The sequence below is a fragment of the Sphingomonas sp. genome (genome assembly GCF_050725575.1).
Lineage (GTDB): Bacteria > Pseudomonadota > Alphaproteobacteria > Sphingomonadales > Sphingomonadaceae > Sphingomonas.
In genome coordinates, this window is sequence record NZ_JBOHHW010000042.1 from 1 (window position 1) to 44,836 (window position 44,836).

Here is a 44,836-nt window from a genome sequence, read left to right on the forward strand (position 1 = left end):
GCCCGAAGTGTCGGATCACGGCCTCGTGCCGGTCGGCTGGAATGCCCGGCCCGTTATCGGCAACGATCACTTGCACTGCGTGAGCGGTCCTTTCCAGTGCCAGGTCGATCCGTGTCCCCGGCGGCGTGTGGCGGATGGCATTTTCGACCAGATTGACCAGCATCTGACGCAACAGGTTGATGTCGCCTCGGATCATCGTCGCTGGGAGAGTGCCGATGGTCAGGCTGCGCTCGGCGTCTTCGGCCACGACCTGCAATGATTCACCCACTTCCGCCGCCAGCGCGCCGAGGTCGAACGGGGCGAAACGCTCGCGGCGATGCCCGCCCTCAATCTCCCACAGTCGCAACAGGCTGGAGAAGAGGTCAAGCAGCTGGTCGGTCTGTGCCAGCGCGTCGTCGATCTCGCCTTGCAGCGGATTGCCGTCGGCATGCCGCGCCATTGCCGCGATCTGGCCGCGCAGCCGGGCGAGGGGACTCTTCAGTTCATGCGTCACGTCGCGCGCGGCGTGCTTGATGTTCGCCATCAGCGCGTCGATCCGGTCGAGCATGCGGTTAAAGGCTTCGGCCTGACGATCGAATTCGCTGCGCGATCCGTCGAGCGGGATCCGGCTGCGCAGGTCGCCGGCGATTACCGCGCCGACGGTGTGCTGCATCGCACGCATCCGTCCGCCGATCGCCAGTGCTATACCGACCGCGCCGCCGAGCACGATCAGTGCCGTGATGCCCAGCCCGATCAACAGCGTGTTGGCGAGTAGCCGGTCGAATGCGACCTCCTCGTCATTGTCCGAGACCACCACCAGCGTACCGCCATTGGTCAGGCGCCGGACCAACGCGCGGCCATGGGCGACACCATCGATCTGCGCTTCTTCGCCGAAGTTCGAATAGCCGGTCGGCAGGAGCCGGTGCGGCCGAAGCGTTCCTGCCAGACGCTGCCCCGCCTTGTCGGTGAGCAGATAGAAGAGATCGGCGGTGTCGTGGTTGCTCTGAGCGGCGATGATGCGCGCGGCCATCGCCGCCATATCGTCTCCCGCGCCGGCGATCGTCGACGCCTCGCCTGCCAGACGTCGATCGACTTCCCATTCCAGCGCATTGTGGACGACGGTGTAACTGGCCGCCCGGACGGCGGTCAGGGCGATCAGGAACAGCGCAACAAAAATCGCGAGGATCGCACGCAGGGATCTGGGCCTGATCCTGGGGCGGCGCACCTCAGCCCTGATCGCTCAACCGATAACCAACACCGCGGATGGTCTGGATCGGATCGCGCTCGCCGGGCAAATTGATCTGTGCGCGCAGCCGTCGGATATAGGATTCGGCGATGTTGGTGGTCGGCTCGAAATCATATTTCCAGACATTCTGGTACAGCATCTGACGCGTGACGATGCTGTTCGTGTTGCGCACCAGTTCGCACAGCACCTGGAATTCCAGCTTCTGTAGTTTAAGCACGCGGCCGGCGCGGGTGGCGCGATATTTGACCTCGTTTACCTCGATATCCCCGGCGGTCATGATGCCGGATTCATTCGCACGCGCGGCGCGCCGCGCGATCGCCCGCAACCGCGCATCGATTTCCACCGCCGCTGCCGGCTTGACCAGATAATCGTCCGCGCCGGCGTCGAGCCCGACCAGTCGCTGGTCGAGATCGCCCAGCGCAGTCAGCATGATGATCGGCATGTCGAGCCGGCGTTCGCGCAACAATCTGGCGACCGCCACCCCGTCGACATAGGGTAGCATCACATCGAGCAGGATCGCATCGACCTTGTCGTCCGTCGCAATGGCCAGCGCGGCGCGCCCGTCCGGCGCAACGACGGTGTCGTGCCCTAATTCCGCGAGATCGGCGACGAGCTGCTTTGCCGCGCGTTCGTCATCCTCGACGACAAGAAGTCGCATCATGGTCGCCCTGGTGTGAGTCGTATGGGTGCAATCCCACCTTTGTCGGCCGGATTCAAATGAACTATGACAGGAAGTAGGGCGCGAGTGGGATACTCAATCGAGGACCGACATGCGGTGGCTCGCGAACCAGCTCTGGACCAGCGCTTCGACATCCTCGACGCCCAGGCGCTCACCGGCGCATTTGATCCACAATGCTCCCCGTTCCGCCGCATCGCGAAAGCGCAGGCTGCGTGCCAGGATCATGATCGGGCCGCGCGCCAATTCGGTGTTGTGGCAGATGGTGGTGCCATCGACCTCGACCCGGTCGAGCCGATAAAGAATGGCCTCTGCTCTCATATCGGGTACCGGCATTTGGTCTCCACACGCTCGGCATCAAAGACTGAAGACGGAACCGATCGACGGATCCCGTATCCGGCCCAATTGCATAGGCGGTATGCCCTATTCCGCTGCGCCATAAACCGGCTACCAATGGGATTCCAGCGGGGAGAGGCGAATGGTTTCGGTCGTATCGACGGTGGCGTATCTGGGGCTCGAGGCGCGCGCGGTCGAGGTGCAGGTGCAGCTCATTCCGGGCCTCCCCGCCTTCAATATCGTCGGGCTCGCCGACAAGGCGGTGGCGGAAAGCCGCGAACGGGTGCGCGGTGCGATTGCGGCGATGGGCTTGTCGCTACCGCCCAAGCGAATCGTCGCCAATCTATCGCCCGCCGACCTGCCCAAGGAAGGCTCGCATTTCGACCTTGCCGTCGCGCTGGCCCTGCTCGGCGCAATGGGCGTGGTCGATGCCGAGACGCTGGCGGATTATGTGGTGGTCGGCGAACTCGGGCTCGACGCGCGGATCGCGCCGTCGCCTGGCGTGCTGCTCGCGGCTTTGCATGCGTCGGAAATCGGCAAGGGCCTGATCTGCCCCGCATCGCAAGGGGCGGAAGCCGCCTGGGCCGGATCGATCCAGGTGATTGCGGCGCCCGACATCCTGTCGCTGCTCAATCATTTCAAGGGGCACGGTCTTTTATCTTCGCCCGAACCGGGTGAGGCCGAAGAGGCGGTGCACGGCCCTGACCTAGCGCAGGTGAAAGGGCAGGAGACCGCCAAACGCGCGCTGGAGATCGCGGCGGCGGGCGGGCACAACCTGCTGATGGTCGGGCCACCTGGCGCGGGCAAGTCGCTGATGGCGGCCTGTCTGCCCGGCATCCTCCCGCCGCTTGACCCGGCCGAGGCGCTGGAAGTATCGATGGTGGGATCGGTCGCTGGGACGCTGAACGGTGGTCGGCTGACCCGCACTCGCCCGTTTCGCGCGCCGCATCATTCGGCATCGATGGCGGCCCTGGTCGGTGGCGGCCTGAAGGTGAAGCCGGGCGAAGTCAGCCTGGCGCATCTCGGCGTGCTGTTCCTCGACGAACTGCCGGAATTCCAGCGCGCGGTGCTCGATTCGCTGCGGCAGCCGCTGGAAACCGGCACGGTCAGCGTGGCGCGTGCCAATGCTCATGTCACTTTTCCAGCGCGGGTCCAACTGGTCGCGGCGATGAATCCGTGCCGTTGTGGTCATCTTGGCGATGCCGCGCTTGCCTGTTCACGCGCACCGCGATGCGCGGCGGATTACCAGGCCAAAGTGTCCGGGCCACTGCTCGACCGCATTGACCTGCATGTCGATGTCCAGGCGGTCAGCGCCGCCGACCTTGTATTGCCACCGCCGGCGGAGGGGTCGGCCGAGGTCCGCACCCGCGTCGCCGCGGCGCGGGTGGTGCAGGCAGTACGATATGCTGACCATCCGGCGCGGACCAATGCCGAGATTGACGGCACGCTCCTGGAACAGGTCGCCACCCCTGACGAGCCCGGCCGCAAGTTGCTTGCGCAGGCCTCTGAGGCGATGCGCCTGTCGGCGCGCGGCTACACCCGCATCCTGCGCGTGGCGCGGACCATTGCCGATCTGGCCGGGAGCGAGGGGGTAGGGCGGATCCATGTGGCGGAGGCTCTGAGCTATCGGCGGCAGGCGCCGCGGAGCTGAAGCGACCACTTTCCATTCCCTGCTGGGATCAGCCCAGACCTGCTGCAAGAGCTCCGATCAGTACCGCCACGGCCCCCAGGAGCAGCCATATGGCAGAGACAAAGCCGTAAACAATCGCCATGGCGGGGTTAGTCGAGACGGCTGCGGCAGCGGCCACCACGGCAAGTGCTACGGTACTGGCGAATGTCGCACTCCAACCGGCGCCCACAGCACACCGAACAGCAATTGGATCAGCGCGAACGCAAACGAACCTGCAATAATGGCGGCCATCAACCGGCGAAACGGCGTTGGTTTCCCGGCAAGTGTGGCGACTTTGTGGCATCTTTCTACTCGTCTGCGCACCAGTGCATCCTATGGCGATCATCGACTTGCGGCGATGTCCGCGTCTGCACCGCTGTCTTGCGAACTGCCCGCAATGCGTTACGCTGACCATTCCGTGCCGGGAAGTACGGGAGTCGCAGGGGGCTGCATGGGTAAAGTGTTCTTGCCGCCGAAGCATTATGCGGATTTCAGTTGCGCTTGCGCCGCTCGGAAGATCGGGTCTTCGTACCGAGGTTCTTCTTGCTCTACCTGAGCCTTATGGCCTCCATTTTGGTCGGCGTCGGACCCATGCCGCACGGGCAGGATTAAGAGTGCGCGACCTTTCCATCATCTTATTGAGTCAGACACACAGAGGAGAGACGACATGGAATGGATGATTCTGCCCCTGAAGAAATATTTCCAGTTCAGCGGTCGTTCGCGGCGCAAGGAATACTGGATGTGGATATTGTTCCTCATCATCGTTAGCATTGTGTTGATGATTCTCGACTCGTTGCTAGGCCTTGGTGGGCGTAGCGCATTCTCGACGGCGCCGGCTGGCGCCGGGAGTGCCGGCTTAAGCGCCTTCACTTCGGGTGGAATTCTCACCAACATCTTTACGCTTGCGACGTTCATTCCCGGCCTTGCTGTCAGCGTACGGCGGTTGCACGATGTCAATCGTAGCGGCTGGTGGATCCTGGCGGTATTCGTGCCGTATCTTATCGGCTTTACGCTGCTGCTTGGTGGCGCCTTTGGCGGCGGTGGCGCACTGCTGCTGGTTGGCGGCATCGCGATGCTGCTCGGTCTTCTTGCCGGGATCCTGCTGTTGGTCTGGATGTGCACCAACGGCACCAACGGCCCCAACCGCTTCGGCGACGATCCGAAGGGCGACAGCGCCGAGCAACTTGCCGAAACTTTCTCCTAAACTTATGCGGCTCCCGCCCGGCGGCTTGCCGGGCGGGAAAAGCTGGTATAGGCAACCGCGCGTTGCGGGCGTGGTGGAACTGGTAGACGCGCCGGACTCAAAATCCGGTTCCGAAAGGAGTGTCGGTTCGATTCCGACCGCCCGCACCATCCTTTTTGGGACACGCCCTCAGTTCATGGCGGTCCTGACATCATAAGACGATTTCCTCGACGACATCGGCGGCGCCCGGAGTCGACGCCGCCGTCCCGGCCGTCAGGCGATCCTAATCGCAATCTTGCCCTGATGACCCGCGCCGCGCAGATGGGCAAAGGCCGCATCGGCCTGGTCGAACGCAAACACCTCATCAATAACAGGGCGGATGCCCGATGCGATCGCCGCGCGCAGATCGGCGACGGCACCGACGTAGACGCCGCGCACCGCGACCGCCTTCATCAGGATCGCGCCGGTATTCACCGAGCCGCCAAAGCCGGTCAGCACGCCGACCAGCGCTACCTCGCCGCCATAGCGCACCGCGGCGAGCGCCTGATCGAGTGTGCCTGGCCCGCCAACATCCAGCACGAAGTCCACACCCGCGCTACCGGCGATCTCCGCTGCACGAATGCCCCATTCAGGCGTGGTGCGGTAGTTGATCAACTCGTCGGCTCCAAGTGCGTGGGCGCGCTCGAGCTTGGCATCCGAGCTGGAGGTAGCGATCACACGTGCGCCGGCCGCCTTGGCCAGTTGCAGCGCGAAGGTCGAGACGCCGCCGGTTCCTTCAACGAGCACAGTACTGCCCGGCCGGATGCCGCCACCGCCGAACAGGCACGCCCAGGCGGTGACGCCGGCGCAAGGATAGGCGGCCGCTTCCTCGAACGACCAGGTGTCGGGGAAGGGCACCACGCCACCGGCGGGAACCGCGATCCGTTCGGCCAGTACGCCATCGACAAAGCCGCCGCCCAGCGCTCCGGCCTGCTTCGCGGCGGTGAACGCGCCATCGGTCCAGTTCGGCATGAAACCGATCGCAACGCGTTCGCCGATGCGGCGGTCAGTCACGCCTTCGCCGATCGCCGAAATCACGCCTGCGCCGTCCGATAGCGGGATCAGGTCGGCCCGTTGCGTGCCGCCGTAACGCCCTTGGCGTACGATCGTGTCACGATAGTTGAGCGTCGCTGCCTTGAGATCGACGACCACCTCACCGGCGCCGGGCAGGGGGTCGGGTTGTTCGACAAGCAAGAGCGGTGTGTCGGTGTCGGTCAGTCGATAAGCGCGCATGGGTAATCCTCAGCTGTTGAAGTGAGGCTGGACGTAGTGCGCCAGGGTCGATAGCATCAGTACGTACGAAAAGAGCATGTACTATCATGAATGATACTACCTCCAATCTGCGCCGTCGTGCCGGGCGTACCGGCTGCGCGGTCGAGGCGACGATGAGCGTGCTGGGTGGCATCTGGAAACCGGTGCTGGTCTTTCACTTGTTGCCGGGAAAGGTGCGTTTCAATGCCTTGTGCCGGCTGACTCCGAACGCAACCGCGCGCATGATCACGCTGCAGCTGCGCGAGCTGGAAGCCGATGGCATCATCCGGCGGATCGTCTATCCCGAAGTCCCGCCCAAGGTGGAATATGAACTGACTGCGCTGGGCCGTACGCTTGAGCCGATCCTGCTCAGCCTGCGCGATTGGGGCGAGGCTTTTCAGCGCCGCCACGCTGACGCCGCCTGATCTGGAACACCGCGATGCCGCCGGTGTGGTTCAGGTTCGCGCGCAGAGCGCGATCAGCCAGTCGATAAAGGCGGGGCGCCCCTCCACCGCGCGGTAAACGACGAAATAGCTCATGCCGTCGTCCAGCATATGAGAAAAGGGCTGGATCAACGCGCCGCTCGCGAGCAGCGACTTGAACAGCGCAGGGGTCAGCAGCGCCACACCTTCTCCCGCAACCGCTGCTTGCGCCAGCAGGTCCTGAGTCGGGTATTCGGTGGTGCCGGTCATCATGCCGGCCGGGTCTACACCTATGTCACGGAACCAGGTTTCCCAGCCGCGATCGGTGATCAGCGGACCCCGGAGCAGATTGGTGGGATGGTCACAGCCAATCTTTCGCGCAAGTGCAGGGGAGAGCATCGGCGTACGGTTCAGCCTGAGCAGGCATTCCTGCGCCAGCCCCGGCCATCCACCGGGGCCGCTGCGGATTGCGATATCGCAGAGCCCAGGCTCGATTGCCCGCATGGATTGCGTCACGTCAAGGCGGATCGGCCTTTCGCCAGCCTGTCCGCGATACCCGGCCAGAAACGGCGTCAGGAAACTGGCGAAGGTCGGGGTGGTGCTGACCAGCAGCGGCCTTTTTTCGGGATCGCGCACCGCATCCACCGCGATGCGGATGCGCGCGAGAATGTCGGCCATGTTCGATGCCAGCCTGATGCCAACTTCGGTCGGGCGAACCTGTGGACCATAGCGCACGAACAGCGGCTGGCCGATCTCGCGTTCTAGGTTGCGGATCCGCAGGCTGACCGCGCCCTGGGTGATGCCGAGTTCCGCCGCGGCGCGCGTGAAATTCAGATGCCGGACACAGGCGTCGAGCGCGCGCAGCGAGTCAAGCGGCGGGAGGCGGGGCGGCATCCTCTAGCATTAGCCATGCTCATCATGAATGTCGCTATTGATCGTTATCGACGCGCGGGCGTTCCGGTTAGAGTCGGGCGATGATATCCTTGCCGTTCAACCCCGGTGTGACGCGCCGCTCGCTTCTTAGCGGCATGATGGTGAGCGCGCTTATGCCTGGATCGACATTACCTGCCCGCTCGCCCACCCCCGCAGGCATCGCGCTGATCGAGGCGCCGACCAGTCTCGGATTGCGACCGCTCACGTCGGGGCACGAACCCGGTTGCTGGCGCGCGCCCGCCGTCTTGATGCGGGCCGGGCTCGGCGAAGAGCTGCGGCCGCGGCGGCATGTGGTCCTGCCACATCCCATCTATCGGTTTACGCGTGATCCGGCATCGACGATCCGCAACGGCACTCGCCTGCGCGCCTATTGTGAGCAGATCGGCGATACCGTCGCGGCTACACTCGGCGATGGCCTGTTCCCGCTGGTGATCGGCGGCGATTGTAGCATCCTGCTCGGCTGTCTTGCCGGGGCGAAGCGGAGCGGACCGTGCGGTCTGATCCATGTCGATGGCCATGCCGATTTCTATCATCCGGGAAATTATGACGGAACAGCGCCCGGGTCGGCGGCGGGGATGGACCTTGCGCTGGCAACCGGGCGGGGCGAAGCCCTGCTGGCGCGGTGGGGGGAGCCGGCGATGCCGCTGGTCGATGACCTGCAGGTCGTGCAGATCGGAGAGCGCGAGAGCGATGTTCCGGATTATTCCTTCCCGGACTACCGGACTTCGCCGATCCATAAGATCACGATCGAATCTTTCCTGCGCGGTGGGCCGGCGGAGGCAAGCGCTCAGGCGCTGGCCAGATCGACCGGGCGCATCTGGCTGCATGTCGATGTCGATGTGCTCGATCAGTCGATTATGCCAGCGGTAGACTCGCCCGGCAGGCCGGGTATGACATTCGATCAGCTCAGTAGTTTGATCCGGACGCTGCTCGCATCAGACAGGCTGGCGGGCGCGGATATCGCGATCTTCGATCCGGAACTCGACCCGACCGGGGCGATCGCGAAGCGGCTGGCGGGCTGCATTGCTGCGGGCTTTCACGCCTTTCGGACAGCGCATATACCGGCGGGGTGAGTCCGTTTCGCTTCTTGCTCCTGGCCGGCGTGCTGATCAGTCACCCAGCGGCTTCGCGTGATGATGTGGTGCCGTGGACGCCCATGGGAATCGCATCGGATCTGTTCGAATCTCATGCCGCTGTCGATCCGGTGACCGGCGCCCTGTTCTTCGTGCGCAGTGCGCCGGATTTCTCCGGCTGGCGCATCCTGACGAGCCGCTGCTCGCCGATGGGCTGGAGGCCGCCGGTCGATGCGCCCTTTGTCGGCGACGGGGTCGAGGCCGATCCCTGGTTCGAGCGTGGCGGGCGCGGGCTATGGTTCATCTCGACCCGCTCGACTGATGGCGTGCGTCGCAAGGACCTTGATGTCTGGCGTGTCGGTCGCGATGCGCAAGGGCGTTGGGGCGTTGGGGCGTTGGGGCGTGCCCAAGCGCCTGCCGGCGCCGATCAATTCGACCGGCAATGAATGGTTTCCGCGCATCGGCAAGGACGGCTGGCTCTATTTCGGGTCCGATCGTTCCGGTGGCCTGGGCAAGACCGATATCTGGCGCGCACGCCGCAACGGCGCGCGCTGGATAGTGGAGAATGCCGGGCCGGCGCTCAACGGGCCGGGCGATGAATATGAAGCATTGCCGGCACCTGATGGCCGCTCGATGATCCTGATGGCGAGCGATGGCTTGTATCTCAGCCATGCGACGCGAACCGGATGGTCGAAGCGGGTCAAGCTCGGCGCGGCGATCAACGCCACCGGCTCGGAGATCGGGGCGCTGTTCTCGCCCAGCGGCAACTCGCTGATGTTCGCGCGTGACCTGAAGGGGCAGCGCAGCGGGGAGTTCTTCGTCTGGCATATTCATGGGCGAGAAGCATGGCCGCCGTCCTGCCCGGGCGCGATCGCCCGATAGCTTCCGCTTTTACACGGTCCGTTCCGCGATCATCGCCGCGAAGCCGCCGAGGCGCCAGCCTTTGGCTTGCCCCACGCCGTCAATCTTGCACCACACCTCCGGTGCCGGGGGCCGCCAGTCGATCGGGTCAGCCGAAAGGTTGAACAGGCAGAGCAGGCGCTGATCCGCCGTCGCACGTTCGAAGGCGAGGACTGTGTCCGATGCCTCGATGATGGTCAGCGTGCCCGCCATCAGCGCTGCATGGGCATGACGTAGCGCAATCAGCCTGCGCGTGACGTGAAGCAGCGAGAGCGGGTCGCTCTCCTGCCGGTCGACCGCCAGTGCCTCGTGATCGGGGCCGAGCGGTAGCCATGGTTTTGCGTCGGAGAAACCGGCATGCGGTGCGCTCGCGCGCCACGGCATGGGGGTGCGTACGCCGTCGCGTGACAGGGTCAGCGGCCAGTTGGCGATTGCCTCGGGATCGCGCAGATCCTCGAACGCGGTCTCGACCTGAGTCAGGCCGAGCTCCTCACCCTGATAGAGAAAGACATTGCCGCGCAGGCACAGCAGCAGCGTGATTTTCATCCGCGCGAATGCCGCCTGATGTTCCGGCGGTGCCCAGCGCGATACGGCGCGGGGTGCGTCATGATTCTCGAACGCCCAGCTCGGCCAGCCCATGCCAGGCGTATCGGGCCATTCGGCGAGCGCATCGCGCACTAGCGCCGGGGTCAGGGCAGGGGCGTAGAGGAAGTTGAAGCCATAGGCGCTGCTCAACCGCCGATCACCCGCCGTGAAGGCATGCATCTCCGCCTCGGGTGCAGGACCGGCCACCTCCGCCACGGTGAAGCGATCGCCGTCATAAGTGTCGATCAGCGTGCGGAGCCGTTCAAGCAGTAGGGGGATGCCCGGCTGGCTCTGATTGTGGAGGTGCTGTTGGTAATCGAACGGGCGCGTGCGTGGGCCGGTGTCGGGGGCCGGCGGATTATCGGTCAGTGCCGGGTCGTGCAGCGCGAAGTTGATCGCATCGATGCGGAAGCCGTCAACGCCGCGATCGAGCCAGAATTTTGCGATCTCCAGCGTCGCATCCTGCACCGCCGGATTATGCTGATTGAGCTGCGGCTGCTCGCTCAGGAAATTATGCATGTAATATTGCCCGCGCCGCGCGTTCCAGGTCCAGGCCGGGCCGCCGAATACCGATTGCCAGTTGTTCGGCGGCGATCCGTCGGCTTTCGCGTCTGCCCAGACATACCAGTCGGCACGGGCGTTGCTGCGATCGGAGCGGCTTTCGAGAAACCAGGGATGCCGGTTCGAGCTATGCGCATAGACCTGATCGATGATGACCTTCAGCCCCAGTGCATGCGCCCGGGCGACAAGCGCATCGAAATCGGCGAGCGTCCCGAACACCGGGTCGACATCGCAATAGTCCGACACGTCATAACCGAAATCGGCCATTGGCGAGGTGAAGAAGGGTGATAGCCACACCGCATCCACACCGAGCGACGCGACATGGTCGAGATGCCGGGTAATGCCGGGCAGGTCGCCGATGCCGTCGCCATTGCTGTCAGCAAAACTGCGCGGATAGACCTGGTAGACCACTGCACCGCGCCACCAGGGAAGGGTGAGCGCCACCATCAGCGCGGCAACACGATGATCGCGTTGAGCCCGCCCTCGGGCCGGTTCTCCAGCCGGATATCGCCGCCGGCATCGCGCACGATCGCACAGGCCAGCGCCAGGCCGAGGCCGATCCCGCCGGTCTCCTTGTTGCGCGATGTTTCCAGTCGCGTGAACGGATCGAATACGTCGGACAGCCGATCCTCGGGAATGCCCGGCCCCTTGTCGGCTACGACGATGCGCACCTCATGCGCGCTGCTGATCACACTGACCTCGGCGCGAACACCGTATTTGACCGCATTCTCGATCAGATTGCGTACCGCGCGGCGCATCAGCGACGGGCGCAGCCGCATCTGCAGCCGCGGCATCTCCGCGAAGGTCACGTCGTGGTCGAGGTCGCGGAAATCCTCGACCACCGCATCGACCAGCGCGGCGAGGTCGACTTCGGTCGGCGGCTCCGACGGACGACCGAGCCGTGCCAGCGAGAGGATGTCGTCGAGCGTGCGGTTCATCTCCTCGATCGTATCGGCCATCTTGTTGCGATCGGTATCGTCCTCAACCGATTCGATCCGCACGCGCAGGGCGGCGAGCGGCGTGCGCAGGTCGTGCCCGATCGCGCCGAGCATGCGGTCTTTCTCATCGAGCATGGCGGTAACGCGCAGCCTGAGCGCGTTGAACGCGGCGATCACGTCGCGCACATCCTGCGGCCCGCGCGGTTCGATCGGCACATCGGCCTCGCCTGGCTTGAAGGTTCGTGCCGCCGCCGCCAGCGAGCGCAGCGGGCGCGAGATGCGCCGCCCGATCCACAGCACCGGCAACAGGACGATGCCGTACAGGATCAGGGTCTGGGCGATCAGCGACCAGAACAGCGGCGCTTCGCTGCGCTTCCAGGGCGTGTTGAGCACCAGCCAGCCGCGGCCCGGCTGCTCCGCCGCAATGATCAGTTCGCCGCCCATCCGCGCGAAACGGCCGGCACGGCGCGGCCCGAACCGGTCGAGATGCGGATCGTTCGGGTCGACTGGCCGGACGCTGGTGGTGAGGCTGCGGAAGTGAAAGCCGGCCTCGGTCAGCGCCTCCTTCATGTTGCTTTCGACATCGCTCACTGGCGGACCGGTGGAGGGGGACGGGGGCTGAGCCATCAGCCGGACCCCGCCGCGCAACCGCTCATCGGGGCGCAAGGGTCCGGCATTGAGGCGCTCGCTCGCATCAACGAAGCGGGTCACGGCGGGACCGATGACCAGTTGCAACTGCAACTGGCGTCGTCCTTCGAGCAGCAAGGCGAAATTGATCGCCTGGGCGACGAACAATCCGATCGCGACGAGCAGCGCAATCTGTCCCGACAGGCTGTGCGGCCAAAGCCGGAGCCGCTTCACAATCGCGTGACTTCGGCCGCCAGCGTATAGCCGCCGCCCCAGACCGTCTTGATCAGGTCAGGATTCTTCGCATCGAGCTCGATCTTGCGGCGCAACCGGCTGACCTGATTGTCGATTGCGCGGTCGAACGCGGCGGCCTCGCGACCCTGAGTCAGGTCGAGCAGCTGATCGCGGGTCAGCACCTGGCGCGGCCGCGTCACCAGCGCGAGCAGCAGGTTATACTCGCCGGTCGACAGCGGCACCGACACGCCCTCGCGGTCGACCAATGCACGTTCGCCCGATTTCAGCACCCATCCGGCAAAGGCGAACGATCCGCTGTCGGGAGCGTGCTGACGTGTGCCGCCGGCAGCGGCGCGCCGCAGGATAACCTTCACCCGCGCGGAGAGCTCGCGCGGTGAGAAGGGCTTCACGACATAATCGTCGGCGCCCATCTCGAGCCCAACGATGCGGTCGGTCTCCTCGCTGCGCGCGGTGAGCAGGATGACCGGAATGTCGCTGGTCTCGCGAATGTGGCGGCACAGGCTGAGGCCGTCCTCGCCGGGCATCATGATGTCGAGAATGACCAGGTCGATGGCATAGGCGGTCATGCGCGTGCGTGCGGCCTCGGCGTCGCCTGCCTGGGTCACGCGGAACCCCTGCTTGGTCAGATATTGCGCAAGCGGTTCGCGGATCGAGCGCTCGTCATCGACGAGCAGCAGGTGCGGCGTGTCTCCCATCGGTTCGGGACTTAGCATGATAATTCCCAAGTGAAAGCGCCGGGCGGGCAACGGAGGAGGACAGGCCGCCCGCCCGGCAACCGATCAATGGGGGGATTATTGATCGGTATCTGGTTTGGATCCATCCGCGCCGGGCGCTGGCGGCGCGTCGCCGGCACCACGCCATTTGCCACGCGCCGCCTTCATCTTGTCGCGGCCGGCCTCCATCTCGCCCTGATCGATGAAGCCATCGCCATTGGCGTCGAGTTTTGCGAAGCGCTTGTCGTCCTGCACGCGCATTTCGTCGCGGCTGATTCGGCCATCGCCATTGGTGTCGATGCGTTGCAGCATCTTCGCGCGATGATCGCCGCGCGGGCCGCCCGTCGCTGCACTCGATGCGGTGCCGGGCTGATCGCTCATGGCGCCGCGCCGTGCGCCTCTCGCGTCGCGCCTCGCCTGCATCTCGTCGGCCGAGATCTTGCCGTCGCCATTGGCGTCCATTTTCGCGAAACGCTCACTGGCCTTGGCCAGATAGGCGGCCTTAGTCATTGGTGCGGCGGCGTCGCCACCCGTGGCCGCCTCGCGCCCGGGGCGCCGCATTTCGTCACCGGCGATCTGGCCGTCGCCATTGGCATCCATCCGGGCAAAGCGTGCCTCGGCCTGAGCCATATATTCGGCGCGCGAGATGCTGCCGTCCCCATCGGTATCGGCGCGCATCATGCCCGCGCCCCGCCCGGTCTGGCCAGGCGGGTTGGCGGTGGCGACGCCGGCCAGCGCCGTGCTGGCGAGTGCGGCGGCGATCAGCAGCTTCTTCATGACAATTCCCTCGCAACGTCAGACGGGATCATCCGCGCCCTGAACAGCCTAATGCATCGGGGGTGTCGCGACGCTGTGTCAGCGGGGCGGAGAATTGTCGCAAATTGTCGCAGACAGCGCGTTTCTCGTGGCTCGAATACAAGGCGCGATACGATAATTCTGTCACCAATCTAGCTTGGGGGCAGCATGTTTGCATTGATGATCATCATGTCGTTGGTGCAGTCCACGCCGTTGGCGGAGGAGGTGGTTACCCCACTGAAACCGCGCACCGACCAAGGGTATTAGTTTCCGCAGGATTCCTATCCGAAGGAAGCGCGCAAGGAGCAGGCCGAGGGCAGCGTGTCGGTCGAGCTCGATATCGATGCGACCGGAATGCCAACCGCCTGCAGGGTGATTGTCTCAAGCGGCTTCGCGTCGCTGGATGATCATACCTGTCGGGTCGCGATGCATAATGCGCGGTTCAAACCGAAGCGCGTCAATGGTGTTGCGGTTCCGACTAAAACGTGGATCAGAAACGTCGTCTGGCGCAGGTCTGATGGGATACGGGGAAGCTCCCGCTAACGGTTAGGCGAAGATGGCCACGCTTTGCGCGCCCTGTGCGATCGGCAAGCCTTCAGCGTTCCACATCGTCATGATCTGGCTGGAGCAGCCATTGCTGGCATGATCCGACTTGGCCGACAGCAGCCACCAGCCATCGGTGGTGGTTGGCATCGGGGTCAGCAAGTTGATGATCCAGGTCAGCGAGCTGATTGGGGCAGGGGTCTTACCGAGCAGCTTGAATGCGGCGGGCGGCAAGGCGTCGGCCAGCGCCATCACCTGCACCATCGGATCGAGGGCGTCAGGCGCGCGCAGCCGGGCCCAGCGCAGCCATTCCGCTTCACCTGTGACTTCATCTTTCAGGTCGAAGAAGTTGAAATTGCCGGTAAAGAACTCCTCCGGCCCGGTGTAGAGCTTCGTGTCGAGGCCCGGCGGACGCAATGCGGTGGTGAGGCCGCCTTCGAGCTCAATGCGCGACTCCTGGTCCGACATGAATACGAAGGTCGCGCGGTAACCGAGCCCGGCGTCGGATATGATGTCCGCCTGGATGAATGCCGCGTTACGCCCGCGGCGCAGCTTCGTCGCGGTGACGGTGACCTCGCCCGACAAGGGGCCGATGAACGCGATCAGCGCCGATCGCAGCGGCGGCAGATCGGGCTCACAGCCTTGCGCGGCATGCAACGCGAGCGCGCTCGACAGGCCGCCATAGGTGGTGCGCCCCTGCAGCCAGCCGGCCGGGATCGTGACGCGGAATCCGCCCTCGACCGGCGTGACGCCGGCGAGGATGTCGGCCAGCGCTGTCACGCCGCGCTGACCGCCAGCCGGTCGCGCAACTCGCGCTTCAGCACCTTGCCGATCGCGCTGCGCGGTAGTTCGTCGATCGCGTGCAATTCGGCCAGGCGCTGCGTCTTGCCAAGCTGCGCATTGGTCCATTCGCGGATCTCCTCGGCACTCGCCGCGACGCCGGTGTGCGGCACATAGAAGCCGACCGGCGTCTCGCCCCACGTCTCGGACGGCACGCCGATCACGCTGCAATCGGCGACCGCCGGATGCTGCGACAGCACCGCCTCCAGGTCGGTCGGATAGATGTTGAACCCGCCCGAGATGATCAGGTCTTTCTTGCGGTCCATCAGGATCAGAAAACCGTCTTCGTCGAAGCGCCCGACATCGCCGTGGCGGATATAGCGATTGCCCTCGGCGTCGAACCATTCGGCCGCCGCCGACGCTTCCTTGCGGCCATGATAGCCGGTCATCATGGTCGGCGACCGGCCGACCACTTCACCCATCTCCCCCGGTGCGACCTCATTGCCGTCATCGTCGATCAGGCGGATCTCATGGCCAGGCATGGGCTGACCGACGGTGTGGAGCTTTTCCGGGAACATGGTCGCGATCAGCGCAGTGGAGGCGCCGCCCTCGGTCATGCCGTAATATTCGACCAGCAGGCCGGGCCAGCGCTTGATGACATCGGCCTTGAGCGCGGGCGAGAAGGGTGCGCTGGTGCAGGTCTTGAAGCGGAAGCTCGACAGGTCGAAACTGTCGAAATCGGGTAGCGCCATCAGCCGCTGATACTGCACCGGCACAAGCATGGTATGCGTCGCGCGATGGCGTTCAGCGAGCTGCAGATAGCCGCGCGCATCGAACTTCTTCAACAGCACCGCGGTCCCGCCACAGCCAAGCGTCGGCAGGAAGCTGACCAGGGTGGTGTTCGAATAAAGCGGGGTCGCGACCATCGTCACCGCGTCGCTGAACCCGGCCGCCGCGTTGCGCGAGATATGCGCCCAGCGCATCGCATGGCTCTGCACAATGCCCTTGGGCGTGCCGGTGGTGCCCGAGGAATAGATGATGTTGAAGCCGTCCTCCGCCGCGATCGCCACCGGCTCAGGCGCCGCGCCCTCGGGTGCGAGCCAGGGGCCGAGCGATTTCAGATGCACCAGCTTGCCCGGAATACGCTGTCCGACGAGCGTCGTCGCGGCATCGGCGTCGATGAAGGTGATCGGCGCCCCGCAATCGGTGATCATCGCAAGAATCGCCTCGCCGGTCGCCGAGGGGGCGAGCGGCGTCGCGACACAGCCGGCACGCAGCGCGCCAAGGAACACGGCGGCATATTCTATCGAGGCGGCGGCGACGATCGCCACCGAATCCCCCGGTTTGACGCCGTCGCGCTGCAGGGCGGCGGCAATGCGGTCCATCAAGGCATCGAGCCCGGCATAGTCGAGCTCACCGCCCGCCTCGGCAAGTGCGAGCTTGTCGCTGCGCTCGGCGGCATGAGCACGGATCAGGTCTGGCAGAGTCGCGAAATCACTCTCGAGCAGGGCGGCGGCGGTCATGATCTCTCCCACAAACTCTACGAATTCCCAATGTTCGATCCGCTAGGCCAAGGGCAATGAAAATGCCATACGCACCGTTCGAAAAACGAATCTGTCGACGCGATACCCCGGGGGTGAGGAACAATGCTCTTCTACGACGCGGTCAATCCTGCGCCCAATCCGCGCCGGGTACGCATCTATCTTGCCGAAAAGGGGCTGAGCGTTCCCACCGAGATACTGTCGATCGTCAAGGGCGAGCATAAGGGTGAGGCGTTCCGCGCGGTCAATCCGCTTGGCCAAGTCCCGGCGCTGAAGCTCGACGATGGCGGCGTGATCACCGAAAGCGTGTCGATCTGCCGCTTCTTCGAGGCAATGCATCCCGATCCGCCGATGTTCGGGCTGGGGCCGAAGGGCGTGGCCGAGGTCGATATGTGGACCCGGCGGATCGAGCTGCGGCTGATGGTCCCGCTCGCCATGGTGTGGGTGCATACCCATCCCTTCACCGCGCGTGTCGTGAAGCCGCAATATACCGAGTTCGGTGAAAGCCAGCGTCCGCGCGTGCTGGCGGCGATGGCGGAATTCGACCGCGCCCTGCAGGGGCGCGACTGGCTTGATGGGAAAGGATATTCGATGGCCGATATCGTGTTACTGACGACGATCGATTTTGCCCGCTTTGTCGGGATCTCTATGCCGGTCGAGCTGGAAGCGCTTCGCGACTGGCACGACAACGCCTCCGCGCGCCCGAGTGCTGACGCATGAGCGGCGCGATGAAGGGCTCGGTCGCGATCGTCACCGGCGGCGGGACGGGGATCGGGGCGTCGGTCGTGCGGCGGCTTGCCGAGCGCGGCGTCCACTGCGTGATCAACTATGCTTCGAGCCGCGACGACGCCGAGGCGCTCGCGGCCGAAGTCGGGGAAGGCGCGATCGCGGTGCAGGGCGATATCGTCGAGGATGCCGCGTGCCGCGCGCTTGCCGCGGCGGCGCTCGAGGCGTTTGGGCGGATCGATTTCCTGGTCAATAATTCGGGGCGGACCAAATTCGCCAGCCATGAGGATCTCGACGCGCTGTCGGCCGAGGATTTCATCGACATCTACCGACTCAACACGATCGCGCCGTTCCAGATGATCCGTGCCTGTGCCGCCGCGATGAAGGACGGGCCGCACAGCGCGGTCGTCAATGTCGCGTCGGTCGCAGGCGTATTCGGCAACGGATCCTCGGTCGCCTATGCCGCGTCGAAAGGAGCGCTGACGACGATGACCAAAAGCCTGGCGCGTTCGCTCGCTCCAGCGATCCGCGTCAACGCCGTCGCGCCGGGCTATGTCGGCACCGGCTGGTTCGAGAAGCGTCTGGGCGAGGTGGGCTTTGCCGCGCTCAACGCGCAGATCGCCTCGAAGACGCCAATGGCGATCGCGCCGGGCCCTGATGATATCGCCGGACCGATCGTCATGCTGCTCGACCCCGCGAGCCGGGTGATCACCGGTGAGACGATGTTGCTTGATGCCGGTGCGCATCTCGATGTCGGCCTGTCGCGCCGGCCGGGGAAGGAAATCTAGGGTCGGTCGATGGCCGCGGGAGCGCACTGCTCTGATCTCAACTCGTCTTCCCCGGCGAAGGCCGGGGCCCAGTCGAGGAGCAGATGTCTGGCTCCCTTGCGCTCAGCGACAAAGGCCTTCCCGCCTGGACCCCGGCTTGCGCAGGGGAAGCAATGAAGGGGTCAGTGGTAACGCATTCTGAAATTAGAACGGGCTTTCCGCCTTGTCGGTGCGAAACAGGCTGACATAGGTTTCACGCCGGCTGATATCTGGCGGATTGGCGATCTTGCGCCAGGCATCGAGCGAGGCCTGATCCTCCCAGCGCTCGAAAACGTTGATCCGCTCCGGATCGATCGCATCCGCGCTGATTGCAATGTCCAGGCAGCCATGATGGGTTCGCGCCCGTGCCACCATCGGCCCGTGAGCCGCCACGGCGTCGTCCCGCGCATCAGCGGCGGTGCGGGTGTAGCCGGCGATGATGATCATGATCTTCTCCCATTGTCGGTGCGACAACGGGCTTGATCTTAGTTATTTTATATAACTAAGCAATGGGCTGACCGGTGTCTCGCGGAATATTTGCCGCTATCGACGGCAATCCAGCTTGTCGGCCCCGGTTCGCTTCGCCAGACTGCGACAGCGCTGACAGACTCGAATTCCCGGCAGCGCGCACCAGCCCGAAAGGACCGTCCCAGCATGAAGGCCCGCAGCCATTTCGCGTCGATCACGCTCGCCGCATTGCTCACCACCAGCGCGATGCCGGCCCAGGCCGCGCCGTCGGATCCCCGTGCCGGCGAGCCGGCCTTTCGCGCGCTGTACAAGGAACTGGTCGAGACGGATTCGAGCTGGCCCGACGGCAGCTGCACCCTGGCGGCCGAGCGGATGGGCGCGCGGCTCAAGGCGGCGGGCTATCCGGCCGGGGATGTGACCGTGATCGTCGATCCGGCGCATCCGAAGGAAGGCAATCTCTCCGCCATCCTGCGCGGCAGCAACGCGAAGCTGCCCGCGCTGCTGCTGCTTGCTCATATCGATGTGGTCGCCGCGAAGCGTGCCGACTGGACTCGCGATCCGTTCACCATGGTCGAGGAGAATGGCTATTTCTATGGGCGCGGTACCTCCGACGACAAGGCGATGGCGGCGGCCTTCACCGATGCGTTGGTCCGCTTTCGGCAGGAAGGAGATAAGCCCAAGCGCACGATCAAGCTTGCCCTGACCTGTGGTGAGGAGACCGAAAAGGCGCTGAACGGCGTCGAATATCTGCTCAGGAACAAGCCCGAGGCGCTGGCCGCGGGATGGGCACTGAACGAAGGCGGCGGCGGGTCGCTGGACGAGGCGGGCAAGCCGGTCAGCAATGGGGTCCAGGCGGGTGAGAAAGTCTATCAGGACTTCACCTTCGCCGCGACCGCGCCGGGCGGGCACAGCTCGCGCCAGGCACCACATTTCAATGCGATCGGCTGGATGGCGGAGGCGCTCGCCCGGGTGAACGCCTATGATTTCCCGGTCAACCTGACCCCGGCCGCCAAGGCCTATTTCGGTGCGTCGGCGCCGCTCTATCCCGCCCAGACTCAGGCAATGGCGGCAATCGGCACGGGCAAGGCAAGCGAGGCGGATTATGCCGCGGTGTCGGCGGCGAACCCGAGCTGGAATGCGACGCTGCGCACCACCTGCATCCCGACCATGATCTCGGGCGGCCATGCCACCAATGCGCAGCCGCAATCGGTGAGCGCGAACGTCAATTGCCGCATCATCCCGGGCGAAGGTGCCGACACGATCCTCGCCAGACTTGCCGAACTTGGCGGCGATAAAGTGAAGGTCAGCTTTGCCGATCCACCCCAGGCCGGATCGCCCGCGCCACCGCTGACGCCGCAGATCATGGGGCCGATCGAGGCGATCTCGAAGGATATGTGGCCCGGCGTGCCGGTGATCCCGCGCCTCGCCACCGGCGCGACCGACGGGCGTTTCACCAACGCCGCCGGCATCCCGACCTACGGCGTGTCGGGGATGTTCTCCGATCCCGACGGGCAGGGCGTGCACGGCCTTAACGAGCGGATCAGGGTCAAGTCGCTGATGGATGGACGCGCCTTCCTGTACAGGCTGGTCAAGGCCTATACGCAGTGAGAACTTCGGGTTTCGTAGCGACAGGAGGCTTAGGGTGAGGGATAGTTCGCGCTTTGCCGCCGAGTGGTGCGATGCTTGGAATGCGCATGATCTCGAGCGCGTCCTGAGTCATTTTCATGACGATGTGGTGTTCACTTCGCCGATCGCCGCTGCGATCCTGCCTGAGACGCGCGGTGAAGTGCGCGCGAAAGAGGCGCTGCGCGCCTATTGGGCAGAGGGGTTACGGCGCATTCCCGACCTGCACTTTACGGTCGAGCAGGTCTTTGCCGGGGTGGACACGATCGTCATCCAGTATCGCAACCAGAAGGGCGTATCGGTCAGCGAAGTGCTGATCTTCGATGGTGACAAGGTGAGAAGCGGGCACGGTACTTATCCCGTCGGCGCGGAGAATCCGGCGGGGGCGTGAACTCGCGCGGGGGGATTAAGCTGATGCGGCGCTGTCGTTAATAGGGTGAATGGAAGCCTTTCCCACCGAGACTAAGTTGGGCGGCGGTCAGCCACTCAATCTCCTGATATTTTTGCGCTGCTCGAAGCCAGTCGTCCAAGATTCGCGCAAGGCCCTTGAGCGCGTCAGGAAAAGCAGGCTTCAGAGAAATCACTCTTAATTCATTGATGAGCGAGGCTTCAAAAATGACCGAATGGAAATTCCATTCGAACCACGAAAGAGTGACGGTGCGTGGCCATAATGTGGCTGGCATGACCTTATAGCGGTTGACGCCAGAGAAATCCGATTGACCGCGAAGATATTGGCGAAAGGCCGATGCCAGACTTTTCGCGCTCATGCCGTCGGCAGACAATCCGGGCGGACGAAAACGCACCCGATCACGTCGCAACTCGGAATAGCCGGCCGCTTTCGCGCCATCAACGAGGTCAGCTAGTCCGGCTTCGCCGAGCCGCCTCAATATGACGTCGTTATCCCCTCGATATCGGATGCAATCGACTTCGCTCGATGCCATCGCTTCAACAGTTTTATCGATCTCGCTGGACGTGTGAGGCTGACGGATAAAGGAGCAATGATGCTCGCCTGTATGGAACAGCTCGGGGGCGATGTGTTCTGGAACGCCGCAAAGTAGGCAGCATTCTGCCTCGACGTAGAAGGGGTCGGGGGATGCGGTAGACACCATAGGAACTTTATAGAACGGCTTAGACCCTACGCAACCGGCTCCGGCGGCGGCACGCGGTCGAGCACTTTCCACATGATCGTGCCGAGCGCCGTCAACGCCAGCACGCTCGCGACCAGGAACGCGGCGCCGGGAAAACCCCGATCGACCCCGGTCGCCAGCGCCTGAGTGAGCAGCAGCGGCCCGAGGATCTGCGACACGCTGCCCATGCTGCCGATCCCGCCCTGTAGCGCGCCCTGGCGCGTCGCATCGACCATGCGCGAGAGCAGGCCGTTCATCGCCGGGAAGACCAGCCCCGAAAAGGCGCTGAGCAGGAACAGGGCATAGGCCTGCCAGCTGGCGGTGATGAAGGCGAAGATGAGGAAGGTCAGCCCGCCGCTGCCCAGCCCGATCACGAGCGCGCGCCGCTCGCCGATGCGCGCGATGATCCGGCCCGACAGGCCGGCCTGGAAGATCACGCTGATCAGTCCGACAAAGGCCAGGCTCCAGCCGATCTCGGCCGGGCTCCAGTGGAAGCGGATCGCCGCCCAGAACGCCCAGGTCGCGGGATAGACCATGTGCGCGAGTTGCCAGAAGAACCAGGCGAGCAGCAGCGGCGCGGCGTTGCCGGCGGCGAACAGCGGGCGGAATGCGCCGACGATATGCGCGTCGCGCAAGTGGAACGGACGGCGATTTTCCGGCGCGAGCGTCTCGGGCATGGCGACGATCATCGCCACGGCGTTGAGCAACGCGAGCACGGCGGCGGCAACGAACGGCGCGCGCGGTCCGAAATCGGCCAGCAGGCCGCCGATCGCCGGACCGATGATGAAGCCGACGCCAAAGGCTGCGCCGATGAACCCGAACACGCCGGCGCGCTTTTCGGGCGGGGTGACATCGGCCAGCACTGAGCTGGCCGGGCCATAGACGGCGCCGGCGATCCCGGCGATCGCCCGGCCGAGGAACAGCCAGGCGAGCGTTGGCGCGACCGCCATCAGCGCATAATCGGCAGAGAAGGCGAGCATCGAGGCAATCAGCACGACCCGCCGCCCGAACCGGTCGCTGAGATTGCCGAGCACTGGCCCGGCGAAGAATTGCGTGAACGCGAACACCACCAGCATATAGCCGGCGATCCGCGTCGCCTGTTCCAGGTCGACATGGCCGAGGTGCGTGATCAGTTCGGGAAAGACCGGCATGACAATGCCGAAGCCGATTGTATCGACCAGCACCGCGGCAAGGACGATCGGTACGGCGCGGTGTTCGAATCGCATGACTAGCTCCCCTGCGCGGCTCTTTAGCGGGTGAGTGGGGTGGTCACAAAGGTGGAGATGGCGTGGACGGTCGCCAAACCATTGCCGTCACCCCGGACCTGTTCCGGAGTCCACCGTGCCGCAGAAATTGCGAGGTCTTCTGATGCGGGGCGGTGGACCCCGGAACGGGTCCGGGGTGACCATGGGATTTTGGGTCATCCCTTTACCCGCTCCCGCCTCAACCTCCCTTCCACTCGCCAGCGATCTGTGCCACACTGCGGACCATACCCGATATTCAGATTCGGTCCCGAAGGAGGGGATTTATGGCCAGTGCCGCCGAACTCGACGTTTCCGTCAACCCGCTCGACGCCTTTCGTGCCGAGGCGCGCGAGTGGCTTGCCGCGAACTTCCCGCCCACACTGAAAGGCAAGGACAACCCGCTCTCGGCGATCGACGCGCCAAGCGAGGCGTCGGCAGAGGAAGCCGCCTGGAAAAAGGCGATGGGCGACAAGGGCTGGGGTGTACCCACCTGGCCGGCGCAATATGGCGGCGGCGGGCTCGACCGGGCGCAGGCGCGCGTGCTGCAGGAGGAAATGGGCCGCGCCGGCGCGTGGAACCCGATCGGCGGCATGGGCGTGATGATGTTCGGCCCGACCCTGCTCGAATATGGCAATGAAGCGCAGAAGAACGAGCATATCCGCGCGATCGCCAAGGGCGAGGTGCGCTGGTGCCAGGGCTATTCCGAGCCCGGCGCGGGATCGGATCTCGCTTCGCTGCAGATGTTCGCTGAGGACAAGGGCGACCATTATGTCGTCAACGGCCAGAAGACCTGGACCTCGGGCGGGCAATGGGCCGACAAATGCTTCGCGCTGGTGCGCACCGACAAATCGAAAAAGCATGAAGGGATCAGCTTCCTGCTGATCGACATGACCAGCCCGGGCGTCGAGGTGAAGCCGATCCGGCTGATCTCCGGCTCGTCGCCTTTCTGCGAAACATTCTTCAGCGATGTGAAGGTGCCGAAGGAAAATCTGGTCGGACGCGAGGGCGAGGGCTGGACGATCGGCAAGCGCCTGTTGCAGCATGAGCGGCAGAATCTGTCGGGCGGCGGCTCCGCGGCGGGACGGATGTTCGCTGGCAAGCCGGTCAGTGCGCTGGCGAAGGAATATCGCGGTACCGACGAACAGGGCCGCATCACCGACAGCGACCTGCGCATGCGCATCGTGCGGCACGAAATGGACCTGCGCGCCTTTTCGCTGACGTTGCGCCGCGCCGCGCTGGAGGCGAAGTCGAACCAAGGGCCCTCGGCGGCGACATCGATCATGAAGAATGTCGGCGCGCGCATCACGCAGGACCGGGCCGAGCTGGCGATCGAGATCATGGGCATGAACGGCCTTGGCTGGGAAGGCGAGGGCTTCACCGAGGACGAGCTGACTCAGACCCGCACCTGGCTGTGGGGCAAGGCGGTGTCGATCTACGGCGGGTCGAGCGAGATCCAGAACAACGTCATCGCCAAGCGCATCCTTGGCATGTTGGATCATCAATAGTTTCTAGCCCTCTCCCCGCCGGGGAGAGGGCAGGCAAGCGAAGCGACGCCGGGAGAGGGGCAGTGCGGAGAGGGCAGTGGGACACACTGTCCCTCTCTCCAACCCTTCCCGCCGGGCAGAGGGAGTTAAGACAATGGCCGTACTCAACGACGAACAGACGATGCTGCGCGACATGGCGCGCGAATGGGCGGACAATGAAGCGCCCGTCACGGCCTTCCGCAAGATGCGCGACGCCGCGCCGGCCGCCGGTTTCGATGCCGGCACCTGGTCCGCAATCGGCCAGATGGGCTGGGCCGGGGTGGTCGTCCCCGAAGAACATGGCGGGTCGGCGTTCGGCTATCTCTCGCTTGGTCTGGTGCTTGAGCAACTGGGCCGCAATCTGACCGCATCGCCGCTGGCTGCGACTGCCGCCGCGTCGACCGCGATTGCGCTTGGCGACAATGAGGCGGTCAAGGCCGAATGGCTGCCGAAGATTGCCGCCGGCGAGGTGGTTGCGACGCTGGCGATCGATGAAGGGCCGGTGCATGATCCGGCAAAGGTCGCCACCACCGTTTCGGGCGGAAAGCTGGCCGGCACCAAGCAATTCGTCGCGGAAGGGGACAGCGCGCAGCTGTTCGTCGTGTCTGCGGCCGATGGCCTGTATCTCGTGTCGGGCGATGCCGGCGTGACGCGGTCGCCGCGGCATATGGCGGATGCGCGTAGCCACGCCCAGGTCAGCTTCGACGGCGCGACGGCAGAGAAGCTCGGCGGTACCGAACTGACCGCCAAGGTGATTGATCGCGCGACCGCCGCGCTCTGTGCGGAAATGCTCGGCATGGCGGAGCAGGCATTCGCGGTGACCAATGACTATCTCAAGGTCCGCGTCCAGTTCGGCCAGCCGCTGGCAAGTTTCCAGGCACTGCAGCATCGCATGGCCAAGATGTTCACTGAGCTCGAACTGGCGCGTTCGGCGGTCGAGGGCGCGCTTGAAGCGATCGATGCCGGCCGGTCCGATATCGACCAGGCGGTCAGCCTGGCCAAGGCGATCATGAGCGATACGCTGCACCTCGTCAGCCGCGAGATGGTTCAGCTCCATGGCGGGATCGGCATGACGGACGAACATGACGCCGGCTTCTACCTCAAGCGCGCTTATGTGCTGGAGATGATGTGGGGCAACGCCGCCTATCACCGCGAACGCTTCGCGCGGCTCAACGGCTATTGAGAACGCGGACGGGACGGCGGCGATGCCGTCCCGATTTAGCAAGTTTTCGATAAATTCGAATACTCGTTCTGGCCGACCCGGATGTTTCTACCGGTATGACTTTTTGGCAACAGCCCTTGGCAAGAGGGCGTGACGGTGCGGGTTCTGCTTGACGTAACGGAAGTCTCTCTATCTATTCGAGTGTGGGGTACGGAACCGATCAGCGTTTCGGCCTAACGGGAGATAGAGATGCTCAAGAAGCAATACATGTCGGCGTGCGCCTTTGCGGTCCTGGCTCTGGGACTGGCGACGCCGGCATTGGCGCAGGATGCGCCCGCCGCGGCGGATACCGTCGCGCAGGATCAACAGGCCGAAGATACCAGCAACGACATCGTCGTGACCGCGCAGGGCCGTGCCCAGGCGCTGGCCGATGTGCCGGTCGCGATTTCGGCTGTCACGTCGGAATCGCTGCAGAATTCCGGCGCCAACGACATTCGCCAGCTGAACCAGCTGGCGCCCTCGCTGCTCGTTTCCTCGACCGGCTCGGAAGCCAATGGCTCGCCCCGTATCCGCGGCATCGGCACGGTCGGTGACAATCCCGGCCTCGAAAGCTCGGTCGTGGTGTTTATCGATGGCGTGTACCGTTCGCGTTCCGGCATCGGGCTCAATGAGCTCGGCGAAATCGAGCGGATCGAAGTACTGCGCGGGCCGCAAGGCACGCTCGGCGGCCGCAACTCGTCTGCCGGCCTGATCAGCATCGTCAGCAAGAAACCGTCCTTTACCTTTGGCGGAACCGCAGAAGCGACCTATGGCAATTATGATTTTATCCGTCTCGCCGCCGGCGTGACCGGTCCGATTTCCGAACAGATCGCGGCGCGGATCGACGGTGTTTTCGTCAAGCGCGACGGGTTCTACAAGGACGCGACCAACGATACGCGGGTCAACAACCGCGACCGTTATTTCGTCCGCGGCCAATTGCTGTTCGAGCCGTCGTCGGACCTGAGCTTCCGGCTGATCGGCGATTTCAGCCGCCGCACCGAGGCATGTTGCGGCGCGACCTATGTCGATCGCAGCGTCAATCCGTTCATCGGCAATCTCAACAATCCGGCGACGCCGCTGACAACCGGTCTTCCCAACGGCAACAATATCGTCAACGTGCTGCGCGATCTCGGGCAGAATCTCGGTGCGTACAATCAGGGCTATTCGCGCAACATCTCGGTGTCGCGCGGACGGACTTATGACGGCACGACGCAGGATTGGGGCATTTCCGGTCAACTCGACTGGGATCTGGGCGGCGTCAATTTGACGTCGATCACTGCCTATCGCGACTATTTCTCCGAGCAGGGGACCGATACGGACTATAGTTCGGTCGATATCCTCTACAACGCCAACAACGGCAACAACCGCCGCGCGTTCAAGACCTTCACGCAGGAAATCCGCCTGCAGGGCAGCGCCTTCGACGACAAACTCGACTGGCTGATCGGCGGCTTTTTTGCGGACGAGAAGTTCCGCGGCAAGAGCAATTTGCGCTTCGGCAGCCAATATGGCCGCTTCGCGACATGTCGCATCATCTCCGGCGGCGGCCTTGCCGGGCTCTATTCGCCGACCAGCCCGGGCTGCGTTGCGCCTGGCGTCGGTCCGGCGACGCTTGCCGCGGTCGGTGGCGCCGATGTGGCGGCGGGCTTCATGACGCTCGACGGCATCAACGATCGTGGATCGACCGTCGACCGCTACAACCAGAATAGCCGCAGTTTCGCAGTGTTCACGCACAACATCATCCACGTCACCGACAAGGTCGATCTGACCCTGGGCCTTCGCTACACGGACGAGCGCAAGCGCTTCTCGGCGACCTTCGGCAACGACAATACCGGCTGCGTCGCGCTGCAATCGACGCTGACCGACGATCTCATCGCCGTCATCCCCAGCGGACCCAATATGGGCCAGCCCGACGCCACGAGGCGGGCGCTTGCCGCGGGGCTGATCGGCCTGGGTTGTCAGGGCAATGCGACCGCGGAACTCAATGGCGTCAGCATCAGCGACAAGCGGCACGAGGATGAGTTTACCGGCACCGCGATCCTGTCATGGAAGCCGATCGACGATCTGATGCTCTATGCGAGTTATTCGCGCGGCTACAAGGCGGGCGGTTTCAACTTCGATCGTTCCGCACTGAAGTCGCCGATCGTGGCGCCGACCGCCACCTCGCCGTTGCCGACCACCACCTTTGCCGCGGTCGGTGGCGCGCAGGCGTTGGTCAGCAATCTGCAGTTCGAACCGGAAAAGGTCACGGCCTATGAAATCGGCGCGAAATATTCGACCCGGCCATTCAGCCTGTCGATCGCCGGCTTTCGACAGGAGTTCAAGAGCTTCCAGCTGAACACCTTCGACGGTGCGGTATTCATCGTGCAGAACATCAATGGCTGCAGCACCAGCTTGAATGGCGCTGATCGCGATCAGAGCACGTTCCCGAGCGCGCCAAATTATAATGCGGCAGCCACCACCACGGGGCGGTGCGCAACGGACGATGTCGGTTATGGCGTGGTCTCGCAGGGCGTCGAACTGGAGGCCTCGCTGGTGCCGGCGCGCAACTTCCGCGTCTCGGCCGGCTTGACCTATGCCAAGACCAAGTATCGCGAAAATCTGGTTGGCAACAATGCCGGTGCGCCGCTCAACCAGGCGCTCCGCAAGCTGCCCGGCGACAATCTGTCGAACGCGCCCGAGGTGGTGGTGACCGGATCGGCGGCCTGGACGCCGGACATCGGCAGCACCGGCCTTTCCGCACTGTTCTACGTCGATACGCGCATGTCGAGCGACTATAATACCGGCTCCGACCTGTTCCCGCAAAAGGAGCAGGACGGCTTCGCGCTGGTAAATGCGCGGGTCGGCATTCGCGGCCCGAACGAGCACTGGGCAGTCGAATTCTGGGGTCAGAACATCTTCAACCAGAATTATGCCCAGGTCGCCTTCAACTCGCCGTTCCAGCAGGGCGGGAGCAGTGCCGCCTTCCAGGATCCGCAATATCCCGGGGGACGTCAGCTCCTGTCGCAGTTCCTTGCCGAACCGCGCACCTATGGCGTGACGCTGCGCGGCAAGTTCTGATCGTGCCCGGCTTGCCCGTGCCGATATGGGCTGAGTAACCTCCCGCCCGCCGTCCGGTCCTCCGGGCGGCGGGTTTGTTTTCGATCTCCAGCGTACCGGAGCCTTCATGCCTATATCCGCCGCGAGCCACCCCGAGCTCGACGACACATTGGCGCTGCGTCGCCGCACGCTGACCCTCGCGTTGCTCACCCTGACCTATTTCTTCAGCTATATGGACCGGCAGATCCTTGCGATCCTGGTTGAGTTGATCAAGGCCGACCTCAAGCTTTCCGATACGCAGATGGGCATGCTTGGCGGGCTGGCCTTTGCGCTATTTTACGCAGGCCTCGGCATTCCTGTTGCGCGCTTGGCCGACCGAGCCAATCGTCGCAACATTATCGCCGTATCGCTTGCCTTATGGAGTGCGATGACCGCGTTGTGCGGACTGGCGCAGAATTTTCTCCAGCTGTTGCTTGCGAGGATCGGCGTTGGCGTTGGCGAGGCAGGGTCGAGCCCACCGAGCCACTCAATCATTGCCGATCTCTATCCGGTCGAGAAGCGCGCCAGTGCAATGGCGATCTATTCGCTCGGTGTTGTGCTAGGCGGTGGTTTCGGAACGATGATCGGTGGTTGGCTCGCGAGCCAATATGGCTGGCGCGTCGCGATCATCGCGATTGGTATTCCCGGCATCCTGCTGGCGGTGCTCGTTCGCCTGTTCGTGGTCGAGCCCAAACGTGGACTGTCGGACGCGGCTCGAGTTGCGGACAGCAGCCAGATGCCGAGCATTTGGTCGGCCTTTGCCGATATGTGGCGTAATGCCGCGGCACGGCATCTGGTGCTGGCGGTGACTCTGACTTCGCTGATCGGTTATGCGACGGCCTATTGGGGGCCAAGTTATCTGCAACGATCGCTCGGCTTCTCCGTTGGCCAGGTTGCGCTGATCGTGGCACCGATCGCCGCGATCATTGGTACGGTGTCCGGGGTCGGTGGTGGTCGCGTCGCCGATTGGGCGGCAAAGCGCTGGGGCATCCATGCGCAAAGCTGGATGATCGGTCTGCTTAAATGCGCGGCGCTGCCGTTCACCATATTGTTCTTCACCACCGATATCCCGGCGGTCGCGATTGCTGCTTATGTGTTCAACATGCTGTTCGCCAATAGCTATCTCGGCCCGACATTTGCTATGCTGCAAGGATTGGCGCCCTTGCGGATGCGGGCGATGTGGGCGGCGATCACCTTGCTGATCATCAACCTGGTCGGGCTTGGACTGGGGCCAACGATGATCGGCGTGTTGAGCGATGCATTGACGCCTCTGGTCGGCAAGGAAGAATCGCTGCGCTGGGCGCTGATCACCGCCGTCGCCGCGACGCCCTGGGCGATCTTTCATTACTGGCGCGCCGGGGTGATGCTCAAGCGAGGGCAGGAAAAACTGGCGTAGCGCGCGCCAGCCTCTATCTCTGGGCCATGCCTAAACCAGCCCCCGGCCTGCCGACGCGCGAGCAGATCCTCGATTTCATCGCCACCTCGCGCACGCCGGCGGGCAAGCGCGAGATCGCCAAGGCGTTCGGCCTGACCGCACAGCAGAAGATCACGCTCAAGGCGATGCTCAAGGACATGGCGGATGAAGGGCTGATCGACAGTGCCCCCGGCCGCGCTTTCCACAAGATGGGCGGCGTGCCCAAGGTGACCGTGCTGCGCATCGTCGATGCCGACGACGGCGGCAATGTCTGGGCTGTGCCGGAGAATTGGCACGCCGAGACACCGGCACCGCGGCTGCGCGTCCGCGAACGCAAGCGCGGCGCGCTGGGGGTGGGCGACCGTATCCTAGCCCGCACCGAAGAGGCCGGAAACGGCTGGATCGCGCATCCGATGAAGACGCTCGCCCGGGGTGAGGAACTGATCCTCGGCGTGCTGCGGCAGGAGGGGAGCAAGCTCTGGCTGCAGGGGGTCGAAAAGAAGGAGCGTCGCGAATTCCAGGTTTCTGACGCGGGCGAGGGCAAGGCCGGCGACCTCGTGCTGGCGGAGAAGGCCGGCCGTCCGCCACGCATCACTGCGCGCGTCACCGAAGTGCTGGGCGATCCCTTCGCGCCGCGTAGCTTCTCGCTGATTGCGATCCACAAGCTCGGCATCCCCACGGTCTTTTCGCCCGAGACGATCGAGGGCGCCGAGAAGGTCGCTAAAACGCCACTCGGCGATGACCGCGAGGATCTGCGCCACGTCCCGATCGTCGCGATCGATCCGGCCGATGCGCGCGACCATGACGACGCGGTGTGGGCGACGAAAGACGACGATCCGAAGAATGACGGCGGGTGGAAAGCGATCGTCGCGATCGCCGATGTCAGCTTCTATGTCCGCCCCGGATCCGATCTTGACCGCGAAGCGCGGCGGCGCGGCAATTCGGTCTATTTCCCCGACCGCGTCGTACCGATGCTGCCCGAGGTGTTGTCGGCAGACGTGTGTTCACTCAAGGAAGGCGCGGATCGTGGCGCGCTGGTTTGCCATATGCAGATCGGCAAATCGGGCGAGCTGAAATCATGGCGCTTCACCCGCGCAGTGGTGCGGATCGCCGCCAATATCGCCTATGAGGACGCCCAGGCGGCGATCGATGGCGAGATCGAGCATCCGCTGACCGAAGCCGCGCTCAAGCCGCTTTGGGCGTGCTGGCGTGCGCTTTATAAGGCGCGGGAAAAGCGCAGCCCGCTCGATCTCGATTTGCCGGAACGCCGCGTGGTACTCGACGAGAAGGGCCGGATCATGTCGGTCGCGCCGCGCGAGCGGCTCGACGCGCACAAGCTGATCGAGGATTACATGATTGCCGCCAATGTCGCGGCAGCCAAGGCGCTCGAGGCGAAAAAGGCGCCGGTCATGTACCGTGTGCATGAGGAGCCGAGCCGCGAGAAGCTGGTCGCGCTCAAGGATTACCTCAAGACCTTCGGCGTCGAATTCGCACTTGGCCAGGTCGTGCGCCCGGCAACTTTCAATCATATCCTCGATCGGGTCGGCGAGGTCGATTTCCGCCAGCAAGTGATGGAGCAAGTGCTGCGTACTCAGACTCAGGCCTATTATGCGCCGGCCAATCACGGGCATTTCGGCCTCGCTTTGGGCAGCTATGCGCATTTCACCTCGCCGATCCGTCGCTATGCAGACCTGATCGTCCACCGCGCTTTGGTCAGCGCCTATAAACTCGGCCCTGGCGGACTGACCGAGGGCGAGGCTGCGGGCATGGAGCGGATCGGCGAGGGCATCTCCGCGCCCGAACGCCGCGCGATGGAAGCTGAGCGCGACACGATCGACCGCTATGTCGCGGCCTTCCTAGCCGAGCGCGTCGGGCAAGTGGTCGAGACGCGCATCACCGGGGTGACCAATTTCGGCTTCTTCGCAACCGTCGAGGGGATCGGCGGCGACGGCCTGATGCCGGTGCGTGACATCGGCGGCGAATATTTCCGCTTCGACGAGGTCGCTCGCAAGCTGGTCGGCGAGCATAGCGGCACTGAATATGCCAGCGGCCAGCGCCTACAGTTGCGCCTGGCCGAGGCAAACCCGGTGTCGGGTGCGCTGCGCTTCGAGATGGTCGACGGTAAAGGTGCGGCGCCGGAGCGTGATGTGAAACCTGCGCGGGTAATCAAGCGGCGCGGACGACCAGCCAATGTCCGGCATCAGGGGCGCAAAAGATGATTGCGCGCGATGGCAGCCGCGTCGGGGTGCGTGTACGCGGGAGGACAGCGGAAATCTTCCTGGCGCGACACGCGATCACGCCCGGCGATGCGATCGAACATGTCCCGGCGCCGCGCGATCGGCGCGCCTTCGCGCAACTGCAAGCGAAGGGTATCGTGCGTAAGGTTGGTGCGAACCGTTACTGGTATAACGTTCCCGCAGCACTCGCGGATGCCGAGGCGCTGAGCCGGCGCATGGTGTTGACCTCCCTTGTTCTGGCGCTTTCCGTTGCGGGTATCGCGATGCTTTTCTATCGCAGTTGACGGCTATCATGAGCGAAGGAGGGCAGGGCCGTTCTGCGTTATGCCGATCTTGTCAGCTCACCCGGCCGTAAAGGTCAGCCCCGCGCGCTCAATCAGCCGCTTGCGCAGCGCATCGCCCATCAGCGCGCCCGGCGTCCAGATGCCGCCGCCCTTATCGCTGCCGCTCGACACATCATGAACCAGGCACAGAGCGGCTTCCGAGATCATCTTGCTGGTCGAGCCATAGCCGGGATCGCGGTCGCCGGTGACCACGGCGTCGATCCGCGTGCCGTCGGGCATTTCGCCGACAAACAGCACGTCGTAATAGCCGTTCTCGCGTTCCTCCTTCGAGGGGCCTTCCCCCGGCTTCGGGCCCTTGTCGCTGGCCAGCGGATTGATCCGGGCGATCGCTTCGGCCGCCGCCTTGCCCATGTCACCGATGCCCGGCGCCACCATCATCTCGTCATAGACGAAGTCGGCGCCATAGCTCTGGCCAAGCAGGAAATTGGTGCGGTGGACATTCTTGGTGTTGATCGGCGCCATGATGAACGGTGCGACCCAGGCCTCGATCGTGCGGTCATATTCGGGCAGCAGACCCTTGGGCTGGCTCGGACCAGTAAAGCCCGGCGTCAGCGCGAACGGGTTGACCAGCAGGCCGAGGATCGACGGATCCCGGGCGGTCGCGGCCAGCGTCGCCTTCAGGCTTGCGACGGTCCCGCCCGAAGCACCACCCTGCATCTTGCGCACCCGGCATTTCACGCGCGGCGCAGGTTTGCCATATTTGGCCTTCGCCGCTTCCTGCAGGGTCAGCACGCCGAGATCGAACGGGATCGAATCGAAACCGCAACTGAGCACGATCCGGGCACCACTGCGCTTGGCGGTTTCGTGATGCGCGTCGATCATATGGCGCATCCAGGCCGGCTCGCCGCACAGGTCGACATAGTCGGTGCCGGTCTCGGCACAGGCAGCGACCAGGTCATTGCCGTATAGCTGGTACGGGCCGACGGTGGTCAGCACGACCTGAGTCCGTTCGCACATCGCCTTCAGCGTCGCGGGATCGTCGGAATTGGCGGCGATCAGCACCGTATCGGCCGGCGCTCCAACCTCGTCGCGAACTTCCTGCAGCTTGGTCAGCGACCGGCCGGCCATCGCCCAGCGCGGGGTGTTGGTCTGGATGAGATATTCGACCACCAGGCGGCCGGTGAATCCGGTGGCACCGTACACGATGATATCGAAGTCGCGGGCCATGTCATTCTCTCCAGAATCGTCACCCCGGACTGGTTCCGGGGCCCGTCGCGCGAATGGCGACGGCGCATCTTGCGGCACGGTGAATGCCGGAACAAGTGCGGCATGAGCTTATTTTGAGAGGGTATTGACCAGAGTACATCCAGTCCCGCGACTACCCCCGGGCCCCCAGCGGCGGCCAATGGCGGAGCGAATTTCTGGCTGTTCCTGGCTGTTATTTCGGAAAGCTAATTTTGCTGGCTGTTAAGTTGGATTCTGGGGTCGGCTTTGTGGCTCATTATCAACGGCTTATGCCCGGTCTGGCTGTTTTCCAGTAACAGCCAGGTAACAGCCAGCATAACAGCCAGCTAACAGCCAAGGATGCTGGCTGTTCTGGTCGGAACAGCCAGCGCCGAGCCTCTCAATATTTCCAGTCATGAGAAAGAGCGGGGCGGGGGCTTTGCAGCCTTTCGTCCGGCCTCGTGCTGCCATGCTCCGCGCCGCTCTTGAATCGGGATACTGAAATAAGAAGCGGCGCGTCGCCGACGGCCGATCCGTCCTAGGCCGCTTCGCTGAACTGCAAGCTCGCCAGCCGGGCATAGAGCCCGTTCTGCCCGATCAGCCCGCTATGCGTGCCGCTCTCGACGATCTGGCCGTCGCTCATCACGATGATCCGCTTCGCCGCCCGAACGGTGGCAAGGCGGTGGGCGATGACCAACGTGGTGCGCTGCTCCATCAGCCGTTCAAGCGCGTCCTGGACCAGCCGCTCGCTCTCGGCATCGAGCGCACTGGTCGCTTCGTCGAGCAGCAGGATCGGCGCATCGCGCAGCAGCGCGCGCGCGATCGCCACGCGCTGGCGCTGGCCGCCGGACAGGCGCGCGCCGCCTTCGCCCATGAAAGTGTCGAGGCCCTCGGGCAGTTTGCGCAGGAATTCGGCAGCATTGGCGGCTTCGGCGGCCGCCCACAGCTCATCGTCGCCCGCTTCCCATTTGCCGTAGCGCAAATTGTCGCGTGCCGACGCGCCGAAGATCACTGTTTCCTGCGGCACCATGGCGATGCGGCGGCGGACTTCGGCCGGGTCGGCCTGGGGCAGAGGGACACCGTCCATGCGGATCTCGCCACCATCGGGATCGTAGAAACGCTGGATCAGCTGGAACAGGGTCGTCTTGCCCGCGCCCGATGGGCCGACCACCGCGACCGTTTCGCCCGGCGCGATCGCCAGCGAGAAATCGGCCAGCGCGGAGACTTCACGGCGGGTGGGATAATGGAAGCGGACATGATCGAACTCGATCGCGCCACGTGCCGGCACGGGCAGGGGCGTCGGGTTGGCGGGCGCCGCAATCTCCGGCCGTTCGGCGAGCAGTTCGCCGAGCCGCCCGGCCGCGCCAGCCCCGCGCAGCAGGTCGCCATAGACTTCGGTCAGCGCGCCGAACGCGCCGGCGACGATCGCGCCGGTCAGTACGAATGCAGCGATCGATCCGCCGCTGATCCGCCCGGCGGCAGCGTCGATCGCGCCTTCCCACAGCACCAGCGTGATCGACCCGAAGATCATGCAGATGACGATCGCGGTCATCACGGCGCGCAAGGCGATCCGACGCCGCGCGGCAGCGAAGGTCGCCGCGACCGCATCGGCGAAGCGCGTGGCTTCACGCTGTTCCTGCCCGAACGCCTGCACGATCTTCATCGCACCGAGCGTCTCGGTCGCGATCGACCCGACGTCGGCGACGCGATCCTGCGAAGTGCGCGATTGATTGCGGATGCGGCGACCGAGCAGTGTGATCGGCAGGATGATCGCCGGAATACCCAGCATCAGCATACCCGCGAGCTTGGGCGAGATGGCGAACAGGTAGATCAATCCACCGACGCCGGTGAAGCTGTTGCGGAGAGCCACGGACACGGTCGTGCCGACCACCTGCTCGATCAATGTGGTGTCGGATGTGAGTCGCGATGCGATCTCGGACGGGCGATTCTCTTCGAAGAAGCGCGGCGTCAGGGTGAGGAGGTGGCTCTGCACCGCGGCGCGGATATCGGCCACGACGCGTTCGCCGAGCCACGAAACATAGTAGAACCGTACCGCGGTGGCGATGGCGAGCACCACGACAATCATCAGCAGATAATGAAAAGACGACGCGACCGCCTCGGCATGGCCGGGCACAAAGCCGTGATCGATGACCCGCCGGAAACCATAGGGTATGGCAATCGTCGCTGCCGATGTCGTGATCAGTGCAAGGCCGGCAATGGCGATCTGGCGCGGATAGCGCGACGCGTGATGCCACACCATCGCCAGATCGCCCAGGCGGCGCTTCTCCGGCGGCTTGGCGGGCGTGTCGGGGGGAGCGATTTGGGGGGCGGAGTCGGCCATCTCCAGCGCCTAGCAGGACGCGGGCCGTCTCTCAACGGGGCAAGCTGTCCATGGGGCGGGGGATTTGTCGCATTTGCAAGGGTATTGATTGCCAGTGCTGCACTGCACCACTATGCGTAGATGTTTAAGGTAACCGATTTCACCCGATAGGGGCGTCCATGCTCTATAATGCCTATGAAATGCAGCGTTCGATGCTCGCGGGGGCGAGCGCCTTTGCCGATTTCAGCGCCGGAATGCTGTCGAATCCGGCGAATCCCTTCGCCTATTTCGGCGGGGGTCCGATTCTGGGCTCCGCGCTCGAGGTTTTCGCTCACGCATCCGCGCCGCGCGGCAAGCCCGCTTTCGGACTGGATCACACCGTCATCGACGGACGCACCGTGCCGGTGGTCGAGGAAGTCGTGCTGCGCAAGCCGTTCGGCCAGCTCAAGCGCTTCGCGCGCGAGGGCATGACGGGCGGCCCCAAGCTGCTGATCGTCGCGCCGATGTCGGGCCATTATGCCACGCTGTTGCGCGGCACAGTGGAGCGCATGCTGCCGGTCGCCGATGTCTACATCACCGACTGGCGCGACGCGAAGCTGGTGCCGCTCGCCGATGGCCGGTTCGATCTTGACGATTATATCGATTATATCGTCGAATTCCTCGACGTGATCGGTACCTCGGGAGACGGTGAGCGCCCGCATATGCTCGCCGTCTGCCAGCCGTCCGTGCCCTGCTATGCCGCGGCTTGCCTGATGAGCGCGGACAAGCATCCCAACCGTCCCAAGACGCTGACCATGATGGGCGGCCCGATCGACACGCGCGAAGCGCCGACCGCAGTCAACACGCTGGCGACCGAGCGGCCCTATGCGTGGTTCGAACAGAATGTCATCGCGACGATCCCGGCGACCTATCCCGGCGCCGGCCGCCGCGTCTATCCCGGCTTCCTTCAGCTTGCCGGTTTCATGACGATGAATCTCGGCAACCACATGATGTCGCATTGGGAGATGTTCAAACATCTCGTCCAGGGCGATGACGAAGGCGCCGACGCGACCAAGGATTTCTACGAGGAATATCGCTCGGTCTGCGACATGACCGCCGAATTCTACCTGCAGACGATCGATGTGGTGTTCCAGGACCATGCCCTGCCCAAGGGCATCATGACGCATCGCGGCCGCACGGTGGATCCAGCGGCGATCACCGATATCGCGATCCTCGCGATCGAGGGCGAACGCGATGATATTTCAGGGCTGGGCCAGACCAAGGCGGCACTGACCATCGCGACCAAGCTGCCGGCGGCGAAGAAGAAATATCTGATGGCCGAAGGGGCCGGGCATTACGGCATCTTCAATGGCAGCAAGTGGCGCAACAAGATCGCGCCGGTGCTCGAGGAGTGGATGGCCAAGCACGCCTGACCATCGCGGGGAATGATGGTGACGTTCGCGGACTATATCGAAGAGCTGCGCAGCGTTTATGCCGATCATGACGCGGGCCTGGCTCTTCACGGGCCCAATACGGAAAGCGCGCTGGTCGAGGCGGAGGCGCGGCTTGGTTTTCCTCTGGATCTCGGCTTGCGCGAGGCATGGCGGATAGCCGACGGTAGCGAGCATGAAGTGCGGGTTTTTCTCAGGCCGGGCTTCCTGACCGGCTATGACTTCCTGTCGCTGGCGTCAGCTGAAGCAGCCCTGGCCGGGATGGAGCGCAGGTCGCCCCAATATCTTGGTTATGTCGAAGAGACGCCACGCGACCGACGCATCCGTGACGGCTGGTTTCACAGCGGATGGCTGCCATTTGCGGCCTTTGGCGGCAACTCGCTGCTGTTGATACAGGATCATTCACCCGCTGATGGCGGGACAGTGGGGCAGATCATCGCTTTCACGCACGATCCTGACGAAATTACCTATGTGGCGCCGGATTTCCAGACCTACCTTCAGCTGTCGCTGGAAGCCGTATGGGACGATCCTGAAGAATTCCTCGAAATATTCTAGGTTCCTGATTCCCGGTTTCAGGATGGACCAAGCGTCCGGTGGAAAGTCGGCACATAGAATTCCATCGTCGAGGATATCTTATCGGAATTGGCGCAGAGCTCAGCGACGATGACGCTTGGTGTGGCCCAGGGCTTTTTCGCCCCGGACTGCACCTTCTCTTCGGGCGTAATGTTGTCGTCCATCTGACCCCCTGAAACCGGCCCTGCCACCCAAACACTGTTCGCGCGGGCTAGGGCCGGTTTCGGTCGGGATCAAATTCACGTTACGCCGTCATCCATACAGCGCTGGTATGGCTAGGCTGGATGGACGGCGACATCTCAGGTGGCGGTCGTCTCCACCCTGGCGTGATGACCTTCCTCGCTCTGGTCGATCTTGCCGCCGAACAGCATCTTGACCTTGCCGGCGAGCGACAGGTCGCTTTCCCACAATTCGGCACTGTCGATGTCGAAGCGGATCAGCGCGAGATTGGGGTCGTCCTTGCCGCCCGGGAACCAGGATTCGACCGGCTTCGACCATAGTTTCTCGATCATCGCGAAGTCATTGTCCTGGCGCACATTGCCCGACAGGCAGGCGAAGAAATCATGCCCCTTCGACACGAACTGCGCCATCGCCGCGCCGCCTTTGATCAGGCGATTGTCCTTGCCGACGAAGAAATAGAGCGTGTCGACCTGATCCTTATCGAGTTGCGCGGTCAGCGGCTCGCTATGTTCGCCGGAGCCGGTCAGGCCGATCATCAGGAACGGGCTGGCGGACAATTTGTCCCATAATGTTTTTTTGATTTCGGCGTTGGTCGACATGGCGTCTCTCCTCGGTTCAAAGGGGATAACGCACGGGAAGGAAAGGGTTTCCGCTCGAGCCCCTGCCGTCATTCCGCTTTCGCGGGAATGACGGCGGATAGGTGGGGTAAGGCCCCAGTCCTCAGGCGTAACTCACCACCTCGAACTCGATCCCGTCCGGATCGAGAAAATAGAAGCGCCGCCCCGGTTCGTAATTGCCGTGCGAAAAGGGCCTGAGCCCCAGCGCGAGCACGCGCTTTTCGACCTCGTCGAGATCGTCGACCAGCACGCCGATATGGTTGAGCGGCGCGCCCTTGGGATAGCGCGCGGTCAGATCCCGGCCGTTCGGGCCGGTGTAGAAGGCGATATAATCGGTCTCGCTCCCGGCATGGACGGTGAAGCCGCCGTCGCGCGCCGGGCCGCGCCAGCGTTCCTCCCAGCCGAACAGCATCTCGACCATCTGCGCCGATCGCTCGGGATCGCTGACCGTGATGTTGGCATGTTCCAGTTTCGCCTGCGTCATGATGGGCTCCGTATTTGCCGATTCGAGTTGACGCACGGCTTGTGCAATCTCAACCTAAGTTGAGGTCAAGCGATTTTGAAAAGAAGCGATCATGCAGGCAAGCGACATCATCTCGATTGGCGATCTCGCGGCGCGCACCGGCGTGTCGGTATCGGCGATCCGCTTCTATGAGGCGAAGGGCCTGCTCAGCCCGTTCCGCAATGCCGGGCGGCAGCGGCGCTTCCTGCGCTCCGACATTCGCCGGTTGTCATTCATCCTGATCGCGCAGCAGCTGGGTCTGTCGATCGAGGCGATTGGGCTGGAGCTGGCGAAATTGCCGGGTGAGCGCACGCCCAATGCGACCGACTGGCGGCGGATGAGCGGCGGCATGCGCGCCTTGCTTGACGAGCGGATCGCGGCGCTGACGCGGACCCGCGACCGGCTCGATGACTGTATCGGGTGTGGTTGCCTGTCGCTCAGGAAATGCGCGTTGTACAATCCCGGCGACCGCGCCGCCGCAAAGGGACCCGGGCCGCGTTATGTGATGGGCGACCGGGCAGTCATGGAGGCGGCGGACCGGGACGCGCCCGATCCGCCAACCCGCTGTTAGAGGACTTCAAACAGGCCGGCGGCACCCTGGCCGCCGCCGATGCACATCGTCACGACGACGTACTTGGCGCCGCGGCGCTTGCCTTCGATCAGCGCATGGCCGGTCGCGCGCGCGCCGGTCATGCCGTAAGGGTGGCCGATCGAGATCGCGCCGCCGCTGACATTGAGCAGCTCATCCGGAATGCCGAGCTTGTCGCGGCAATACAGCACCTGCACCGCGAACGCCTCGTTCAGTTCCCATAGGCCGATATCGTCCATCTTCAGGTTGAAGCGCTGCAGCAGTTTGGGGATCGCGACGACGGGGCCGATGCCCATCTCGTCGGGCTCGGTGCCGCCGACCGCCATGCCGACATAACGGCCGAGCGGGGTCAGGCCGCGCTTCGATGCGATTGCTTCCTCCATCAGCACACTTGCCGATGAACCGTCGGACAGCTGGCTGGCATTGCCGGCGGTGATCGTCATGCCCGGACCCATCACGGGCTGCAGCGCGCGCAAGCCTTCGATCGTCGTGTCGGCGCGGTTGCCTTCGTCCTTGGCGATCGTCACTTCCTTGTAGGTGACCTCCTTGGTCTCCTTATTGACGATCGCCATGTTGGCGGTGACCGGCACGATTTCCTTGTCGTAATAGCCGGCCGCCTGAGCGGCGGCAGTGCGCTGCTGCGACTGGAGCGCATATTCGTCCATCGCGTCGCGGCTGATGCCGTAGCGCTTGGCGACGACTTCGGCGGTGCCGAGCATCGGCATGTACACGTCTTTGTGCATCGCGATCAGTTCGGGGTCGGGCGCGACGCGCATCTGCGGGGTCTGGACGAGCGAAATGCTTTCCACGCCGCCGCCGATGGTGATGTCCATATTGTCAGTGATGATCTGCTTCGCGGCAGTGGCGATCGCCATCAGGCCCGAGGCGCACTGGCGGTCGACCGACATGCCGGCGACCGAGACCGGGAGGCCGGCACGGAGCAGCGAGGTGCGCGCGATATTGCCGGCCTGATGGCCCTGCTGCAGCGCGCAGCCGAACACCACGTCATCGACTTCGGCGCCGTCGATCCCGGCGCGCTCGACCGCGGCCTTGATCGAGTGGCTGGCAAGCGTCGGGGCCGGGGTGTTGTTGAACCCGCCGCGATAGGCGCGGCCGATGGCGGTACGGGCGGTGGAAACGATGACGGCGGAACGCATGAGTGTTGATCCTTTTGCTTGCCCCTCTCGCTTTGCGGGAAGGGTATTGAGTTCAAACGAAAATCTGGCTGATCCATTCGGCAATCATCGCGGGCTTGTTCTCGCCCTCGATTTCCACCGTGAGTTCATTGGTCTGCTGCCATTGGCCGGGACGCTTTTCGGCGAACTCGATCAGCTTGAAACGGCCGCGAATCCGCTTGCCGGAGCGGACGGGGGTGAGGAAGCGGACTTTGTTGCCGCCATAATTCACGCCCATCTTCACGCCCTCGATCGACACCGGATCGATGATCTTGGAGGACAAAAGCGGCATCAGCGACAGCGTCAGGAAGCCGTGCGCCACGGTACCGCCGAACGGCGTCAGCTTGGCCATTTCCGGGTTTACATGGATGAATTGATGGTCGCCGGTGGCATCGGCGAACTTGTTGATCATCTCCTGGCTCACTTCGACCCAGTCGGAAACGGATTCAGTACCGATCCGGCCGGCCATTTCCTGCACGCTGATCGTCGTCATCGCATTTCCCTTCGCGTCAGTTCGCTGATGCGGGCCAGATAGGCGTCGTCGGGTGCGCTCGGCAAGTGGCTGCCGAGCAGAAACGTGCCGCGAACGTGAATGCCGGGGGTGCCGTAGCGTCGAAGCCACGTAAATGCGTGATCTTTCACCGACCGAAAAGCGAACCGGACTTTCTAATTTTTTCTATCGGCGTCCGAATCGGGCTTTTGGGCAACGAATTTGCCGCCTTCGTAGCTCGCCCCGAAATACACATCGACGCTGCGGATCTGGCCGTCGCGCACGGTCAGATACTCGGTGTTGCGGAACTGCGCCCCATTATCGGTGGTGACGAAATAGGTCACGAACGCGCCATCGGCGTCGGTCGTCAACCGCTCGATGGCGAAATCGGTGAAACGATCGCCACCCGGCCAGCACCGCTCAAAGAAAGTGTCGCGGTCGATTGCATCGTCATAGGGGCTGGTGAAGGTGAAGTCGTCGGCCAGCAACGCCTCGCTATCGGCGCGGCGGCGGTCGCGGAACGCCTCATATTGCGCGCGCACGATCGCTTCGTGGCTGTCCTGCCCGGTCATGGCTGATGTCCGTCCTGATCGACCGCCGACCGGTCCGCTGACGGCACGGGCGCTCCTCTTGGTTCTGGCGGTGCTGCCTTCACTCTTGGTTCGGCCGGTTCTTCCTCGCCGGGATAGGGATAGATCATCCCGCCCTGCGGTGCGGCGGTGAAGGCGGTCTGGGTCGGATAGGCGAATTCGATATTCTCGTTGTTGAAGCGGCGGATGATCGCCAGCCCCACGGCGTTGCGGGCGTTGAAGAAATCCTCATACGCTGCGGTCTCGGAATCGAACTCCAGATCGAAATCATAGCTGCTGGCGCTGAAGTTCAGGAAGCCGGCACGCACAAATGCATAGCCGCAGCCTTCGACCACTTCCTTGAGCATCTCCGGCAGGCGGTCCATCACATCGATCGGCGTCCATTGTACCAGCCCGAGGGTGAATTTGATCCGGCGATACTCGCGCTGCGAGTTGTTGAGGATTTCCTTGTCGAGCAGATTCTTGTTGGCGATGATCCGCTCTTCGCCGGTGGCGGCACGGATTCGGGTCGATTTCAGCCCGATCGCCTCGACCGTGCCCGAGGACTGGTCATAGGTGATCGCATCGCCGCGCCGGAATGGGCGGTCGAAAATGATCGCCAGCGCCGCGAACAGATCGGCAAAAATGCCTTGCGCCGCCAGGCCGATGGCGATGCCGCCGACGCCCAGACCCGCGACCAGGCCGGTCACATTGACCCCGAGATTGTCGAGCACCACGATCAGCGCGATCGCGAACAGCGCAAAGGTCACGAGCAGGCGAATGATGCCCATCGCGCTGCCCAGTGCTTCGCCCGAATAATGTTCGGACTGAGTGCGGTGTTCGATCGCGCCGAGGATGATTTCGCGCGCCCAGATCGCCGCCTGGAACACCGCGGCCAGGGTGAAGAGGAAATTGATCGTCGTGGTGATTTCGGGCGGCGCGTTGGCGTAACCGCTGACCAGTTTGGCCGCGACCATGATGATGAAGAAATTGCCGGTCTTGACGATCGCGCGGCCGAACACCTTGCCCCAGCCGGCGGTGCCCGGGCTGCGCTCGCATAATTTATTGCCCAGGCTGCGCGCGAAATACAGCGCCAGGACGATCGCCGTGGCCACCGCGACGGCAATGATGATTTGCAGCCAGTGCGTCTGGATCCAGAGGGTGCTGGCATTGATGAAGCTCTGCGCCTGCTGGTCGATATTGGCGGGATCGATCTTCGACGTCGATGTCGGCGTCGGCGTTGGCGCGGCGGCTGCGGTGTTGTTGGTCGTCATGTCGGAAGACCTAGGCGGCCTTGGCGCTGGGGCCAAGGCTTCCGGAATCGAGGAAGTCGATCAGGCCGCGTTCGGCGCGCGAGAGATATTGCGTACGGCGAGGCAGGGTGCAGCCTTCGCGGAACAACGTCTGCCCTTCCTTGACCAGCGCAATCAGTGCGGGATGGACATAGGATTTTCGGGCGATCGCGGGCGTATTGCCGAGCGCCTCGGTCACCGGTTCGAGCATCGTTGCCAGGCTGATATCGTGATCGGCGCAGGCGAGCGCTTCGAACGCGAGTACGCTCGCGCTCCAGGTGCGGAAATGCTTGGCGGTGTAATCCTCGCCCATTGCCTCGCGGATATAGTCATTGACGTCGGATGAGGTGACCGGCCGTGCCTCGCCGTCGGGATCGAGCCAGCGGAACAGATGCTGGCCGGGCAGGTCGGAGCATTTCCTGACGAAGCGGCTGAGCGACCCGTCGGTGATGGTGAGGACGCGCAGCTTGCCCGACTTGGCCTTGTACTGCAGCTTCAGTGTCTGGCCGCTGAGCCGGGCGTGGCGCTTGCGCAGGGTGGTCGCGCCGAAGCTCTTGTTGGCCTTCACATAATCTTCGTTGCCGATGCGGACATGGCCGAGATCGAGCAGCCGCACGATCGCCGCGACCGCCGTCTCTTTGCCGATACCGCGGCGTTTCAAATCCTTTTCGACCCGCGCGCGCAGCTTGGGCAAGTCGCGGCCGAACGGCGCGCACAGATCATATTTGGCGGATTCCTGAGCTTCGCGGAACTCGGGATGATAGCGATATTGCTTGCGACCTTTCTCGTCCCAGCCGATCGCCTGGATATGGCCATTGGCCTTGGGGCAGTACCAGGCATCGCGGTACGCGGGCGGCAGGCCGACCGCATTGAGCCGGTCGATCTCGTCGCGATCCGTGATGCGCGCGCTGTCGGCGTCGAAATAGCCCCAGCCGTGGCGCATCTTCCTGCGCGTGATGCCGGGTTCGCTGTCGTCGCAATAGATGATCCTGGACATGGCGAAGGGAATGCGCGGGGCGGGGTGGAGGTTCCCGCTTAATCCTCCCCGGCACGGGGAGGGGGACCATTCGCTTCTTCAGCGAATGGTGGAGGGGGCGCTCCC

At 64.0% G+C, this 44,836-nt stretch carries 43 protein-coding genes, 1 tRNA gene and 1 pseudogene; 21 read left to right on the top strand and 24 right to left on the bottom strand.

What is annotated here, in order from left to right; translation table 11 throughout:
* The 3 genes from ACRECS_RS21335 to ACRECS_RS21345 all read right to left on the bottom strand — a co-directional run.
* The coding region (locus ACRECS_RS21335; protein ID WP_431584976.1) for an ATP-binding protein at positions 1-1,204 on the bottom strand (1,204 nt) is incomplete at its 3' end.
* Position 1,205: 1 nt separating this feature from the next.
* Positions 1,206-1,883: a response regulator transcription factor gene (locus ACRECS_RS21340; protein WP_431584977.1), complete on the bottom strand. Its 678-nt coding sequence runs from the start codon at positions 1,881-1,883 to the stop codon at positions 1,206-1,208.
* Between the two features lie 96 nt (positions 1,884-1,979).
* Positions 1,980-2,237, bottom strand: coding sequence for a hypothetical protein (locus ACRECS_RS21345; protein ID WP_431584978.1), 258 nt, complete (start codon positions 2,235-2,237; stop codon positions 1,980-1,982).
* 142 nt (positions 2,238-2,379) lie between these two features.
* On the opposite strand from ACRECS_RS21345, the gene ACRECS_RS21350 reads away from it, so the two are divergent.
* From ACRECS_RS21350 to ACRECS_RS21360, 3 genes are all read left to right on the top strand, one after another.
* On the top strand, positions 2,380-3,888 hold the full coding sequence (locus tag ACRECS_RS21350) for a YifB family Mg chelatase-like AAA ATPase (RefSeq protein WP_431584979.1): 1,509 nt from the start codon (positions 2,380-2,382) through the stop codon (positions 3,886-3,888).
* Positions 3,889-4,573: 685 nt separating this feature from the next.
* Entirely contained in the window at positions 4,574-5,110 is a 537-nt protein-coding gene (locus tag ACRECS_RS21355; RefSeq protein ID WP_431584980.1) for a DUF805 domain-containing protein, read from the top strand.
* A gap of 64 nt (positions 5,111-5,174) precedes the next feature.
* Positions 5,175-5,259, top strand: a tRNA-Leu gene (locus ACRECS_RS21360).
* 103 nt (positions 5,260-5,362) lie between these two features.
* On the opposite strand, the gene ACRECS_RS21365 is transcribed toward ACRECS_RS21360, so the two are convergent.
* Positions 5,363-6,361 carry a zinc-dependent alcohol dehydrogenase family protein gene (locus ACRECS_RS21365; RefSeq protein WP_431584981.1) on the bottom strand — a complete coding sequence of 333 codons (999 nt, stop codon included), beginning with the start codon at positions 6,359-6,361 and terminating at the stop codon, positions 5,363-5,365.
* Positions 6,362-6,447: 86 nt separating this feature from the next.
* Here ACRECS_RS21365 and ACRECS_RS21370 point away from each other — a divergent pair, with 86 nt between their 5' ends.
* Positions 6,448-6,804, top strand: a complete 357-nt coding sequence (locus ACRECS_RS21370; protein WP_431584982.1) for a winged helix-turn-helix transcriptional regulator — start codon at positions 6,448-6,450, stop codon at positions 6,802-6,804.
* 30 nt (positions 6,805-6,834) lie between these two features.
* Here the strand turns inward: ACRECS_RS21370 and ACRECS_RS21375 are convergent, their stop codons facing one another.
* On the bottom strand, positions 6,835-7,695 hold the full coding sequence (locus ACRECS_RS21375) for a LysR family transcriptional regulator (RefSeq protein ID WP_431584983.1): 861 nt from the start codon (positions 7,693-7,695) through the stop codon (positions 6,835-6,837).
* 80 nt (positions 7,696-7,775) lie between these two features.
* On the opposite strand from ACRECS_RS21375, the gene ACRECS_RS21380 reads away from it, so the two are divergent.
* The 3 genes from ACRECS_RS21380 to ACRECS_RS21390 all read left to right on the top strand — a co-directional run bounded on the left by ACRECS_RS21380 (position 7,776) and on the right by ACRECS_RS21390 (position 9,689).
* On the top strand, positions 7,776-8,807 hold the full coding sequence (locus tag ACRECS_RS21380) for an arginase family protein (protein ID WP_431584984.1): 1,032 nt from the start codon (positions 7,776-7,778) through the stop codon (positions 8,805-8,807).
* Positions 8,808-8,890: 83 nt separating this feature from the next.
* Positions 8,891-9,253, top strand: coding sequence for a hypothetical protein (locus tag ACRECS_RS21385; protein WP_431584985.1), 363 nt, complete (start codon positions 8,891-8,893; stop codon positions 9,251-9,253).
* Positions 9,210-9,689 carry a TolB family protein gene (locus ACRECS_RS21390; protein WP_431584986.1) on the top strand — a complete coding sequence of 160 codons (480 nt, stop codon included), beginning with the start codon at positions 9,210-9,212 and terminating at the stop codon, positions 9,687-9,689. The genes ACRECS_RS21385 and ACRECS_RS21390 overlap by 44 nt, the downstream gene beginning before the upstream one ends.
* Positions 9,690-9,698: 9 nt before the next feature.
* Here ACRECS_RS21390 and ACRECS_RS21395 read toward each other — a convergent pair whose 3' ends face one another.
* The 4 genes from ACRECS_RS21395 to ACRECS_RS21410 form a co-directional block, all read right to left on the bottom strand.
* Positions 9,699-11,300, bottom strand: a complete 1,602-nt coding sequence (locus tag ACRECS_RS21395; RefSeq protein ID WP_431584987.1) for an alpha-glucosidase — start codon at positions 11,298-11,300, stop codon at positions 9,699-9,701.
* Complete coding sequence (locus ACRECS_RS21400; protein ID WP_431584988.1) at positions 11,300-12,652, bottom strand: HAMP domain-containing sensor histidine kinase; 1,353 nt, start codon at positions 12,650-12,652, stop codon at positions 11,300-11,302. Before ACRECS_RS21400 ends, ACRECS_RS21395 begins: the two co-directional genes overlap by 1 nt.
* Positions 12,649-13,368 (bottom strand): response regulator, encoded by a 720-nt coding sequence (locus tag ACRECS_RS21405; protein ID WP_431585018.1) that lies wholly within the window; start codon positions 13,366-13,368, stop codon positions 12,649-12,651. Before ACRECS_RS21405 ends, ACRECS_RS21400 begins: the two co-directional genes overlap by 4 nt.
* A 96-nt stretch (positions 13,369-13,464) precedes the next feature.
* Positions 13,465-14,163: an EF-hand domain-containing protein gene (locus ACRECS_RS21410; protein WP_431584989.1), complete on the bottom strand. Its 699-nt coding sequence runs from the start codon at positions 14,161-14,163 to the stop codon at positions 13,465-13,467.
* Positions 14,164-14,466: 303 nt separating this feature from the next.
* Here ACRECS_RS21410 and ACRECS_RS21415 point away from each other — a divergent pair.
* A pseudogene (locus ACRECS_RS21415) lies at positions 14,467-14,724 on the top strand (energy transducer TonB); the annotation flags it as partial.
* A gap of 3 nt (positions 14,725-14,727) precedes the next feature.
* Here ACRECS_RS21415 and ACRECS_RS21420 read toward each other — a convergent pair.
* A complete protein-coding gene (locus ACRECS_RS21420; RefSeq protein WP_431584990.1) occupies positions 14,728-15,504 on the bottom strand; it encodes a thioesterase family protein in 777 nt (258 codons plus the stop codon).
* Positions 15,501-17,027, bottom strand: coding sequence for a class I adenylate-forming enzyme family protein (locus tag ACRECS_RS21425; protein ID WP_431584991.1), 1,527 nt, complete (start codon positions 17,025-17,027; stop codon positions 15,501-15,503). The genes ACRECS_RS21420 and ACRECS_RS21425 overlap by 4 nt, the downstream gene beginning before the upstream one ends.
* Before the next feature lie 123 nt (positions 17,028-17,150).
* On the opposite strand from ACRECS_RS21425, the gene ACRECS_RS21430 reads away from it, so the two are divergent.
* Positions 17,151-17,765, top strand: a complete 615-nt coding sequence (locus ACRECS_RS21430; protein WP_431584992.1) for a glutathione S-transferase family protein — start codon at positions 17,151-17,153, stop codon at positions 17,763-17,765.
* Positions 17,762-18,559, top strand: a complete 798-nt coding sequence (locus ACRECS_RS21435) for an SDR family NAD(P)-dependent oxidoreductase (protein WP_431584993.1) — start codon at positions 17,762-17,764, stop codon at positions 18,557-18,559. Before ACRECS_RS21430 ends, ACRECS_RS21435 begins: the two co-directional genes overlap by 4 nt.
* Before the next feature lie 183 nt (positions 18,560-18,742).
* On the opposite strand, the gene ACRECS_RS21440 is transcribed toward ACRECS_RS21435, so the two are convergent.
* Positions 18,743-19,024, bottom strand: a complete 282-nt coding sequence (locus tag ACRECS_RS21440; protein ID WP_431584994.1) for a putative quinol monooxygenase — start codon at positions 19,022-19,024, stop codon at positions 18,743-18,745.
* Positions 19,025-19,231: 207 nt separating this feature from the next.
* Between ACRECS_RS21440 and ACRECS_RS21445 the strand changes: the two genes are divergently transcribed.
* Together ACRECS_RS21445 and ACRECS_RS21450 are read left to right on the top strand one after the other, a co-directional pair.
* Positions 19,232-20,653, top strand: a complete 1,422-nt coding sequence (locus ACRECS_RS21445; RefSeq protein ID WP_431584995.1) for a M20/M25/M40 family metallo-hydrolase — start codon at positions 19,232-19,234, stop codon at positions 20,651-20,653.
* A 34-nt stretch (positions 20,654-20,687) separates the two neighbouring features.
* Positions 20,688-21,059 (top strand): nuclear transport factor 2 family protein, encoded by a 372-nt coding sequence (locus ACRECS_RS21450; RefSeq protein WP_431584996.1) that lies wholly within the window; start codon positions 20,688-20,690, stop codon positions 21,057-21,059.
* Between the two features lie 37 nt (positions 21,060-21,096).
* On the opposite strand, the gene ACRECS_RS21455 is transcribed toward ACRECS_RS21450, so the two are convergent.
* Positions 21,097-21,777, bottom strand: a complete 681-nt coding sequence (locus tag ACRECS_RS21455) for a ferredoxin (protein WP_431584997.1) — start codon at positions 21,775-21,777, stop codon at positions 21,097-21,099.
* A 26-nt stretch (positions 21,778-21,803) separates the two neighbouring features.
* Positions 21,804-23,021 (bottom strand): MFS transporter, encoded by a 1,218-nt coding sequence (locus tag ACRECS_RS21460; RefSeq protein ID WP_431584998.1) that lies wholly within the window; start codon positions 23,019-23,021, stop codon positions 21,804-21,806.
* Positions 23,022-23,323: 302 nt separating this feature from the next.
* On the opposite strand from ACRECS_RS21460, the gene ACRECS_RS21465 reads away from it, so the two are divergent.
* From ACRECS_RS21465 to ACRECS_RS21490, 6 genes are all read left to right on the top strand, one after another.
* Positions 23,324-24,544, top strand: a complete 1,221-nt coding sequence (locus ACRECS_RS21465; RefSeq protein WP_431584999.1) for an acyl-CoA dehydrogenase family protein — start codon at positions 23,324-23,326, stop codon at positions 24,542-24,544.
* Positions 24,545-24,677: 133 nt separating this feature from the next.
* Complete coding sequence (locus ACRECS_RS21470; RefSeq protein WP_431585000.1) at positions 24,678-25,745, top strand: acyl-CoA dehydrogenase family protein; 1,068 nt, start codon at positions 24,678-24,680, stop codon at positions 25,743-25,745.
* A 228-nt stretch (positions 25,746-25,973) separates the two neighbouring features.
* On the top strand, positions 25,974-28,820 hold the full coding sequence (locus ACRECS_RS21475) for a TonB-dependent receptor (RefSeq protein ID WP_431585001.1): 2,847 nt from the start codon (positions 25,974-25,976) through the stop codon (positions 28,818-28,820).
* Between the two features lie 106 nt (positions 28,821-28,926).
* Positions 28,927-30,234, top strand: a complete 1,308-nt coding sequence (locus ACRECS_RS21480; RefSeq protein ID WP_431585002.1) for a spinster family MFS transporter — start codon at positions 28,927-28,929, stop codon at positions 30,232-30,234.
* Positions 30,235-30,260: 26 nt separating this feature from the next.
* Positions 30,261-32,471, top strand: a complete 2,211-nt coding sequence (rnr, locus tag ACRECS_RS21485; protein ID WP_431585003.1) for a ribonuclease R — start codon at positions 30,261-30,263, stop codon at positions 32,469-32,471.
* A complete protein-coding gene (locus tag ACRECS_RS21490) occupies positions 32,468-32,773 on the top strand; it encodes a hypothetical protein (protein WP_431585004.1) in 306 nt (101 codons plus the stop codon). Before rnr ends, ACRECS_RS21490 begins: the two co-directional genes overlap by 4 nt.
* Positions 32,774-32,830: 57 nt before the next feature.
* Here the strand turns inward: ACRECS_RS21490 and ACRECS_RS21495 are convergent, their stop codons facing one another.
* A complete protein-coding gene (locus ACRECS_RS21495; RefSeq protein ID WP_431585005.1) occupies positions 32,831-34,000 on the bottom strand; it encodes a saccharopine dehydrogenase family protein in 1,170 nt (389 codons plus the stop codon).
* A 535-nt stretch (positions 34,001-34,535) separates the two neighbouring features.
* The gene (locus tag ACRECS_RS21500) at positions 34,536-36,338 is read right to left on the bottom strand and encodes an ABC transporter transmembrane domain-containing protein (RefSeq protein ID WP_431585006.1); all 1,803 of its coding nucleotides are present in this window, start codon (positions 36,336-36,338) and stop codon (positions 34,536-34,538) included.
* 158 nt (positions 36,339-36,496) lie between these two features.
* On the opposite strand from ACRECS_RS21500, the gene ACRECS_RS21505 reads away from it, so the two are divergent.
* Positions 36,497-37,729, top strand: a complete 1,233-nt coding sequence (locus ACRECS_RS21505) for a polyhydroxyalkanoate depolymerase (RefSeq protein WP_431585007.1) — start codon at positions 36,497-36,499, stop codon at positions 37,727-37,729.
* A 15-nt stretch (positions 37,730-37,744) separates the two neighbouring features.
* Positions 37,745-38,302, top strand: a complete 558-nt coding sequence (locus ACRECS_RS21510; RefSeq protein WP_431585008.1) for an SMI1/KNR4 family protein — start codon at positions 37,745-37,747, stop codon at positions 38,300-38,302.
* A gap of 17 nt (positions 38,303-38,319) precedes the next feature.
* On the opposite strand, the gene ACRECS_RS21515 is transcribed toward ACRECS_RS21510, so the two are convergent.
* From ACRECS_RS21515 to ACRECS_RS21525, 3 genes are all read right to left on the bottom strand, one after another.
* Positions 38,320-38,484, bottom strand: coding sequence for a hypothetical protein (locus ACRECS_RS21515; protein ID WP_431585009.1), 165 nt, complete (start codon positions 38,482-38,484; stop codon positions 38,320-38,322).
* A gap of 135 nt (positions 38,485-38,619) precedes the next feature.
* Complete coding sequence (locus tag ACRECS_RS21520; protein ID WP_431585010.1) at positions 38,620-39,099, bottom strand: pyridoxamine 5'-phosphate oxidase family protein; 480 nt, start codon at positions 39,097-39,099, stop codon at positions 38,620-38,622.
* A 121-nt stretch (positions 39,100-39,220) separates the two neighbouring features.
* Positions 39,221-39,601, bottom strand: a complete 381-nt coding sequence (locus tag ACRECS_RS21525) for a VOC family protein (RefSeq protein ID WP_431585011.1) — start codon at positions 39,599-39,601, stop codon at positions 39,221-39,223.
* Between the two features lie 91 nt (positions 39,602-39,692).
* Between ACRECS_RS21525 and soxR the strand changes: the two genes are divergently transcribed.
* On the top strand, positions 39,693-40,190 hold the full coding sequence (gene soxR, locus ACRECS_RS21530) for a redox-sensitive transcriptional activator SoxR (protein ID WP_431585012.1): 498 nt from the start codon (positions 39,693-39,695) through the stop codon (positions 40,188-40,190).
* On the opposite strand, the gene ACRECS_RS21535 is transcribed toward soxR, so the two are convergent.
* The 5 genes from ACRECS_RS21535 to ACRECS_RS21555 all read right to left on the bottom strand — a co-directional run bounded on the left by ACRECS_RS21535 (position 40,187) and on the right by ACRECS_RS21555 (position 44,731).
* Complete coding sequence (locus tag ACRECS_RS21535; RefSeq protein WP_431585013.1) at positions 40,187-41,365, bottom strand: acetyl-CoA C-acyltransferase; 1,179 nt, start codon at positions 41,363-41,365, stop codon at positions 40,187-40,189. The two genes, soxR and ACRECS_RS21535, sit on opposite strands and share 4 nt — an antisense overlap.
* Before the next feature lie 52 nt (positions 41,366-41,417).
* Positions 41,418-41,876 carry a MaoC family dehydratase gene (locus tag ACRECS_RS21540; protein ID WP_431585014.1) on the bottom strand — a complete coding sequence of 153 codons (459 nt, stop codon included), beginning with the start codon at positions 41,874-41,876 and terminating at the stop codon, positions 41,418-41,420.
* Positions 41,877-42,049: 173 nt separating this feature from the next.
* Entirely contained in the window at positions 42,050-42,445 is a 396-nt protein-coding gene (locus ACRECS_RS21545; protein WP_431585015.1) for a nuclear transport factor 2 family protein, read from the bottom strand.
* Complete coding sequence (locus ACRECS_RS21550; RefSeq protein ID WP_431585016.1) at positions 42,442-43,716, bottom strand: mechanosensitive ion channel family protein; 1,275 nt, start codon at positions 43,714-43,716, stop codon at positions 42,442-42,444. The genes ACRECS_RS21545 and ACRECS_RS21550 overlap by 4 nt, the downstream gene beginning before the upstream one ends.
* Positions 43,717-43,726: 10 nt before the next feature.
* The gene (locus tag ACRECS_RS21555) at positions 43,727-44,731 is read right to left on the bottom strand and encodes a DNA topoisomerase IB (RefSeq protein WP_431585017.1); all 1,005 of its coding nucleotides are present in this window, start codon (positions 44,729-44,731) and stop codon (positions 43,727-43,729) included.
* Between the last annotated feature and the right edge of the window lie 105 nt (positions 44,732-44,836).

What these genes read in the sequence shown, in the direction of transcription:
- ACRECS_RS21495 (WP_431585005.1), bottom strand. Translation starts at nt 34,000, where the DNA reads ATGGCCCGCGACTTCGATATCATCGTGTACGGTGCCACCGGATTCACC.
- ACRECS_RS21470 (WP_431585000.1), top strand. Translation starts at nt 24,678, where the DNA reads ATGGCCGTACTCAACGACGAACAGACGATGCTGCGCGACATGGCGCGC.
- ACRECS_RS21440 (WP_431584994.1), bottom strand. Translation starts at nt 19,024, where the DNA reads ATGATCATCATCGCCGGCTACACCCGCACCGCCGCTGATGCGCGGGAC.
- ACRECS_RS21445 (WP_431584995.1), top strand. Translation starts at nt 19,232, where the DNA reads ATGAAGGCCCGCAGCCATTTCGCGTCGATCACGCTCGCCGCATTGCTC.
- ACRECS_RS21480 (WP_431585002.1), top strand. Translation starts at nt 28,927, where the DNA reads ATGCCTATATCCGCCGCGAGCCACCCCGAGCTCGACGACACATTGGCG.
- ACRECS_RS21455 (WP_431584997.1), bottom strand. Translation starts at nt 21,777, where the DNA reads ATGGTGTCTACCGCATCCCCCGACCCCTTCTACGTCGAGGCAGAATGC.
- ACRECS_RS21490 (WP_431585004.1), top strand. Translation starts at nt 32,468, where the DNA reads ATGATTGCGCGCGATGGCAGCCGCGTCGGGGTGCGTGTACGCGGGAGG.
- ACRECS_RS21375 (WP_431584983.1), bottom strand. Translation starts at nt 7,695, where the DNA reads ATGCCGCCCCGCCTCCCGCCGCTTGACTCGCTGCGCGCGCTCGACGCC.
- ACRECS_RS21410 (WP_431584989.1), bottom strand. Translation starts at nt 14,163, where the DNA reads ATGAAGAAGCTGCTGATCGCCGCCGCACTCGCCAGCACGGCGCTGGCC.
- ACRECS_RS21500 (WP_431585006.1), bottom strand. Translation starts at nt 36,338, where the DNA reads ATGGCCGACTCCGCCCCCCAAATCGCTCCCCCCGACACGCCCGCCAAG.
- ACRECS_RS21525 (WP_431585011.1), bottom strand. Translation starts at nt 39,601, where the DNA reads ATGACGCAGGCGAAACTGGAACATGCCAACATCACGGTCAGCGATCCC.
- ACRECS_RS21555 (WP_431585017.1), bottom strand. Translation starts at nt 44,731, where the DNA reads ATGTCCAGGATCATCTATTGCGACGACAGCGAACCCGGCATCACGCGC.
- ACRECS_RS21465 (WP_431584999.1), top strand. Translation starts at nt 23,324, where the DNA reads ATGGCCAGTGCCGCCGAACTCGACGTTTCCGTCAACCCGCTCGACGCC.
- ACRECS_RS21380 (WP_431584984.1), top strand. Translation starts at nt 7,776, where the DNA reads ATGATATCCTTGCCGTTCAACCCCGGTGTGACGCGCCGCTCGCTTCTT.
- ACRECS_RS21535 (WP_431585013.1), bottom strand. Translation starts at nt 41,365, where the DNA reads ATGCGTTCCGCCGTCATCGTTTCCACCGCCCGTACCGCCATCGGCCGC.
- ACRECS_RS21505 (WP_431585007.1), top strand. Translation starts at nt 36,497, where the DNA reads ATGCTCTATAATGCCTATGAAATGCAGCGTTCGATGCTCGCGGGGGCG.
- ACRECS_RS21385 (WP_431584985.1), top strand. Translation starts at nt 8,891, where the DNA reads ATGGGAATCGCATCGGATCTGTTCGAATCTCATGCCGCTGTCGATCCG.
- ACRECS_RS21545 (WP_431585015.1), bottom strand. Translation starts at nt 42,445, where the DNA reads ATGACCGGGCAGGACAGCCACGAAGCGATCGTGCGCGCGCAATATGAG.
- ACRECS_RS21435 (WP_431584993.1), top strand. Translation starts at nt 17,762, where the DNA reads ATGAGCGGCGCGATGAAGGGCTCGGTCGCGATCGTCACCGGCGGCGGG.
- ACRECS_RS21345 (WP_431584978.1), bottom strand. Translation starts at nt 2,237, where the DNA reads ATGCCGGTACCCGATATGAGAGCAGAGGCCATTCTTTATCGGCTCGAC.
- ACRECS_RS21475 (WP_431585001.1), top strand. Translation starts at nt 25,974, where the DNA reads ATGCTCAAGAAGCAATACATGTCGGCGTGCGCCTTTGCGGTCCTGGCT.
- soxR (WP_431585012.1), top strand. Translation starts at nt 39,693, where the DNA reads ATGCAGGCAAGCGACATCATCTCGATTGGCGATCTCGCGGCGCGCACC.
- ACRECS_RS21365 (WP_431584981.1), bottom strand. Translation starts at nt 6,361, where the DNA reads ATGCGCGCTTATCGACTGACCGACACCGACACACCGCTCTTGCTTGTC.
- ACRECS_RS21430 (WP_431584992.1), top strand. Translation starts at nt 17,151, where the DNA reads ATGCTCTTCTACGACGCGGTCAATCCTGCGCCCAATCCGCGCCGGGTA.
- ACRECS_RS21405 (WP_431585018.1), bottom strand. Translation starts at nt 13,368, where the DNA reads ATGGGAGACACGCCGCACCTGCTGCTCGTCGATGACGAGCGCTCGATC.
- ACRECS_RS21520 (WP_431585010.1), bottom strand. Translation starts at nt 39,099, where the DNA reads ATGTCGACCAACGCCGAAATCAAAAAAACATTATGGGACAAATTGTCC.
- ACRECS_RS21350 (WP_431584979.1), top strand. Translation starts at nt 2,380, where the DNA reads ATGGTTTCGGTCGTATCGACGGTGGCGTATCTGGGGCTCGAGGCGCGC.
- ACRECS_RS21370 (WP_431584982.1), top strand. Translation starts at nt 6,448, where the DNA reads ATGAATGATACTACCTCCAATCTGCGCCGTCGTGCCGGGCGTACCGGC.
- ACRECS_RS21425 (WP_431584991.1), bottom strand. Translation starts at nt 17,027, where the DNA reads ATGACCGCCGCCGCCCTGCTCGAGAGTGATTTCGCGACTCTGCCAGAC.
- ACRECS_RS21515 (WP_431585009.1), bottom strand. Translation starts at nt 38,484, where the DNA reads ATGGACGACAACATTACGCCCGAAGAGAAGGTGCAGTCCGGGGCGAAA.
- ACRECS_RS21340 (WP_431584977.1), bottom strand. Translation starts at nt 1,883, where the DNA reads ATGCGACTTCTTGTCGTCGAGGATGACGAACGCGCGGCAAAGCAGCTC.
- ACRECS_RS21550 (WP_431585016.1), bottom strand. Translation starts at nt 43,716, where the DNA reads ATGACGACCAACAACACCGCAGCCGCCGCGCCAACGCCGACGCCGACA.
- ACRECS_RS21540 (WP_431585014.1), bottom strand. Translation starts at nt 41,876, where the DNA reads ATGACGACGATCAGCGTGCAGGAAATGGCCGGCCGGATCGGTACTGAA.
- ACRECS_RS21355 (WP_431584980.1), top strand. Translation starts at nt 4,574, where the DNA reads ATGGAATGGATGATTCTGCCCCTGAAGAAATATTTCCAGTTCAGCGGT.
- ACRECS_RS21510 (WP_431585008.1), top strand. Translation starts at nt 37,745, where the DNA reads ATGGTGACGTTCGCGGACTATATCGAAGAGCTGCGCAGCGTTTATGCC.
- rnr (WP_431585003.1), top strand. Translation starts at nt 30,261, where the DNA reads ATGCCTAAACCAGCCCCCGGCCTGCCGACGCGCGAGCAGATCCTCGAT.
- ACRECS_RS21460 (WP_431584998.1), bottom strand. Translation starts at nt 23,021, where the DNA reads ATGCGATTCGAACACCGCGCCGTACCGATCGTCCTTGCCGCGGTGCTG.
- ACRECS_RS21395 (WP_431584987.1), bottom strand. Translation starts at nt 11,300, where the DNA reads ATGGTGGCGCTCACCCTTCCCTGGTGGCGCGGTGCAGTGGTCTACCAG.